This window comes from Flavobacterium sp. LB2P53 (assembly GCF_003970305.1).
GTDB lineage: Bacteria > Bacteroidota > Bacteroidia > Flavobacteriales > Flavobacteriaceae > Flavobacterium.
Genome location: NZ_RYDG01000002.1, coordinates 1 through 57,671, shown reverse-complemented (window position 1 = coordinate 57,671; position 57,671 = coordinate 1). Strand labels below are relative to the sequence as shown.

At 36.4% G+C, this 57,671-nt stretch carries 46 protein-coding genes and 1 pseudogene (1 of these 47 running past the window's edge); 29 read left to right on the top strand and 18 right to left on the bottom strand.

Going from position 1 to position 57,671, the window contains the following annotated elements:
- From EKL95_RS02725 to EKL95_RS02720, 3 genes are all read left to right on the top strand, one after another.
- A protein-coding gene (locus EKL95_RS02725; RefSeq protein WP_126563500.1) for an FRG domain-containing protein crosses the window boundary here: on the top strand, positions 1–403 show its 3' portion. It extends 395 nt beyond the left edge of the window; only the last 403 of its 798 coding nucleotides appear in the window; the start codon falls outside the window, past its left edge; it ends in the stop codon at positions 401–403.
- 197 nt (positions 404–600) lie between these two features.
- Positions 601–771: a hypothetical protein gene (locus EKL95_RS15015; protein ID WP_197037238.1), complete on the top strand. Its 171-nt coding sequence runs from the start codon at positions 601–603 to the stop codon at positions 769–771.
- A 104-nt stretch (positions 772–875) separates the two neighbouring features.
- Positions 876–1,415, top strand: a complete 540-nt coding sequence (locus EKL95_RS02720; RefSeq protein WP_126563499.1) for a DUF4375 domain-containing protein — start codon at positions 876–878, stop codon at positions 1,413–1,415.
- Between the two features lie 122 nt (positions 1,416–1,537).
- On the opposite strand, the gene EKL95_RS02715 is transcribed toward EKL95_RS02720, so the two are convergent.
- Both EKL95_RS02715 and EKL95_RS02710 read right to left on the bottom strand, forming a co-directional pair.
- Positions 1,538–3,145: a DUF1501 domain-containing protein gene (locus tag EKL95_RS02715; RefSeq protein ID WP_126563498.1), complete on the bottom strand. Its 1,608-nt coding sequence runs from the start codon at positions 3,143–3,145 to the stop codon at positions 1,538–1,540.
- A 12-nt stretch (positions 3,146–3,157) separates the two neighbouring features.
- Positions 3,158–4,978 (bottom strand): DUF1800 family protein, encoded by a 1,821-nt coding sequence (locus tag EKL95_RS02710; protein ID WP_126563497.1) that lies wholly within the window; start codon positions 4,976–4,978, stop codon positions 3,158–3,160.
- Positions 4,979–5,331: 353 nt separating this feature from the next.
- Between EKL95_RS02710 and serS the strand changes: the two genes are divergently transcribed.
- From serS to EKL95_RS02655, 11 genes are all read left to right on the top strand, one after another.
- Entirely contained in the window at positions 5,332–6,603 is a 1,272-nt protein-coding gene (gene serS / locus EKL95_RS02705; RefSeq protein ID WP_126451915.1) for a serine--tRNA ligase, read from the top strand.
- 29 nt (positions 6,604–6,632) lie between these two features.
- Positions 6,633–7,214, top strand: coding sequence for a TIGR00730 family Rossman fold protein (locus EKL95_RS02700; RefSeq protein WP_126451916.1), 582 nt, complete (start codon positions 6,633–6,635; stop codon positions 7,212–7,214).
- A gap of 53 nt (positions 7,215–7,267) precedes the next feature.
- The gene (locus EKL95_RS02695) at positions 7,268–9,046 is read left to right on the top strand and encodes a tetratricopeptide repeat protein (protein ID WP_126563496.1); all 1,779 of its coding nucleotides are present in this window, start codon (positions 7,268–7,270) and stop codon (positions 9,044–9,046) included.
- Positions 9,047–9,096: 50 nt separating this feature from the next.
- Positions 9,097–9,408 (top strand): DUF4286 family protein, encoded by a 312-nt coding sequence (locus tag EKL95_RS02690; RefSeq protein WP_126451918.1) that lies wholly within the window; start codon positions 9,097–9,099, stop codon positions 9,406–9,408.
- A gap of 138 nt (positions 9,409–9,546) precedes the next feature.
- Positions 9,547–9,837: a hypothetical protein gene (locus tag EKL95_RS02685; protein WP_126563495.1), complete on the top strand. Its 291-nt coding sequence runs from the start codon at positions 9,547–9,549 to the stop codon at positions 9,835–9,837.
- Positions 9,838–9,953: 116 nt separating this feature from the next.
- A complete protein-coding gene (gene rsmA / locus EKL95_RS02680; RefSeq protein ID WP_126457893.1) occupies positions 9,954–10,733 on the top strand; it encodes a 16S rRNA (adenine(1518)-N(6)/adenine(1519)-N(6))-dimethyltransferase RsmA in 780 nt (259 codons plus the stop codon).
- Entirely contained in the window at positions 10,723–12,075 is a 1,353-nt protein-coding gene (gene mgtE / locus EKL95_RS02675; protein WP_126552959.1) for a magnesium transporter, read from the top strand. Before rsmA ends, mgtE begins: the two co-directional genes overlap by 11 nt.
- Before the next feature lie 170 nt (positions 12,076–12,245).
- Complete coding sequence (proC, locus tag EKL95_RS02670) at positions 12,246–13,022, top strand: pyrroline-5-carboxylate reductase (RefSeq protein ID WP_126561317.1); 777 nt, start codon at positions 12,246–12,248, stop codon at positions 13,020–13,022.
- Between the two features lie 143 nt (positions 13,023–13,165).
- Complete coding sequence (locus EKL95_RS02665; protein WP_126561316.1) at positions 13,166–13,546, top strand: Dabb family protein; 381 nt, start codon at positions 13,166–13,168, stop codon at positions 13,544–13,546.
- Positions 13,547–13,601: 55 nt separating this feature from the next.
- Positions 13,602–14,198: a hypothetical protein gene (locus EKL95_RS02660; protein ID WP_126561315.1), complete on the top strand. Its 597-nt coding sequence runs from the start codon at positions 13,602–13,604 to the stop codon at positions 14,196–14,198.
- 75 nt (positions 14,199–14,273) lie between these two features.
- Positions 14,274–14,690 (top strand): hypothetical protein, encoded by a 417-nt coding sequence (locus EKL95_RS02655; RefSeq protein ID WP_126451926.1) that lies wholly within the window; start codon positions 14,274–14,276, stop codon positions 14,688–14,690.
- A 68-nt stretch (positions 14,691–14,758) separates the two neighbouring features.
- On the opposite strand, the gene nhaA is transcribed toward EKL95_RS02655, so the two are convergent.
- Complete coding sequence (gene nhaA / locus EKL95_RS02650; RefSeq protein WP_126451927.1) at positions 14,759–15,928, bottom strand: Na+/H+ antiporter NhaA; 1,170 nt, start codon at positions 15,926–15,928, stop codon at positions 14,759–14,761.
- Between the two features lie 144 nt (positions 15,929–16,072).
- Here nhaA and EKL95_RS02645 point away from each other — a divergent pair, with 144 nt between their 5' ends.
- Positions 16,073–17,020, top strand: a complete 948-nt coding sequence (locus EKL95_RS02645; protein WP_126561314.1) for a 2-hydroxyacid dehydrogenase — start codon at positions 16,073–16,075, stop codon at positions 17,018–17,020.
- 443 nt (positions 17,021–17,463) lie between these two features.
- Positions 17,464–17,745 (top strand): TM2 domain-containing protein, encoded by a 282-nt coding sequence (locus EKL95_RS02640; RefSeq protein WP_126451929.1) that lies wholly within the window; start codon positions 17,464–17,466, stop codon positions 17,743–17,745.
- Positions 17,746–18,020: 275 nt separating this feature from the next.
- Here EKL95_RS02640 and EKL95_RS02635 read toward each other — a convergent pair whose 3' ends face one another.
- Complete coding sequence (locus EKL95_RS02635) at positions 18,021–19,823, bottom strand: GNAT family N-acyltransferase (protein ID WP_126457917.1); 1,803 nt, start codon at positions 19,821–19,823, stop codon at positions 18,021–18,023.
- Positions 19,824–20,022: 199 nt separating this feature from the next.
- Between EKL95_RS02635 and EKL95_RS02630 the strand changes: the two genes are divergently transcribed.
- The 3 genes from EKL95_RS02630 (at position 20,023) to EKL95_RS02620 (ending at position 23,291) form a co-directional block, all read left to right on the top strand.
- A complete protein-coding gene (locus EKL95_RS02630; RefSeq protein ID WP_126457920.1) occupies positions 20,023–20,784 on the top strand; it encodes an exodeoxyribonuclease III in 762 nt (253 codons plus the stop codon).
- Positions 20,785–20,956: 172 nt separating this feature from the next.
- The gene (locus EKL95_RS02625) at positions 20,957–21,898 is read left to right on the top strand and encodes an OmpA family protein (RefSeq protein WP_126563494.1); all 942 of its coding nucleotides are present in this window, start codon (positions 20,957–20,959) and stop codon (positions 21,896–21,898) included.
- A gap of 355 nt (positions 21,899–22,253) precedes the next feature.
- A complete protein-coding gene (locus EKL95_RS02620; RefSeq protein WP_126457926.1) occupies positions 22,254–23,291 on the top strand; it encodes an aldo/keto reductase in 1,038 nt (345 codons plus the stop codon).
- A gap of 50 nt (positions 23,292–23,341) precedes the next feature.
- Here the strand turns inward: EKL95_RS02620 and EKL95_RS02615 are convergent, their stop codons facing one another.
- The 4 genes from EKL95_RS02615 to panC form a co-directional block, all read right to left on the bottom strand.
- Positions 23,342–25,309: a transglycosylase domain-containing protein gene (locus tag EKL95_RS02615; RefSeq protein WP_126563493.1), complete on the bottom strand. Its 1,968-nt coding sequence runs from the start codon at positions 25,307–25,309 to the stop codon at positions 23,342–23,344.
- Positions 25,310–25,687: 378 nt separating this feature from the next.
- The gene (gene radA, locus EKL95_RS02610) at positions 25,688–27,049 is read right to left on the bottom strand and encodes a DNA repair protein RadA (RefSeq protein WP_126457932.1); all 1,362 of its coding nucleotides are present in this window, start codon (positions 27,047–27,049) and stop codon (positions 25,688–25,690) included.
- Positions 27,050–27,284: 235 nt separating this feature from the next.
- Positions 27,285–27,635: an aspartate 1-decarboxylase gene (gene panD, locus EKL95_RS02605; protein WP_126451936.1), complete on the bottom strand. Its 351-nt coding sequence runs from the start codon at positions 27,633–27,635 to the stop codon at positions 27,285–27,287.
- Positions 27,636–27,649: 14 nt separating this feature from the next.
- A complete protein-coding gene (gene panC, locus EKL95_RS02600; RefSeq protein ID WP_126561311.1) occupies positions 27,650–28,498 on the bottom strand; it encodes a pantoate--beta-alanine ligase in 849 nt (282 codons plus the stop codon).
- Positions 28,499–28,606: 108 nt separating this feature from the next.
- Here panC and EKL95_RS02595 point away from each other — a divergent pair, with 108 nt between their 5' ends.
- The 7 genes from EKL95_RS02595 to EKL95_RS02565 all read left to right on the top strand — a co-directional run bounded on the left by EKL95_RS02595 (position 28,607) and on the right by EKL95_RS02565 (position 39,715).
- Positions 28,607–29,413 carry a glycogen/starch synthase gene (locus EKL95_RS02595; protein ID WP_126457938.1) on the top strand — a complete coding sequence of 269 codons (807 nt, stop codon included), beginning with the start codon at positions 28,607–28,609 and terminating at the stop codon, positions 29,411–29,413.
- 20 nt (positions 29,414–29,433) lie between these two features.
- On the top strand, positions 29,434–31,023 hold the full coding sequence (locus tag EKL95_RS02590; RefSeq protein WP_126457941.1) for a DUF4270 domain-containing protein: 1,590 nt from the start codon (positions 29,434–29,436) through the stop codon (positions 31,021–31,023).
- A gap of 9 nt (positions 31,024–31,032) precedes the next feature.
- Positions 31,033–32,880, top strand: coding sequence for a glutamine--fructose-6-phosphate transaminase (isomerizing) (gene glmS, locus EKL95_RS02585; RefSeq protein WP_126457944.1), 1,848 nt, complete (start codon positions 31,033–31,035; stop codon positions 32,878–32,880).
- Positions 32,881–33,266: 386 nt separating this feature from the next.
- On the top strand, positions 33,267–36,092 hold the full coding sequence (locus EKL95_RS02580) for a TonB-dependent receptor (RefSeq protein WP_126457947.1): 2,826 nt from the start codon (positions 33,267–33,269) through the stop codon (positions 36,090–36,092).
- Between the two features lie 33 nt (positions 36,093–36,125).
- Positions 36,126–37,595, top strand: coding sequence for an SGNH/GDSL hydrolase family protein (locus EKL95_RS02575; protein ID WP_126457950.1), 1,470 nt, complete (start codon positions 36,126–36,128; stop codon positions 37,593–37,595).
- 257 nt (positions 37,596–37,852) lie between these two features.
- Positions 37,853–39,364 (top strand): F0F1 ATP synthase subunit beta, encoded by a 1,512-nt coding sequence (gene atpD, locus EKL95_RS02570; RefSeq protein ID WP_073204939.1) that lies wholly within the window; start codon positions 37,853–37,855, stop codon positions 39,362–39,364.
- A gap of 69 nt (positions 39,365–39,433) precedes the next feature.
- Complete coding sequence (locus tag EKL95_RS02565) at positions 39,434–39,715, top strand: FoF1 ATP synthase subunit delta/epsilon (RefSeq protein WP_126457953.1); 282 nt, start codon at positions 39,434–39,436, stop codon at positions 39,713–39,715.
- Positions 39,716–39,882: 167 nt separating this feature from the next.
- On the opposite strand, the gene EKL95_RS02560 is transcribed toward EKL95_RS02565, so the two are convergent.
- The 4 genes from EKL95_RS02560 to EKL95_RS02545 all read right to left on the bottom strand — a co-directional run bounded on the left by EKL95_RS02560 (position 39,883) and on the right by EKL95_RS02545 (position 43,921).
- Complete coding sequence (locus EKL95_RS02560; RefSeq protein WP_126552982.1) at positions 39,883–40,092, bottom strand: helix-turn-helix domain-containing protein; 210 nt, start codon at positions 40,090–40,092, stop codon at positions 39,883–39,885.
- Positions 40,093–40,426: 334 nt separating this feature from the next.
- On the bottom strand, positions 40,427–41,983 hold the full coding sequence (locus EKL95_RS02555; RefSeq protein ID WP_126563492.1) for a vanadium-dependent haloperoxidase: 1,557 nt from the start codon (positions 41,981–41,983) through the stop codon (positions 40,427–40,429).
- Positions 41,973–42,896 (bottom strand): transporter, encoded by a 924-nt coding sequence (locus tag EKL95_RS02550; RefSeq protein WP_126561309.1) that lies wholly within the window; start codon positions 42,894–42,896, stop codon positions 41,973–41,975. Before EKL95_RS02550 ends, EKL95_RS02555 begins: the two co-directional genes overlap by 11 nt.
- 485 nt (positions 42,897–43,381) lie before the next feature.
- Positions 43,382–43,921: a hypothetical protein gene (locus EKL95_RS02545; RefSeq protein WP_126561308.1), complete on the bottom strand. Its 540-nt coding sequence runs from the start codon at positions 43,919–43,921 to the stop codon at positions 43,382–43,384.
- 294 nt (positions 43,922–44,215) lie between these two features.
- On the opposite strand from EKL95_RS02545, the gene EKL95_RS02540 reads away from it, so the two are divergent.
- Complete coding sequence (locus tag EKL95_RS02540) at positions 44,216–45,355, top strand: aminotransferase class I/II-fold pyridoxal phosphate-dependent enzyme (protein ID WP_126561307.1); 1,140 nt, start codon at positions 44,216–44,218, stop codon at positions 45,353–45,355.
- 267 nt (positions 45,356–45,622) lie between these two features.
- Here the strand turns inward: EKL95_RS02540 and rpoN are convergent, their stop codons facing one another.
- From rpoN to EKL95_RS02520, 4 genes are all read right to left on the bottom strand, one after another.
- Positions 45,623–47,089 carry an RNA polymerase factor sigma-54 gene (gene rpoN / locus EKL95_RS02535; protein ID WP_126561306.1) on the bottom strand — a complete coding sequence of 489 codons (1,467 nt, stop codon included), beginning with the start codon at positions 47,087–47,089 and terminating at the stop codon, positions 45,623–45,625.
- 75 nt (positions 47,090–47,164) lie between these two features.
- Complete coding sequence (gene asnS / locus EKL95_RS02530) at positions 47,165–48,601, bottom strand: asparagine--tRNA ligase (RefSeq protein ID WP_126457974.1); 1,437 nt, start codon at positions 48,599–48,601, stop codon at positions 47,165–47,167.
- Positions 48,602–49,121: 520 nt separating this feature from the next.
- Positions 49,122–49,418 (bottom strand): hypothetical protein, encoded by a 297-nt coding sequence (locus EKL95_RS02525; protein ID WP_126457980.1) that lies wholly within the window; start codon positions 49,416–49,418, stop codon positions 49,122–49,124.
- 133 nt (positions 49,419–49,551) lie between these two features.
- Positions 49,552–51,972: an efflux RND transporter permease subunit gene (locus EKL95_RS02520; protein WP_126561305.1), complete on the bottom strand. Its 2,421-nt coding sequence runs from the start codon at positions 51,970–51,972 to the stop codon at positions 49,552–49,554.
- Between the two features lie 198 nt (positions 51,973–52,170).
- Here EKL95_RS02520 and EKL95_RS02515 point away from each other — a divergent pair, with 198 nt between their 5' ends.
- Positions 52,171–54,441 (top strand): cation:proton antiporter, encoded by a 2,271-nt coding sequence (locus EKL95_RS02515; protein WP_126457986.1) that lies wholly within the window; start codon positions 52,171–52,173, stop codon positions 54,439–54,441.
- A 1-nt stretch (position 54,442) separates the two neighbouring features.
- On the top strand, positions 54,443–54,772 hold the full coding sequence (locus EKL95_RS02510; protein WP_126457989.1) for a DMT family transporter: 330 nt from the start codon (positions 54,443–54,445) through the stop codon (positions 54,770–54,772).
- Here EKL95_RS02510 and EKL95_RS02505 read toward each other — a convergent pair.
- Complete coding sequence (locus EKL95_RS02505; RefSeq protein ID WP_126563491.1) at positions 54,769–57,267, bottom strand: DUF5686 family protein; 2,499 nt, start codon at positions 57,265–57,267, stop codon at positions 54,769–54,771. The genes EKL95_RS02510 and EKL95_RS02505 overlap by 4 nt on opposite strands.
- Before the next feature lie 111 nt (positions 57,268–57,378).
- Positions 57,379–57,576: pseudogene (locus EKL95_RS02500) on the bottom strand (ribosome recycling factor); the annotation flags it as partial.
- Positions 57,577–57,671 lie beyond the last annotated feature (95 nt).

Here is a 57,671-nt window from a genome sequence, read left to right as displayed (position 1 = left end):
AACAGAAATTGGTCAATTTTGGATTTATAAAACACCATTAAATTGGAATTGTGATGATCATTTCCCAGTAAACCCTTATGAAGAAAATTTAAATATCATTTCTAATAGCAGTTCTTTTTTAGTAAAAAAATATGAAGACAAAATAGCAATGAAAAGAATTGCAGTTCAAAAAGGCAAATTCTCAATTCAAGATTTCAACAAATGTCTTATCCCATTGGAAGAGCAAACAGATTTACAGGATTTATTACTAAAATACACTATTAATCCTAAATCTAAAAAAGACTTACTTGAAAAACTTGCCGAACAAAATATTACAAAAGAAACAGTCTATGTGGAATTTGATAACGAAATAGAAAAATTAATAGAAGGATTAAAATCAAAATACAATTTCAAAAAAAGCTAAAAGATTGTAATTGAAAAAAGAGAAAATCTGAACCGATTCAAGCTGTGCGAAGTCTCTCGCTACATCTTGTGCTCTTTTACAACGAGTACCTCCTTACTTCTAAGAGCAAAGTAAAGCGACTGTACCAGGAAATGAAACAAATACAACGAATCTGTTTTTCATATCTTTGTAAACAGAATTAAAGAATACTGTAAACCATGGCAAAAGGACCCGAAAAAAACACCAAAAATAAGGCGTTGCATACCAAATTGCTCAATCGGAAAAAGACCAAACTTCAAGAAGAAAAAAAAGAAAAAGCCATGCGTTTGAAAGCGTTGGTTACCAAAATGAATCAGAAAAAGCGTAGTGACGAATCTGATGTCATTTAAATGGTTGCGCTAATCAATCGGTGCTAATCTGTGGCTAAAAAAAAACATTTCGATTCTTCACTATTTTGCCCGAAATTTGCAGCACATATTCAAATACAAAACCTATGGAATTCGGTAGAATAATTATTTCAGAAACAGCAATGAACAGTGGAAATCTCCAAGATGTAATTCACTCTAATATATCGGTAATCAACTTAATGCGTGAGGAAGGCGTGAACGATGATTTGATTCACGAAGATGCCATAATGAGTTATTATTTAGATTATTATACCTCACAATATACCGAAGGAAATTTTGCTCAATTTGTTCACAATTCGGGTTGGGATAAAGAACTAAACGAATTGATCGAAGAAGGTTTGGCTTTGATTGGTACTGAAAAGCACTTGGAATTGTTTCAACAACAATCCAAAAAAGTGAAATTAATGAGCAGTGTCAAGCTGAATAAATTTCTGAAAGGAAAACTCGAAGGCGTAAATTCTACTCGAGATTTGCTTAACAACGACACTTTTTTCGAAATTGAAGAAAACTTGATTACGTTGAATGCTACTTTCTTAAAAACACACCCAGATTTTGAAGTTCTTTCTGTAGATGATATGTTTGCAACCTTAGAAGAATTTGTGGGACATGAGATTAAAAGGGAGTAGTTATTTTACATAGAAAAAGTACAAATAAACGTGGAGAGAGTTAAAGTATAACGTAGCGAATCTCTGTGTTTTACATTTGTGTTTTTCTATGAAGTAACTTAAAGCATTCCATTCTTAATCTATCAAGACACAATCGCTTTGGTGTGAAATTTATAGTTGTTGTATTCTATTTCTAAGATGTAGATTCCAGATGCCAAGGTATTATCTGGCGAAAATGTTAAGGTATTTCCGTTTACTCTGAAAGATTTTTGGAAGATTTTTGTTCCTTGAATCGTAAACAACTGCACATTTATGTAATCACTTAAACTATCTTTAAAATTAATATTGATAGTATTGTTTATAATTGGATTTGGATAAACAACAAAAAAGTGCTCATTTTCATAAGAAACGGTGTCTAAAGTTGCAGTTTTGAACAGGGCTAATTTTGTAAAAGTGCCACCCAAAACTTCCGCAGTTTGTGCTTCACTCATACACAACCAATCTTGCATAATCGAAGAATAAATTTGTCTAAAGTCAAATTGCATCGCAATCTGGTCTGAAACGGTTGGGTTTAAAGGTATGTTTGGTGAGGTTCCCATCATTCCTGAAACTGGATTTTGAGCTGTTATAGAACTAGATCCTGTATTCAAGGCGGCTCCAAAGAAAATCACAGGTGCTCCAGCTCCATGATCGGTACCAAGGCTTCCGTTGCTTTTAATTCTTCGACCAAATTCGCTAAAAGTCATTCCTGTTACTAAATTTGATTTCCCCATAAGCTCTAAATCTTGTTGAAATGCATGTATTGCCTGCGATAAAATACTGAGATTTGTAGCATGAGCACCTTTGGTCTTATCAGCAGCATCCACTTGACCACTGTGTAAATCAGATGTATTAGGGTGATTGACAATGTAAATAGGAGTTTGTAATCCGCCGTTGATTAATTTAGCAACAATTTTTAATTGATCACCTAGTTTATTAGCACTGGGATATGTTGCGGTTTGTGACTGAGCAGTGTTAAAAGCAGTTTGTATTGCAGTGCGATACACATTGCTTTGGTCTTTCATTAAACGTAAAAAAGTCAACTCCGTTCCGTAATCAGAATTAGGTGCGGGATCCGTAATTTGATTAATAACGTTCAAAAGTGCATTTGGATCCGGAGCATTATAACCCATATTAATAGTAGGTCCCTGTAAAGAAAAAGGCAAAGTAGAACCTATTTGAATAGCTAATGGATCAGGCATGGCGCTATTAGGATAACCAATAGGGAAATTAGGATATATGGTATTTAGCGATCGTCCTAGCCAGCCATCATCAAGGGTTTGATTGCTATTAGAAGCTGTAAACCAAATATCAGTTGCTCTAAAATGACTGAAACTTGGATTGGGATAGGAAACCCCTTGAACAATCATTAATTTGCCATTATCGTGCAAAGTTTTCATTTCAGACATTGCAGGGTGTATGCCAGTAGTGGTATTATTGGCCAGTGGCAGAACAGAATTTTGGTTCATCAATATATTCGAACGTGCGTTATTTAAATTTGTCCATTTATCTAAAGGGAAAACGGTATTTAACCCATCGTTACCGCCATTCATTTGAATGATAACCAAAATTTTCCCGCAATTTACCGCTGCGTTTGCCAAAACATCTAATGCATTACTTTCAATTGAAGCTGACGCCATTACAGGAATTCCATTCAAAGCTAAAGGGATGGAGGCTAATGCACTTGTTTTTATAAAACTTCTTCTTTTCATAACTTCAAAAGATTACATTAATTGGTATTCAGCAAGTTGAGTAAGAGTCACAAGCAAGGATTTAAGTCGAGATTTCACAATGTTTCTATTGGTTGTATTTGACGTGTCATTTAGGTAAAGTGTCCAAGCTGAGGTCCAGTAATCATTGCTTGTTTGATTGGAAAGTAGCGATTGAATTTTTATTTGCTCTTTTTGTGTACTACTAATATCAATGGGCAGTAAGTACTGTATAGATTCAGCAACTAATAAATCTGGATTAGCACAAATAGCAGGACTAAATTGTTGAATAAAACCTATTATATCTACTTCTATCCGAGTTGTGAGCAAGTTGTAAGTAAGATTGTAACCGTTGAAAATTTTATTTAAGAAATCGAATCTTTTTTGAGTGGTACTGGAATTGATCCAATATTCATGAAAAGACGGATTTTGATAAAAAGCAACCCAACCGGAAACATTTGGAATTTTCCCCATAGTTTGTTCTAAACCGCTCAAAACAGTATTGTTGAAGTAACTCCAAACTCTGTATTGTGCTTCAAAATTAGTTGCGTCTGTAACCGTATAATTCAAGTTAAAAGTCCGCAAACTACCAATGACCAGATCAAAAGGCGATTTAATGTAAACGCCTCTATTGGCCATATCATAAAAATGTTGGCTTTTGAAAAGTTGGTTTAATACCGGTGCGATTTCCCAATTGTTAGCTACAAATGTTTGTGCTAATGGTTTAATGATGTTTGACTCTATTGTGGCATCGATATCGTAATAGATAAAATAGCGATATAATCGGCGGCAAATATATTCTGAAACTACTTGTGATTTAGTGAAAATCATATCAATCAAAGCATCTAACTCTGAAGCACCAGCATTGCTAATAACGATATTGTTAAAAAACGAGGAGAACTGCTTATTGCTCGTATCATGAAAATTGGTGTCAAAATTAGTGCTGGGTGTTGCTGTATTTAAATTTACAACTCTCCATCCTGTTAAAACTTTTGCTGCTTGTAACACATCAGCTTCAGTATACTGGCTTAATGGGTCTTTTCCTAGAGTAAAAAGCTCCATAAGCTCTCGTGCAAAATTCTCGTCTGGAGATGTTTTTGTGTTGGCTTGATTATTTAAATAGTACATCATAGCGGGCTGTGTAGCCATTTTTCTGATCAGTGTTTTGTAATTTCCAAGCGGATTATCTCGAAACATTTTCATGTAGGAGTACAATATGCGACATGAATTACTGCCCGCATACGAAAATGGTGTACTGCGTACGGTGTCAAAATCTACTGGAATAAAATGATACCAAAACCAAGTCATTTTTTCCTTAATAGTCAAATTTTGATTACAAGCTAAACCAAAATTCCACTGTGATAATGAATCTATTCTTCTCGAGTTAGTGGTATTGGTTCCCGCAGGCAATGGGTCATTTGTCCAGTCAGCTCCGTAGGGCAAGTTGCTCTCATCTGGAGAATAATTATTGTATGAATTTACGGGAGGCGCAGGCGCAGTAGTGCTGATGTTCAACACGGCATTGACTGCATTTGTCATATTTAAAGCGAGTAACACATCAACATCGGCTTTTCTAAAACCATAACCAGTACGTTTTAGCAAATGCAGTACTTCTTGCTTGCCCCAACTACCGCTGTAGGGATTTAATCCACTGTTAACAGGAACTACTCTATCGGTAAAAGCCGATTTTGTAGCGCTTTTAACGCTTTGATATCTTCTGCCTGTAAATATTTTTCGGGAATATTTTTCAAATAATGGATCTTTGGTATCCTGATTAATTTTTAATTTATTTAGTATTAAATTAAATAAATTTCTACGGTTAATAGTATTACTCATAACGATTTCAAATTTGATTTGTACAATCGACTCCCTACTACTTTATTATTTTCTAATAAGTAAAAATAGCTACTCAAAATTATGTTTTTTTACAATACGTTCAACGTGCTATAAATGTTGTACTTAAATAATGTATTGTTCAAATTGCTGCAAAAATTTATAATCGGGTCATTAAAACTACACAAAAAACTTTCTCGATTATTTATTTTATTTAAATCTATAGGCGCGCAAAAAATGGCGGTGCAATTCCCCTTTTTAATTCGATTTTTGATAAAATTTTTATCTCATACTACCAAACATTTCCCTAAATTTGCTTCCATTAATATATAAGTTAGCGTTAAAAAAATCAAGCTATGTTACAAATCGCATTTATTAGAGAGAATCAGGAAAAAGTAATCACCGCTTTGGCAAAGAGAAATATCGATGCTACAAGTGTTGTTGAAGAAGTGGTACAACTGGATGAAAAACGTCGCGCTACGCAAGTGGAGCTAGACAGCATTTTATCCGAATCTAATAAATTATCCAAGGATATTGGCGAATTGATGAAAGCGGGAGAGAAATCTAAAGCCGCAATCTTAAAAGAAAAAACTGTTTTAAATAAAGAGAAAAGCAAGAAATTAGCCGAAACTGCTGATGCACTTGCCGCTGAACTTTTAGAAAAATTATATACCTTACCCAATCTTCCTGCTGATATTGTTCCTATTGGAAAAACACCGGAGGAAAACCTGAACGTTTTTGAAGAAGGGGAAATCCCAGTTTTGCATGAAGGCGCGCAACCACACTGGGAATTGGTAAAAAAATACGACATTATCGATTTTGAATTGGGAGTAAAAATCACAGGCGCAGGATTTCCGGTTTATAAAGGAAAAGGAGCAAAATTACAACGTGCTTTGATCAATTATTTTCTGGACAAAAATACCGCTGCAGGATATAACGAAGTTCAGGTGCCACACATGGTAAACGAAGCATCTGCTTATGGAACGGGACAATTGCCCGACAAAGAAGGGCAAATGTACCATGATAAAACCGATGATTTATACTTAATTCCAACTGCTGAGGTTCCAGTAACGAATTTGTTTCGGGATGTAATTTTAAACGAAAGTGAATTACCGGTTTTGACCACGGCTTACACGCCTTGTTTTCGTCGTGAAGCAGGTTCTTATGGTGCGCACGTACGTGGATTGAACCGTTTACATCAATTTGACAAAGTCGAGATTGTTCGTGTAGAGCATCCCGATAAATCGTATGAAGCCTTGGACGGAATGGTGGAGCATGTAAAAAGTATTTTGCAGGAATTGAAATTACCCTACAGAATATTGCGTCTTTGTGGCGGCGATATGGGATTCACAGCAGCGTTAACCTATGATTTCGAAGTGTTTTCTACTGCACAGGACCGTTGGTTAGAAATCAGTTCGGTTTCTAATTTTGAGACTTTTCAAGCAAATCGGTTGAAATTACGTTTTAGAGATAAAGATGGAAAAAATCAATTAGCACACACCTTAAACGGAAGTTCATTGGCTTTGCCAAGAGTTTTGGCAGCACTTTTAGAAAATTACCAAACTCCGGAAGGAATCGTAATTCCTGAGGTTTTGCGTGCTTATTGCGGATTTGATAGTATCAATTAGTTAAAACACTACTGAAAAATATTTTGTTGATGAAAAAGATTACGGTGTTCTGTGGCTCCAGTTTTGGGAATGAAAAAAATTATGAGGTTCAAGCGATAGTACTGGGACAGGTAATGGCTAAGAAGAACATTGATTTGGTTTACGGTGGCGCAAAAGTTGGTTTAATGGGTGCGGTTGCTGACGGTGTTTTGAGTGAAAACGGAAAAGTATTTGGTGTTTTACCCCGTTTTTTGATGTCTAAGGAAGTGGCTCACGATAATTTGACCGAGTTAATCATTGTGGAAAGTATGCACGAAAGAAAAACCAGAATGAATGAATTAAGCGATGGCGTAATTGCATTGCCTGGTGGATTTGGAACTTTAGAGGAGTTTTTCGAAATGCTCACGTGGGGGCAACTCGGACTTCATAAGAAACCCATTGGGATTTTAAACGTTGATGGATTTTATGATTTATTATTGCAATTCATCCAAAAAATGGTTGATAACGGTTTTTTAAAAGAAATCAATCAAAAGATGATTTTGGTTAGTGATAATGCGGAAGAATTGCTGAACAAAATGGAAAATTACACCGCACCGGAAGTTGGAAAATGGATTAAAAAAGGAAATGAATAAAGACACGAATATGTATTCCAACACCTAATCTGAATTAGAAAAACAGATAAAAAATGAAAAAAATCGTTCTCTTAATACACCTGTTTTTATCGCTATTCGCTTTCGCCCAAAACGAACAATTGGCACAGTATTATTATGACAAGGGCGATTTTGAAAAAGCCAAAATCAGTTATGAAGAATTACTGCAAGAGATTCCATTAAACTCTCAGTATTTTTTAAGAATAATCGATTGTTCACAGCAATTGCAAGAGTTTGAAAGTGCCGAAAAAGCCATTCAAGAAAGACTTGACAAGTACAATCAAGGAAATCTTCTGGTAGAATTAGGATATAATTTTCAGTTGCAAAAAAATGATGATAAAGCCAAGATGTACTACGATCAGGCATTAGACCGCATCAGAAAAAACCCAAATCAAGTGTACGGAATTTCAAACACTTTTGAGCGAAAAGTGCTACTTGAATACGCGCTGAAATCCTACCAAATCGCAGTAGAATTAGAGCCTAATTTTAATTTCAATTATCAAATAGGATTGCTTTACGGTCAATTGTCTAATATAGAAATGATGATTTCCACTTTTCTGGATGAAGCGTTTGCTAATCCTCAAAACTCCATTCGAATCCAAAATCAACTGGTTCGTTTTATGGCTGATGAAGGCGATGCAAATTTCAATGAATTGTTGCGTAAAGCTTTAATTGTAAGGACGCAGAAAAATCAAGACATTTTTTGGAACCATTATCTGAGTTGGTTTTATGTGCAGGAAAAGGAATTTGGGAAAGCATTTATTCAGCAAAAAGCCATTTATAAACGCAATCCGGAATCGCTTGCTACGATTGTAAATTTAGGGCAACTGGCAATTGAAGAAGAGAATGAGGAAGCGGCAAAGGAAATTTTAGGGTTTGTATTGCAAAACACACTAGATTTAGAATTGCTGATCCAAGCGAATTCGTATTTGATTGCGATGAAAATTGAAAAAGCAACCGAAAAAGACTTTGCCGCGATCAGCAAAGAATTAGACGGTTTGATGAAACAATTTGAAATAAGTCCTTTTACCTTATCTTTGCAGCTGATTCAGGCACATTTCACGGCATTTAAGTTAAAAAAACCGGAGGAAGGAAAGGCAATAATCAAGAGAGCGCTGGAATTGCAATTGAATGATTATCAGGTGGCTGATGCCAAAATGGAACTGGCAGATATTTTGTTGTACGAAGAAAAATTCAATCAGGCGTTGATCTATTATTCGCAGATTGAATTGGACTTGAAGAATGATGTAATGGCGCATGAAGCCAGTTTGAAAGCCGCAAAAACGAGTTATTTTAAAGCTGATTTTGCTTGGGCGTTGAAACAATTTAAGGAATTGAAATCAGCCAATACACAGTTGATTGCGAATGATGCTTTGGAATATTTTCTGTTAATCAATGACAATACGGTCGTTGATTCGACACAAACGGCTTTGAAACAATTTGCCAAAGGAGATTATCTGTTGTATCAAAATAGGAATCAGGAAGCGATAACGCAGTTTCTATCGATTTTAAAAAATCATAAAGGTCAGCAAATAGAAGCCGTGACGTTGTTGCGTTTGGGAAATATTTACGAAGAAACGGGCGATTTTACTTTGGCTTTAAGCCAATACCAAACGATTATGGATCAGTATAGCGATGGGATTTACATAGACGAAGCGCTGTATTTTTCGGCAGAGATATATAAAAAACAACTGCTATTGCCTGATAAAGCGAAACCTTTGTATGAGAAGATTATTTTTAATCATCAGGACAGTATTTATTTTGTGGAAGCCAGAAAGAAATTCAGGCAATTGAGGGGAGATACTAATTTATAAAAAAGTTTAACTGTTTAATCGATTAACCAGTTAACCAATTAAACAAAAAAATGATACTATACAACGTTACTACAAACATACACGAAAGCGTGCACGATCAATGGATGATTTGGATGCAACACAAGCACATTCCAGAAATTCTGGCTACAGGAAAATTCTCTTCGGCAAGAATGGTACGGGTTTTAATTGAAGAAGAAATGGGCGGAGTTACCTATTCCGTTCAATATGTGACGGACAGCAAAGACACTTTGGAGAAATATTATCTGGAGGACGCACCGGCTTTTCGTGAAGAAGGAGCGAAGCTGTTTGGAGACAAAATGCTGGCGTTTAGAACGGAATTAGAATTGATTGCGGATTATTAAAAAAGTGTTCAGTGTTCGTCTTTTTAGTGTTCAGTTTGGGAATAATAAATCTTGAAGTGGGAAATTACGATATTAAGTTCAAATTGTAAAAGTAAATATAATTGGAGGTCGCAATTTGCGACCTCCAATTCTGAAAAGATGGGTTTGCGATATGCTCCGATGGCTTTTACAGAACACGGCGTATTAATGTTATCGAGTGTTTTGAATAGTGAAAAAGCAATTCAAACCAATATTCAGATAATGCGGATATTTACAAAAACGAGGCAAATGCTCTCCGATAATTCGGATTTACGTATTGATTTTGAAACAATGAAAAAGAAAATTGAAAATCAGGGAAAAAACATAGAACTCGTTTTTCAATATGTAGATGAACTTATGGAAAAGAAAGAAATCATTCCAGAACGAGGAAAAACAGGATATAAGAAGTAGTTGCAATATTGATTTTTCGATAGTTTTCTGGATATTTAATACAATACAGTAGTGCCTTAGGGGCAAAATAAACCTAACAATAAAGTGAGATTGCTTCGTGCCTCGCAAAGACAAACATGGAAAAAGTAAAAGCAAAAAAACACCTCGGACAACACTTCTTGAAAGACGAAAGTATTGCCAAAGACATTGCAGATACATTGAACTTAGAAGGGTATGATGATGTACTGGAGATAGGACCAGGAATGGGCGTTTTGACAAAATATTTGTTGGATAAACCGGTGAACACCTACGTTATTGAAATCGATGCGGAATCAGTGACGTATTTAGACGAAAATTATCCAAAATTAAAAGATAAAATTATTTCTAAAGATTTCCTAAAATACAACATTAACGAAGTTTTTGAAGGAAAGCAGTTCGCAATCATTGGGAATTTCCCGTATAACATTTCGACACAAATTGTTTTTAAAACATTGGAATATCGGCACCAAATTCCGGAATTTGCCGGAATGTTCCAGAAAGAAGTGGCACAACGCATTTGTGAAAAAAAGGGAACAAAAGCGTATGGAATACTGTCGGTTTTGGTACAGGCTTTTTATGATGCCGAGTATTTATTTACGGTAGACGAACATGTTTTTATTCCACCGCCAAAGGTAAAATCAGGTGTTTTACGTTTGCGCAGAAAAAAAGATTACAGCTTGCCATGTGGTGAAAAATTGTTTTTTACTGTAGTGAAAACTGCTTTTCAGCAGAGACGTAAAACGTTACGAAATAGTTTAAAAACCTTAAATTTGTCGGATAGTTTGAGAGAGGATGAAATTTTCAACCTTCGACCAGAACAATTAAATGTAGCACAGTTTATAGCACTCACCCAAAAAATAGAAGCCGATGGAGTTTAAAATCAGCAAAGGATTAATTCAGGAATTAGAGCAACTCATTCAAAACAAAAACGACCAGCAACTGGAAGTATTATTGAATGATATGCACCATGCTGATATTGCTGAAATTCTCGATGAGCTTGATTTTAATGAAGCGACCTATATTTTTAAAGTATTAGACAGTGAAAAAACTGCTGAAATTCTTCTGGAACTAGAAGATGATTTGCGGGAAAATATATTAAGCAGGCTTTCGCCAAAAGAAATTGCAGAAGAGTTAGATGAGCTGGAAACCAATGATGCAGCTGATATTATAGCGGAGCTTTCACAAGATTTGAAAGCCGAAGTAATATCAGAACTTCAGGATGTAGAACATGCCAAAGATATTGTTGACTTATTGCGCTATGACGAAGATACCGCCGGTGGAATCATGCACAAGGAATTGGTAAAAGTCAATGAAAATTGGAATGTGCTTACTTGTGTCAAAGAAATGCGCATTCAGGCCGAAAATATCTCCAGAGTCCATTCGATTTATGTGGTGGATGATGAAGACCGATTGAAAGGGCGTTTATCCCTCAAGGATTTATTGACCACTTCTTCCAGAACCCCAATTAATGATGTGTACATCCGGAAATTAAACTCCGTAAAAGTAGATACAGAAGATGTTGAGGTAGCCCGAATTATGCAGAAATATGATTTAGAAGCTATTCCTGTTGTAGATGAATTAGGAAGGTTAGTGGGTCGAATCACTATTGATGACATTGTGGATGTAATCAAGGATGAAGCCGATCAGGATTACCAGTTGGCTGCAGGTATCTCGCAAGATGTTGAGGCAGATGACAGCATATTCGAACATACAAAAGCACGGTTGCCTTGGTTAGTTTTGGCTCTTTTAGGCGGTTTTATCTCCGTAAAAGTGTTGGGATTGTTTGAAGGCGCAATGCTGCAACATGGTAATTTATTCTTTTTCACGCCCCTTATTGCTGCGATGGCAGGAAATGTCGGTGTACAATCCTCGGCAATTATTGTACAGGGTTTGGCTAATAATACGTTGAGCGGATCGCTATTTAATAGATTAGTTAAGGAAGTTTCCCTAAGTTTATTAAATGGATTGATTCTGGCTACAATATTATTTTTAGGAAGTCATTTTCTATTGGATGTTGAAATGATAATTGGCGTTATTATCTGCGTAGCATTAATTTCAGTAATTATTATTGCTTCATTAATAGGGACTTTTATCCCGTTATTGCTGGATAAATTTGGTATTGATCCCGCATTGGCAACTGGTCCGTTTATTACAACCAGTAATGATATTTGTGGCATTTTGATTTATTTTTCGATAGCAAAAATGATTTTAGGGTTTTAAGATAGAAGTAAGAGAAGAGAAAAAGAATAGAGAACAAAGAGAATAGAGAGGAAATACAACAACAAACGAATACATCTATAACTATACAACCAACACTTTTTCCAGACGGCTTGGCTTTCTTTTGGAAAGTCCCAAAGCTTCTGGAGGGGAGAGGAAAAACCACAACCAGCATGAAAGTACATATCATTGGCGGAGGAAACTTAGGAGTTTCTATCGCATTAGGACTATCAAAATTTTCGCCAGAAGACCAAGTTACCATAACCCGAAGAAACACCTCCAGCATTCTGTATCTTGAAAAATTAGGAGCAACAGTTTCTACCAATAATATGCATCAGATTCAGGAAGCCGATGTCATTATTTTGACCATCAAACCATACCAAGTAGACACTGTTTTGGCCGAAATTCTTCCCGTAATTTCTAATAAAATCATCGCCTCGGCAGTGAGTGGATTGTCGATAGAAAATCTGCAAAACAAAATCGGTACGGCTAATAGTGCCATCCGAATCATGCCCAATATCGCGGCACAGTTTGGCGCCTCAGCCACCTGTATTGCGTTTAATGAAAAAGACAAAGAGAAGGCACAAGAGGTAGTTTCCCTTTTTCAGAATTTGGGAACCGCTCCTATTATTGACGAAAAATTAATGGATGCTGCAACTGTTTTGGCGGCCAGCGGAACCGCTTTTGCCTTGCGCTACATTCGGGCCTCAATGCAAGCCGGAATCGAAATTGGATTTGACTGGCAAACCGCCTTAGCCATCTCGGCACAAACGGTAAAAGGTGCTGCAGAAATGCTACTAGAAGAAAAAGTACACCCGGAACAATTAATTGACCGTGTGACCACGCCACAAGGCTGTACCATAGCCGGATTGAACGAAATGGAAATGCACGGATTCAGTTCGTCCCTGATACGAGGTATTAAGACGTCATTGAAACAAATCAAGGGGTAGGCGTATAGTTTTGTAATTTTTTCGTTAATTATGCTGCGCAAACGTCTCCGACTTTGCGCAATTTTTTTCTTAAAAGGGATGAATATTGACATTTCATATTTGTATTAACACTCAAATAAATCTTATATTTGAAAAAAACAACCATGAAAAAACTACTCCTATTAATCCTTATTTTAATTTCAAGTTATACTGTGAATGCGCAAAAAGACGAACAAAAACAAATCCTTAAACATGTAGTGATGTTTGGTTGGAAACCCGGTACAGATGCAGCAGCAATTGACAAAGTAGTCACTGCTTTTGGAAACTTAGAACATAAAATCAAATTGATCAAAGCGTATGAATGGGGAATTAATAACAGTCCTGAAAACCTGAATAATGGTTTGACCCATTGTTTTGTGTTGACTTTCACCAGTAAATCCGACAGAGATGCATATTTAATTCATCCGGATCACAAAGCTTTTGTAGCTGTTTTGAGTCCGGCACCAGATAAAGTTACCGTAGTAGATTATTGCACGAATAAGTAAACAGAAATCTGGTTTAAAAATTTAAATAACAGAGAATAACACTAATAATCAATAAATGAGAAAAGTCCTAGTAGTCCTGATTTTAGCATTCAATCTAAATGCAAATGCCCAAGAAGTAACCGTTGAAAAATCAATTTTTGGTATACAAACCGGATTCGGAGTACACGCAGGAATTTGGTTTAACAATGAAAGTAAGGTGTCTAATAGTATCGCTGTGCGCAGTGAAATCGGTCTTGAAAAAGATTTTACGGTTGGAGATCACTATGATGGAACCGGTTTTATTTTGCAGCCAGTAGTCACTTTAGAACCAAGGTATTACTATAATCTGGAAAAAAGGAATTCAAATGGGAAGCAAATCGCCAATAATAGCGGGAATTATTTTTCCATTAAAACAAGTTACCATCCGGATTGGTTTGTGATTAATCTTGCAGATAACGTTACAAAAACGGCTGATTTAGCAATTGTACCCACTTGGGGTTTGAAGCGTACTATTGGGAATCATTTTACCTATGAAACTGCGGTAGGATTTGGGTATCGAGTGGTTTATTTGAAAGAGAATTCGGTTAACGGTAATGTCCAGAATGCAGATGGAGCATACAATAGAAACCAATACATTCCTTTTTTACACCTAGGAATTGGATATACTTTTTAGGGTAAATATGTGTAGACTTGTTACAGGAACCATGAAAAAGGTTTTGTTAGCATGATAAACCGTAAAAAATCAAATATGAATCAGAGCACAATTGTTTTCAGAATGTCTAAAAGCAGTGGTATTTACAATAAATCCAATCGCTATGTAGTACGTATTGATAGCAAAACGGAGTGTGAAATGAACTACAGCAACAACCGGAAAGAATACCGTGTTTTGCCCGGAAAACATACCATAGAAATTGGTGATGGAACTTCTTTTCAAACAGAAGAGATAGTGCTAAAGGCGGGAGAAACGAAAGTACTGAGCATAAATCCCAGTCTTACGTACAATCTTGGATTCGGAATACTGACCGGAATGGTGGTAACCGGTTTGGTTATTCAATTTGCAGTACTTCAAAAATTTTCTCCTGTGATGATTATTCCATTCATGCTTTATTTATTTATTAAAAAAAGAGATTTTAAAAATAGTTTTGCGATAAGTTATTCAAAATAGAAGCTTATTGAACATAAAAAAGCCTCGTTTAATTGCTTAAACGAGGCTTTTTAGGATCACAATATGTTTTATACTAGTGCTGTTTTCTTCTTTTTAGATTGTTTTCTTAAGGTATATTTCAACCAGAAGAAACCCGTCAGACCAGCAACAAAAGAAGCAATCAGAATGGCAATTTTAGAGTATGTAATAACCTCTTTACCACTTTCTTTGAAAGCAAGAAGGGTAATGAAAATGGACATGGTGAACCCAATTCCACCAAGCATTCCTGCCCCAATTATTTTTTTCCAATTTAAATCTTTGGGCAACGTGCAAATGCCTAAACTCACTCCTAAAAAGGAGAAAAGCCAAATTCCAAGAGGTTTTCCCACCACAAGTCCCAGCATGATCCCAATTGTATTGGTATGATTCAATCCTTCTGACCAATCAGAACCAATGGCAATACTGGTATTGGCGATGGCAAAGAGCGGCAGAATCAAAAATGCAACCGGTTTGTGCAAAAAATGCTGTAATTTATAAGATGATGTTTTCTTGCCTCCGTCTCCAAACGGAATGACAAAAGCCAATAACACTCCGGTAATTGTGGCGTGAACACCTGAATTCAGCATAAAATACCACATAGCAGCACCCCCAATTAAATAGGGGATAAGGTTGTGAACCTTTCTTTTGTTCAGGATAAATAAACCACCCATAATGGCAAAAGCAATAAACAGATTGGTAAAAGCAATTGTTTTTGTATAAAAAACAGCAATTACCAAAATAGCCCCTAAGTCGTCAATTACAGCAAGGGCAGTAAGGAATACTTTCAGCGAGGTAGGAACCCGATTTCCTAAAAGCGATAAAACTCCAATTGCAAAGGCAATGTCAGTAGCCATAGGAATACCGGCACCATTTTGTGTGGGTGTTCCAAAATTGAGCAGTAAAAAAATTCCTGCCGGAACAATCATCCCGCCTAAAGCACCAAAAACAGGTAAAGTGGCATTTCTAATACTCGACAATTCTCCTTTGTAGATCTCCCGTTCTAGCTCTAAACCAATCAAAAGAAAGAAGATAGTCATCAGTCCGTCATTGATCCAGTGGGTGATCGAATGGTTGCCGACATTGGTTTCCCAAAAGGCAATATAGTCAGTTTGAAAAGGGGAATTAGCAAATAGAAGAGAGAGTATCGTAACTAGGAGTAATAAAAGACCTCCCGCTTTTTCGTTTTCAAAAAAGGCTTTGAATGTTTTTGTTAATCTCATTTGTTGTTTTTCTTTTCCTATAATTAATAGTATAAATGATGAATAGGAATTCTGCAAATTTAAGCTTTTGAAAGCTAATTTCCGTTCTTAAAAGTATAAACCGTAATTTTTTTGTTTCTTTGATGTAGCAAAAACAAAGCAATTATGACCATCAAAATACTTCATATCGACAGCAATCATTCCTTACTGTGGAATGAATTGCAAAAATCCGGGTTTATCAATCACAGTGATTTTACTTCTTCAAAAGAAGAAATCGAAGCTAAAATTCAGGATTATCAAGGAGTTGTGATTCGAAGCCGTTTCAAGATTGACAAAACATTCTTGGACAAAGCTACTAATTTGCAATTCATCGCTCGCGTTGGAGCCGGATTGGAAAGCATTGATTGCGAGCATGCAGCATCTAAAAACATTACACTTATTGCCGCTCCAGAAGGAAATAGAAACGCTGTTGCTGAACACACCTTGGGTATGATCTTATCCATTTTTAATAAATTGAATCAAGCTGACAGCGAGATACGAGCAGGCCATTGGAACCGGGAAAGCAATCGCGGTCAGGAACTTGACGGTAAAACCGTTGGAATTATCGGGTACGGAAACATGGGAAAATCATTTGCCAAAAAACTCCGTGGTTTTGATGTCGAAGTCTTGTGTTATGACATTCAGGAAAATGTGGGTGATGCTAATGCGAAGCAGGTTTCCTTAGCAGAATTTCAGCAAAAAGTAGATGTAGTGAGTTTGCATGTTCCATGGACTTCCGAAACAAATAAAATGGTGAATGCTGATTTTATCAATGGATTTCTTAAGCCTTTTTGGGTTATTAATACCTCTCGAGGCAAGAATATTGTCACTGCCGATTTGGTTACTGCCATGCAATCCGGAAAAATTCTCGGAGCAGGTTTAGATGTTCTGGAATATGAGAAGTTGTCTTTTGAAACCCTTTTTAACGATAAAAACACACCAGAGGCTTTTCAGTATTTGTTGAAAGCCAAAAACGCAATTCTGACGCCACATATTGCCGGTTGGACTTTCGAAAGCCATGAACGATTGGCACAAGTGATCGTTGATAAAATAAAAGCAAAGTATCTTAGATAGGTAAAATTTGTCGTGCCGTAGCAGCGCAATACGGGAATTGGAGTTTCTTCTTTAAAGTAAAAATCCCTAAAACTCGTCGCTTGTTGCGAAGATAACATATTGGTTTAAAGCCAATTCGTATCGTTTTACTTTTTGGTGGAAAGACAAAATGGGAAGGATTGTTCTATCCAATGGCAGCCGTTTATGGATGGTACCAATCATTTTAAGCCAAGCGAAAAACGGTTCGTGCAAAATTTTACAGTTGATGATTTAGAACGTTTATTGCAAAATTATCAGATGAAGGCGTAATAATTGTGGGCGTTATGGAGGTTTGTAACTCTAGAAAATTCGGATAGATTTTGAATAGTGGAGGAAATAAAACCGAATTTTTGAACCAATTGGTAGAGTGTTTCAATAATTTTTATATTTTTAACCATTGAAAAACAATCTAATACAAATTATTTATGCAAAATTCGAAGATTGAAAATTGGAATAATCCGCTGCCAGTTCGTCAAAACAATAAAAAGCTGCCTGCCGGAATTTTAGCGATACTTTTAGGTCCTCTTGCGATTCATAAATTCCTATTGGGGTATACTACTGAAGGGATAATATGGCTGGTAATTAGTCTTTTTACCTGCGGAACGGTGACATACATTTTAGGTATTATCGAAGGAATAATTTATTTGACAAAATCTGACGAGGAGTTTTACCAAATGTATCAAGTAGGTAAAAAGGCTTGGTTTTAAAACATAAAAAAATCCCGGTTTTAGACTGTCCCCAAAAAGTCAGACACTATTTGGGGGTATTTTTCTACCACAAATTTTACTAATTGCCACGAATTAATTTTGTGCTGATTTGTAAAATTTCTAGCAACTAAGTAATAACCATGGTATAATGTCGTATTTTAAAATCAGGATAAAATTATGTAACAATCTGATTTAAAGCTGTTTTACTTAAAGTTAATTCTTTTGACTTTACGACTTTTAAACTTTCGACTTACTTATTTAATGGGATTCTGAAATTAATCTTCTTTCTCGCTCAGTTTTCGCTCCAATTCTTTCTGGAATTCTTCCATTACGGGCTTCATGGTACTTTCCGGAATGTCTGCAATCCTGATGTACATCAATCCATCTACGGCATTATTAAACAACGGATCCACATTAAATGCGACCACTTTTGCATTTTGTTTGATGTATTTTTTGATTAAAACCGGCAAACGCAAACTTCCCGGTTCCAGCTCGTCGATAATTTTATCAAACTTATTCAAATCCGATTCGGTTTCGTTAAAAATAAAATCCTTATCGGCATCTTTTAATTTTACTTTATACGCTTTTTTGGGATGAATGTATTGCGCAATGTACGGATCATAATAATTGGATTTCATAAATTCAATCATTAGGGATTTAGAAAAATCTGAAAATTGATTACTGATACTCACGCCTCCCAATAAAAATTTATGTTCGGGATAGCGTAAGGTGGTATGCATAATTCCTTTCCAAAGCAGGAAAAGCGGCATTGGTTTTTGTTGGTACTCTTTGATAATAAAAGCGCGTCCCATTTCGATAGATTTGTGCATCATATCATGTAATTCGGGCTCAAACCTAAACAGATCGTTGAGGTAGAATCCATTGATTCCATACTTCGGATAAATTTCTGAACCCAATCCCATTCGGTACGCACCAGCAATCTTATGGGCTTCATTATCCCATAAAAACAAGTGATGATAATATTTATCGTGCTTGTCTAAATCAATAGACTCATTGGTTCCTTCGCCTACTTCTCTGAAAGTGATTTCTCTAAGACGTCCTATTTCATGCAGGATATTTGGAATTTTAGTGGCTTCAGAAAAGAAAACCTCATAATTTTTACTTTGTAAAAGTCGGCAATCGCTATTTCTGGCGGCATCAACTTCGGCAATCATCTTTTCGCTGTTGGCAGCAGTGACAATTGTCTTTGGGCTTTTAGGAATTTTTAAAGTAGGCGTTGGCAAAAAAGGAATTTCTTTCTCAAAAGGATTGGCCAACATGTACGTTTTTTTTCTTAAAAACTCAGAGTATTCCTCTAAAGTCTTGTGCTCATTTTGTTCGCTTACGGAAATTGGTTTACCAATACGCACTTTGATCACACGGCGTTTCTGGCTAAAGACTTCCGAAGGCAGTTTTGCCGTTCTAAAAGTCCCGCTTATTTTAGAAAGCAAATAAAATAATCGACTGTTTTTAGCATGAAAATAAATAGGAACCACAGGCACCTGCGCTTTTCTAATTACTTTGATAGCTCCTTCTTCCCAAGGCTTATCTACCATTAACTTACCATCTTTATAGGTAGAGACTTCGCCTGCGGGAAACATGCCTAAGGGTTTTCCATCGCTTAAATGACGCAGTGTTTCCTTGATTCCCACCACGCTTGATTTAGCATCCTTATGATTTTCAAAAGGATTCACAGGCATGATGTATTTTTTGAGCGGCTTAATTCGGTGTAAAAGAAAATTAGCAATAATCTTGAAATTGGGTTCTCTCTCCAGCATTAATTTCAATAATAAAACCCCGTCAATTCCTCCCAGTGGATGGTTTGAAATCGTGATGTAAGCTCCTTCTTTTGGCAGGCGCTTTAAATCCTCTTCCGGAATTTCAAATTTTATTTGTAAATCATCTAATATTCCATTCAGGAAATTAACATCTTTCAAATGCTTATTTCTGTCGTACATTTTGTTTAAGGTAGAAATCTTTAGCACCTTCATAAGCATCCATCCTGAGAAGGTACCTAGAACTCCATACTTATCAGCATTTATTGCTTTTGCAACTTCTTTGGCGGTTACTAAACCCATGAATTTTTTTCTTTTAAAGCAAGAAACAAAGATAGCAAAAAACTCCATTTTCTCTATTTTTCTGAGTCAAACTTGTACTTTTTTATTACATTTGAAATCGTTATATACACACCATGATTTTTTCTGACAGATTCTAAAAATGCATTTCTAATACCATTTGGGAATTATTTATTTCTACAGAAATTCAAATACACACTTTATGAGAATTATTTCATACAACGTCAACGGAATTAGAGCCGCAATTTCAAAAGGATTTATCGATTGGCTGCAACAGGCAAATCCGGACATCATTTGCCTACAGGAAATCAAAGCCACTGAGGATCAAATTCCTGTGGAGGCTATTGCAAAGGCAGGGTATCCGTATCAATATTATTATTCAGCCACTAAAAAAGGGTACAGCGGAGTAGCGATTCTTTCAAAGATCAAACCTAATAATGTGGTCCACGGAACCGGAATTCACCACATGGATTTTGAAGGGCGGAACCTTCGGGCTGATTTTGATGATTTTTCCGTGATGAGTTTGTACCTGCCATCTGGGACAAATATGGAGCGACTCGACCATAAATTCATGTTTATGGATGATTTTAAGAATTATATTGATGAACTCAAAAAAGAAACGCCAAACTTGATTATCTGTGGCGATTACAACATTTGCCATGAGGCAATTGACATTCATGACCCAATTAGAAACAAGACCGTTTCCGGATTTTTACCCCATGAAAGAACCTGGCTTGACGGATTTATAAAGTCCGGATTTGTCGATAGTTTTCGCCATTTCAACAGTGAACCGCACCAGTATTCCTGGTGGAGTTACCGCGCTGGAGCCAGAGGGAATAACAAAGGGTGGCGCATCGATTATAATTTAGTTGCCAATTCTTTGAAACATAAACTCAAAAGAGCCGTTATTTTATCAGATGCCGTACATTCAGATCATTGCCCGGTCTTGGTAGAATTAGAGTAATCATCTTTAGCGCAGCCAAAGGAGGAGCTATTTCCCGCTATCCGCTACAATCTTTTCTCTCGTTAAAAAACGAGAGAAAAGGATTTTCACTTCTATCGGGGCTAGGGCATCCGAATGCAATTCAAATTTTTGATTTCAAAACAACAATAAAAACGATATAAACACCATTAAAATGATTAAAAAATTTTCCTTAGGATTACTCGTATTGGCACTTTCAACATCCTGCGTGTCAAAAAAAATATACAATGACTTAGAAAGCAAGTATGCGGATTCCAAAAAGGAAAACCGAAGCCTAACGGACGAAAATGAAGATTTGCTGAAAACTAAAAACCAATTGGATTTAGATAGAACTGCTTTAACTTCTGACTTGAGTGCTTCTAAAGCAGCACTTGATAAATTGAAAGCAGATTATGCTGCTGCTCAAAACAAACTCGAAGTCCTGCAGGATTCCTATGCCGCTTTAGAGAAAAACAGCGGAGAGGCTTTACAAAGTAACATGAAGAAAAATCGTGATTTACTAGGCCAATTAGATGAGAAAGCAAAAGCGTTGGCAGTAGAACAAGAGAGTTTGAGCAAAAGTGCCCAGCGTTTGCAAGAATTAGAAGACTTGATCGCCGCCAAAGAAGCCAACATGAAAAAACTAAAAGAAACACTCTCTAATGCTTTGAATAGTTTTGAAGGAAAAGGATTGACTGTCGAACAAAAAAATGGAAAAGTATACGTATCCATGGAGAACAAACTGCTCTTCAATTCCGGAAGTTGGTCAGTAGGTTCCGAAGGGAAAAAGGCAGTAGTAGAATTAGGTAAAGTTTTAGGAGACAATCCTGAAATCTCCGTTCTTATTGAAGGACATACGGATGATGATGCTTTTTCAGCTTCTGGACCAATTGCGGATAACTGGGATTTATCAACCAAAAGAGCCACCGCAATCGTAGCTATTTTGAGCGAAAACTCAAAAATCAACAAACAAAGTCTTACCGCCGCAGGACGAGGAGAGTTCTCTCCGCTAGCCAGCAATGCAACTGCTGACGGAAAAGCGAAGAACCGCAGAATCGAAATAATTCTTACCCCAAGATTAGATGAAATTGCCGAAATGCTGAATGAAATAAATTAAGGTTTAAAGGTTAAAGTATAGAAAGGTTCAGAGTGTATGCTTTGAACCTTTTTTTGTTCTCTACGAGATATTTTATAAAATAATCTCCAGTTTTATAAGTTTAACCATTAAGGAATTAAGAAAATTAATCATTAATTCTTAATGAAGCTTAATCTCTTAATGGTTTAAAAAAGGAACCTTTTCTTAACCGCTAATTCGCTAATTTTATCTTTCGTTTCAAGGGCTTTTAATTTGCGAATTCGCGGTTATTTTTTTAACATCCTGTAAACTTTTGTCAATTTTCTGTTAACACTAAATCGTAACCGCAAACTAATTTTATCTTTGTTTTCGAAAATAAAATACAATTTCCTTAAATATGAAATACACAACATTACCAAATACTGATATAAAAGTCAGCAAAATTTGCCTTGGAACCATGACTTTTGGGCAACAAAACACAGAAGCTGATGGTCACGCACAAATGGATTATGCTTTTGAAAATGGAGTCAATTTCTTTGATACTGCCGAAATGTATTCTATTCCGGGGCGTCAGGAAACCTATGGAAGTACAGAGAAAATCCTTGGAACCTGGTTCAAGAAAACAGGGAAAAGAGAAGAAATTGTTTTGGCCTCCAAAATTGCCGGACCCAATCCTAATTTTGGCTACATGAGAGAAAAATTAGATTTTTCGCCCGCCAGTATCAAGTTTGCATTGGACAGTAGTTTGCAACGCCTGCAAACTGATTATCTGGATGTGTACCAATTGCATTGGCCGGAACGTAAAACCAATTATTTTGGACAACGCGGTTTCAAAGTGCAAGACGATGCTTGGGAAGATAATATTCATAATGTGCTGGAAGCATTAGACGGTTTTGTCAAGGAAGGAAAAATAAATCACATAGGTCTTTCAAATGAAAATCCTTGGGGAATTATGCGTTTTCTGGAGGAAAGCAAATACAATAATCTGCCAAGAATAAAGACGATTCAAAATCCGTATTCGTTATTGAACCGACTTTTTGAAAACGGGTCCGCTGAAATTTGCCTGAGAGAAAATGTTGGTTTATTGGCGTATTCTCCAATGGCTTTTGGCGTTTTGTCCGGTAAATTCCTTACTGGCGAAGCGCATCCAAATGCCAGAATCAAGTTGTTTCCGCAGTATTCCAGATATAGCAGTCCACAATGCACCGAAGCCACGCGGCTATATCAGGAAATCGCTAAGAAAAACGGATTGACCTTGACGGAATTGTCGTTGGCATTTATAGCCCAACAGCTGTTTGTAACCAGCACGATTATTGGCGCAACCACATTGGAACAATTAAAAGAAAATATTGATACCATTCAAGTGTCACTTTCGGATGAAATCTTAAAAGCGATTGATGAAGTGCAAGCCGTGATTCCGGATCCGGCACCTTAAATGAAACAACCCTGTCTGATTTTTGAAATTGGACAGGGTTGTTTTCAATATTACAGATCAAATTCATCGTCAACCGATAAAGAATCCACTTTTATTTGTGTTGAATCTTGTATTTTGAATTTGATAAAAGATTTTGCAGGTCCTGAAATCAATATTGGTAAGGACTTGTAAATCGTGTCTTCAGGAGTCAAAAGCCCTCTTCGAAACATAATATTGGTTAAGAACAACTCTTGTTTTACAGCAAAATCTTTCAACATTCCCTGATCGTTGAACTGATACATGAATTTTTTTGGACTTGGAATAATTCGGGCGAGATACAAGCATTCGTTCAGTGATAATTCCAAAGGTGTTTTTTGGAAATAAAATTGACTTGCTTCGCCAATTCCATATACATTTGGACCCCATTCGATAATATTAAAATACACTTCGAGCATGCGTTCCTTGCTTACAATCCGGTTGTTTTCCAGAATATAAACCAATAAAATTTCTTCCAGTTTACGGGAAACAGTTTTTTCCCGACTCAGAAAAACATTTTTCACTAATTGCATGCTGATGGTACTAGCGCCGCGGGAAAACTTTTTAGTTTTTATGTTTTTGATGATGGATTGTTTGAAAGCTTCGCTGATAAAACCACGATGCGAAAAGAAAGAAGGATCTTCCGTTGTCAAAACCGACTTTCGTAAATAGGGTGAAATTTGGTCCAGTGGCGTGAAATTTGGATTAGCAGAGCCCACTAAAACCGGACGTTGCAACACGTTCTTTATAAGTGCGCGATACACAAATTCGCCATTGAGTTTGTTCAGGTTGGCTTCACCGTATTTTGTAATTTTTAGATTTTCTTTTTTTAGTTTGCTGTCAAAAACCAGTTGATTGGGTTTGTTTTGGTTGAATGCAAAGTCCAATTTGTAATCAAAAGTACCACTGGCTTTCATGCCTTGAAAATTGGCAAATAAACCGTCTGGAAGCGAAGTGATAAAATCCTGCGCGTTCATTTTTGGAATATTCACTTTGAGTTTATAAATCGTGTCTTTTTCAGTTTCATAAGCCACATAAGGATGAAATTTTATCTTGTTTAACTGAACTGTTGAGGTGCTGTCAATCGAAATAAAATCAGAACCCAAAAGAAAACGGTAGTCAAATTTGGCGTTTTTTAGCAATACATCTTTGCTGGCGATTTTAGGATGGTTGAGTTTTAAATTAGCAATAGCCATAAACCCATCGATATGCAATTCATCACCGTCTTTATCTATGTTTTGAATATTCAAACGAATGGAGTCAAAGCTTGATTTTAGGTTGAACCGCTCGTCTAAATACGGCATTTTGATGGCACAGGTGTCGATATTAACGAATCTAATATCGGCTTTTTTATTTCTGGGATCGGCAAATCCTTTAATTTTCCAGTGCTGAGTAAAGGTGTTGGTTTGCACTTGAATAGCAGTTTCAAGTTGCTTGTTGACCAATCGCAATTTTTGAAAATTGATGTTTGTTTTTTTTTCGTTATCGTTAATTCGGATCGAAAGATTGTTCAGAATCATATCAGTTGGAACTAAATTTAGTACTTTTGAGATGATTCTGTAGGCAAATTGAGCGTAATCTCTTTTCTCATTTTGTACTGGTGTTTGATTGTCCCTCTTTAAAAAAGCATCGTAATTTCCCTTTTTTCCTTTTTTTACTAATTGAATAAAACCATTCTGAACCTCTAAAGTACCAAGTTGTAGGTCGCCGGTTATCAAATGCCACAAATTAACGCTGGTTTTTAATTTTTTAATTTTAAAAAGCGTATCGGCATTTTTTGGAACCAAAATGATTTCGGTAAGATTTAGACCGGACAATCCTTCAAAAGAAGCTTTTTTTATGGTAAAAGTACTGTTGTAATCCATTTTCATTTCATGGGAAACTTTTGCAATGGTTTGCTGTAAAACGGCATCACGAAAGAGGTAAAAAGCAATAATTATAGTGGTAAACAATACAAAAAGTATTTTTGTTGCTAGAATTATGTTTTGTTTTTGGGTTTTCATAAACAGTTTTAAAAATAAAAGAATCTAAAATACAATGCGTTTGGAGTATTAGTCATAAAGAAAAGGAAAATAATACTAAAGCAGAGTTTTTTATAATTTTCTTTATAGTTTTGATTGGATAAAATGAATACTATTCCATTTTAGGACATAAAAAAACTACAACATTTCTGCGTTGTAGTTTTTGATATTAGCGGCAGCAGTGCCATTAGTAATTGGATTTCGGTTTTTTATATCCCGATAACGGATTTGCAATCCGTGCCCTTAGAGTATTTGAAAACAAATCAAGACTACAACTTCTGCGTCGTAAACCAAATAATCACAATTAGTTGCAACACTAAATGTATAAGAGAAACGTTATTTTAGATTTGTCAACAAATATCATCCAAACAACTCACTCGCCACATCTTCAATTTTGGCTACTAATCGAATGTTAATTCCGGTATTTTTCAATGCAATTTTATTGTATTTAGAAACAAAAATGGTCGAAAAACCTAATTTTTCCGCTTCCTGAATGCGTTGGTCCACGCGGTTTACCGGACGTATTTCACCGGAAAGTCCCACTTCGCCGGCAAAGCAAAAATCTTTATTGACTGCTATATCTTCATTCGAGGACAAAATGGCGGCAACTACAGCCAAATCTATCGCTGGATCATCTACTGAAATTCCTCCGGTTATGTTCAGGAAAACGTCTTTGGCGCCAAGCCTAAAACCGGCTCTTTTCTCTAAAACGGCTAGAATCATATTAAGTCTTTTGGCGTTATACCCCGTCGTGCTGCGTTGTGGCGTTCCATAAACGGCGGTGCTTACCAAGGCTTGAATTTCAATCATCAACGGGCGCATGCCTTCTAAAGTTGAAGCAATTGCTGTTCCCGATAATTCCTCGTCTTTATGCGAAATCAGTATTTCGGATGGATTCGAAACTTCGCGTAAACCATTGCCCAGCATTTCATAAATACCAATTTCAGCAGTGGATCCGAAACGGTTTTTTAACGAACGTAAAATGCGATATACGTGATTTCGGTCACCTTCAAACTGCAAAACTGTGTCCACCATGTGTTCTAGGATTTTTGGTCCGGCAATGTTACCGTCTTTGGTGATATGACCAATCAGAATCACTGGAATATTAGTTTCTTTGGCAAATTTGATTAGTTCGGCAGTGGTTTCCCGTATTTGAGAAATACTGCCGGGAGTGGATTCGATATAATCCGTATGCAAGGTTTGAATGGAATCGATAATCACGATTTCCGGTTGTATGGCTTCAATTTGCTTGAAGATGTTTTGGGTTTTGGTTTCGGTAAGAATATAGCAATTGTCACCGCTGGGCGTGATTCTTTCGGCACGCATTTTTATTTGTTTCTGACTTTCCTCGCCTGAAACATATAAAGTTTTATACGGTAATTTTAAAGAGATTTGGAGCAACAGTGTGCTTTTTCCTATGCCGGGTTCACCACCTAAAAGGATCAAGGAGCCGGGAACGATTCCGCCACCCAGAACGCGATTTAGTTCGCCATCTGTCGTGTCCATTCGGATTTCCTGAGCAGAATCAATTTCGTTTATCCGTAACGGTTTTGGTGCTTTACTGCTAGAAGTAGTTTCGCTTTTCCAAGCTGTTTTTTCTTGTTTCTGTATAATTTCTTCTGCTATTGTATTCCATTCTTTACAGGAATTGCATTGTCCTTGCCATTTGGCATATTGTGCGCCACAGTTTTGGCAAAAAAAAGTTGTTTTTACTTTTGACATTATTTTTTTGGTATTTGGCTTTTCATAGCATCCTGTTTTTCTAGTAGCAACCGTTTGGTTAAAGTACGGGTATTTCACGCTCACTAGGAGAAGCAATATACTACATTATAAAAAATTAGCCACTGTTGCTTTTCTTTTTCTTATTTAAAAAATAGAGCATCAGTGGCTGGAAGTGACAAGGGCCTTTTGCGTATCATAAACGATACCATAAAGAGCCGTTTTAGAATGGAATGTTTTAGGTCAAAGAATTGTCTTTTTCATTGGGAAAAACAACCCAAGGCTTGAAGGTTTTGGCTTCTTCAAATTCCATTGTTGCGTATGAGATGATGATGATGATGTCGTCTTTTTGCACTTTTCTGGCCGCAGGTCCGTTGAGGGTTATGGTTCCTGAATTTCTTTCGCCTTTGATGGCGTAGGTTTCAAAACGTTCACCATTATTGATGTTTACAATAGACACTTTCTCCCCCTCAATGATGTTAGAAGCATCCAGTAACGTTTCGTCAATGGTAATACTTCCGATATAATTCAGATCGGCTCCCGTTACTTTAACGCGGTGAATTTTTGATTTTAAAACTTGAATTTGCATGCTACAAAAGTAAATTAATTTAATGAAATGGTGTCAATCAAACGAATATTGTTGACTATTACAACAATAAAGGCACGGTATTTTTTATTTTTATATTTTCGGGTACACGGAAGCAGGGTTGCTTCATCAGCAATAACGAAATATTCCAATACAAAAGTAGGATTGTTCCGGAATGATTTTTGAACCCATTCTGAAATTTCTGCGGTACTTTTTGTAAAAAATTGGGCTTTTACAGAAGTTAATATTTTGTAGATGATAGCAGCTTCGGCTCTTTCCAGAGCTGATAAACGCTCATTTCTGGAACTCATGGCCAGATTGTTAGGCTCTCTAAAAATGGGACAGCCAATTATGGTTATGTTTAAATGGTTTTTAGCTACCATTTTTTTTACGATTTGCAATTGCTGAAAATCTTTTTCCCCAAAATAGGCTTTTGTAGGTTGAACAATCTCAAAAAGACGTTTTACAATTGTACCGACACCATTAAAATGCCCGGGTCTGAACTTGCCTTCCATTTGATTTTCAAGTCCATCAAAATCAAAATGTTCAGCAAGGGGTGTTCCATCATAAATATCGACCACCTCAGGGGCGTATAAAATGATATTTGGATTCAAAGCCGTAAGTTTTTTTACGTCTTCATCAAATGTTCTTGGGTATTTTGCCAGATCTTCGGAATTGTTGAATTGAGTAGGATTGACAAAAATACTCACTACCGTATTCTCATTTTCCAACAATGATTTTTGCATTAATGCCAGATGACCTTGGTGTAAAGCACCCATAGTTGGAACAAATCCAATGGTGGAGTGAAGTGCTTTTATAGGTTTCAAATAGTTCATTAAAGATGCTTTTCCGTAGAAAATAGGCATGACTGTATTATTAAAATTAAATGCAAACTTACTATTTTAGTTAATAACTGCATAAATTATTGTAATTTTGCACTGTTTTTATTGCCAATAAATTAAGTAAATTATAATATGAAAGATAAGAGGATATTATACGTATCATCTGAAGTGGTGCCTTATCTCGCTGAAAACGAGGTTTCTTTAATGTCTTATGACGTTCCAAAAATGATTAATGATCAAGGCGGACAGATAAGAATTTTTATGCCAAGGTATGGAAATATTAACGAGAGAAGACATCAGTTGCACGAAGTTATCAGACTTTCGGGCATGAATTTGGTAGTGAATGACTTGGATATGCCTTTGATTATTAAAGTGGCATCTATACCAAAGGAACGAATACAAGTGTATTTTATTGATAATGATGAATATTTCAAGCGCAAAGCGACTTTTGCAGATGAAGAAGGCGTGATGTATCCGGATAACGATGAGCGTGCTATTTTCTTTGCAAAAGGAGTGGTAGAAACCGTGAAAAAACTCAATTGGGTGCCAGATATTATTCATGTTCATGGCTGGATGGCGGCAATGTTGCCCATTTACATGAAACATTATTATAAAAATGAAGCATTGTTTTCAGAGACAAAAATCGTTACATCGGTTTACAGTCAGTCTTTTGAAGGAACTTTAGATGCTGGAATGATTAATAAAGTAAAATTTGATGGCATACCTAAAGAAGATATTGCTGATCTTGAAATCCCGGATTATGAAAATATTATTAAGGCCACGATAAAACATTCTGACGCTGTGATTATTGCCTCGGAAAACCTGTCTTCAAGTTTAACAAAATTTATAGAATCTTCAGGAAAACCTTTTTTATCTTTCGTCCCGAAAGATGCATTCGCGGAAGCTTATACTAATTTCTACAGAAACGAGGTTCTTTAAATTAAACTTTTTTATTAAATATGTACAATAATTCTTTCTTTAAGAAAATTCTGGTAGTGGCAAGTATTGCTTTTTTATATTCTTGTGATAAAGATTATAATGAAATTGGAGCGGGTTTAATAGGTGAAAATAATTTTAACCTGGAAAAAGAAACGTATGATGTAATAGCCTACAATCAAAAAACGGGGCCAATACAATCTAATAATCTTGCGGTAAGTCCTTTAGGGATTTTTAATAATCCTAATTTTGGCGAAGTAACAGCAAATTATGGTACACAATTGACATTGGTCACTCCTATATCTACTATAGGTGCAAATGCTTATATAGAAAGTGTAATCTTAACAATTCCATATTTTAGCACATTGACCTCCTCATCTACCACAACGGGAAATGTGTATCGCTTAGATTCAATTTATGGTGTTGAAAAAGCTAAAATGAAAATTAGCATCTATGAGTCGGGTTACTACATGAGAGATGCGGATCCGGTAGGTGGTTTTCAACAGGCTCAAAATTATTTTACAAACCAAAATACAGAATTTGATAATGTTAAAGTATCCAGTCGTTTAAATGACGCTGTGGATACAGCACAAAACGATGCTTTTTTCTTTGATCCTGCGGAGCATGTAGTTGCGGTTACGGATTCCTTAACTAATGCTGTTACCACAACAAGAACGGCTCCAGGAATGCAAATTAGTCTAAATAGAGGCTATTTTAAAACAAGGATAATAGATGCTGTTGCTTCGGGGAAATTAGCAACAAATGATGTTTTTAAAGACTATTTTAGAGGCCTGTACTTTAAAATGGAGAAAGCGGCAGGAAGTGCCGGTAATTTAGCAATGTTGGACTTTAAAGCAGGAAAAATTACGATAAAATACAATGAAGATTTGGCCTCAACTACTGGAGGGAGCCCAACACGAGTTAAAAAAACCATAGTGATGAACCTGACAGGAAACTGTGTTAGTTTGTTAGAAAACAATTTTGGAAGTAGCGGACTTGCCTATAATGCTTTGCCTAATACGGGAAATACTTCGGAAGGAGACGAGAAATTATACCTTAAAGGGGGCCAAGGATCCGTTGCAGTATTGAGTCTTTTTAACACTCCGGGTCAGTTAGAAGCCATTAGGAACAGTGGCTGGTTGATCAATGAAGCAAGTCTTGTTTTTCATATTGATGCGGAGGCTATGTCAGGTAGTTATGAACCAAAAAGGATCTATCTATATGATTTTAATAATAATCGGCCTATTGTGGATTATTATATGGACTTAACGTCTAATACTGCCAATCTCAAAAAAGCAAAAACAGTTTTTGATGGGAATATTAACGTAAATGCTACTTCCAAAAAAGGGTTGACATACAAGATTAGAATAACCAATCAAATACGAAATCTTATCAATGTTAAGGATTCAACTAATGTCAAATTAGGTGTTGTTGTTACCGAAGACATCAGTGTATTTCCTTCCCATAAATTGAGAACTCCTAATTCTTTTATCACCGGAGCGCCAAAAGCTTCTGTTATGAGTCCTTTGGGAACTATTTTATATGGCTCAAAATCTACCGTCCCAGTTGATAAACGATTGAAACTTGAAATTTTTTATACAAAACCAAATTAAGTCAAATTTATGTGTGGAATCGTTGGATATATCGGTTATAGAGAAGCTTATCCTATTGTAATAAAGGGATTAAAAAGGCTTGAGTACAGAGGGTATGATAGTGCCGGTGTCATGCTATATGATGGCGAAAACTTGAAACTGTGTAAGACAAAAGGAAAGGTTTCTGATCTGGAGGAGAGCGCTTCTTCTAGCATTACTACCAACGGAACAATTGGAATAGGACACACACGTTGGGCTACTCATGGAGTTCCTAATGATGTAAATTCGCATCCGCATCTTTCTAATTCTGGAGATCTAGCTATAATCCATAACGGAATTATTGAAAACTATTCGCCCTTAAAGGCAGAGTTGATAAAAAGAGGGTATGTATTTCATTCAGATACGGATACCGAGGTGTTAGTGAATCTAATTGAAGAAGTACAAAAAAAAGACAATCTAAAATTAGGCAAAGCAGTTCAGGTCGCTTTAAACCAAGTGGTGGGCGCTTATGCAATTGCTGTTTTTGATAAAAAAAATCCAAATGAAATTGTGGCTGCCCGTCTGGGAAGTCCATTGGCTATAGGTGTTGGAGAAGGAGAGTTTTTCATTGCCTCTGATGCTTCCCCATTCATAGAATATACATCGAATGCTATTTATTTAGAAGACGGTGAAATGGCGAATATCAGGTTGCACAAACCGATGAAAATCCGAAAAATTAAAGATGATTCTTTAGTAAATCCGAATATTCAGGAACTTCAAATGAATTTGGAGCAAATTGAAAAAGGAGGATATGATCATTTCATGCTGAAAGAAATTTATGAGCAGCCAAGTGTTATCAAAGATACTTATCGTGGAAGGCTTCATGCTAATCAGGGATTGATTCAAATGTCTGGTGTGGAAGATAATTTAGAAAAATTTTTAAACGCCGATAGAATTATAATCGTTGCTTGCGGTACTTCTTGGCATGCCGGTTTAGTTGCGGAATATATATTTGAAGAATTTGCCCGTATCCCAGTTGAAGTTGAATATGCATCAGAATTCCGTTATAGAAATCCTATAATTAACAGTAAAGATGTTGTGATCGCCATCTCTCAATCTGGAGAAACAGCAGATACAATGGCAGCAATTAAGTTAGCCAAAGAAAACGGGGCATTTGTTTTTGGAGTATGCAATGTGGTAGGTTCTTCTATTTCTAGAGAAACACATGCTGGAGCCTATACACATGCCGGACCTGAGATAGGTGTTGCTTCGACCAAGGCTTTTACCACTCAAATTACGGTTTTGACTATGATTGCGTTGCGTTTGGCTAAAGCCAAAGGGACATTGTCAAATTCTGTTTTTCATGCTTATTTACAGGAATTAGAAATTATACCTGAAAAAGTAAAAGAAGCTTTAGAGACAAACGAGAGAGCAAAAGAAATTGCGGCGATGTTTAAAGATGCTCCAAATTGTCTTTATCTGGGGAGAGGCTATAACTTTCCTGTAGCGCTTGAAGGAGCCTTAAAGCTAAAAGAGATTTCCTATATTCATGCTGAAGGTTATCCTGCTGCTGAAATGAAACATGGACCAATTGCACTGATAGATGAACACATGCCAGTAGTCGTTATTGCGCCTAAACAAGGCCATTACGATAAAATTGTAAGTAATATACAAGAAATAAAATCCAGAAGTGGTAAAATTATAGCAGTGGTGACTAAAGGCGATACTCAAGTTAGGGAGTTAGCAGATTATGTTATCGAAATACCAGAAACTTCAGATGCTTTATCGCCGCTGATAACTACAATTCCGTTACAGCTCTTGTCGTACCATATTGCTGTTATGCGGGAATGCAATGTAGATCAACCTCGTAATTTAGCAAAGTCGGTTACTGTAGAATAAAATAAAATATAATAGGGATATTACTGATATCCTTTTTAGTAGTGCCAGCCTCGAAAGAAAAACTTTCGAGGCTTTTTTTATTAGTACTTCTTTTGTCTTTAATTTTTTTCCAAAATACAAACGAATCATAAATGTTTGCTCTTTTGACACTTTTATCATATATCCAAAAATCAATAATAATTTTGTGATAAATGTATTTTTTATATGCATGCATAGTGAAATTTTGATTTTTTAATCTAAATTTTAACATTTTGAAATAAAATATAAATGTAGAATAACTGCAAATGAGGCAAAATTACTGATAAATATGAAATTTTACAGGTGATTTTTTATTAATATCAAAAATATTTGTACTTTGGCTTCCTAAACCAACAAAATAGAACCCAATGAGAGTGTATTTACTTTTTTTGTCATTGTTTTTTTGCAGTCTAACCTTTGCTCAAAACTCAATTTCAGGTACTGTTACTGATAGTAACAACCAACCAATTCCTGGAGCCAACATCAAGATAGTTGGAGATGCTTCTGGTACAATTACGGATCTAGACGGTTCTTTTGTATTGCAATCCTCTAAAAAACCACCTTATTCAATTGAGGTGACCAGTGTGGGGTTTGTTTCTCAACAAATTAGTGTTGTTTCTAGTAGTCAAAAACTACTCATAAAGCTTTTAGATGAAGAGAACAAGCTAGATGAGATCGTTGTTTCTGCTTCAAGAACACCAGAACGAGTGATCGAGTCTCCGGTTACTATTGAAAGAATGGGAATTCAGCAGATAAAAAACACCACGGCGCCAACCTTTTATGATGGTTTAGAAAACCTGAAAGAGGTGCATTTTAATACCAGTAGTATTTCCTTTAAATCGATTAATACAAGGGGGTTTTCAACTGTCGCCAATACGCGTTTCATGCAACTGGTAGACGGAATGGATAATTCATCTCCGGCCTTAAACTTTGTTTTGGGGAATTTAATAGGACTTTCTGATATTGATGTTGCTAATGTAGAATTACTGCCGGGAGCTTCCTCTGCATTGTATGGTGCAAATGCTTTCAATGGTATTTTATTTATGAACAGTAAAAATCCGTTCACAAATCAAGGGATCAGTACCTACGTAAAATATGGACAAACAACCCAGAAAGTAGCAGGAACTAATGATTATTTTGATTTTGGACTTAGAGCTGCCAAAGCGTTCAGCAAGCATTTTGCCGCCAAAGGGAATTTTAATTTTATGAGAGCTACAGAATGGATTGCTGCTGATCAAAGAAGCGTTACTGGCGGATCAATAGGTCATGCTAATAATCAAAATTATGACGGATTAAATTTATACGGTGATGAGGTAACTACTTTCATCACTAATGTTGGTCAGGTAAGCAGAACGGGATACCGGGAACAAGACCTGAATGACAATAAAGTAAGAAGTGTAAAGGCAGATTTTTCTTTACATTTTAAACCATGGGAAGGGGAAACCGAAATTATATTACAGCACAAAATAGGTTTGGGGAGCACTATTTATCAAGGAGCGAATAGATATGCACTCAATGATTTCTTTATGCAACAAACTAAAATAGAAGTAAAAGGAAAAAATTTCTTTGTAAGAGGGTACATAACGGATGAAGATGCAGGGAATTCCTATGACATGCGTTTTGCTGCTTGGAATGTTAATAGAGCGGCAAAATCAGATACAGAATGGTTTACGAACTATGCTACAGCATATCAACTTTCAGGTGCAGTTTTGGGAACTAATGCACAGTTATCTGCTGCGAATGCAAGGAACTATGCCGATTACAATATTAAACCGGCTGGACTTCCTTTTTTGCCAACTCCAACAGGGAGTGCGCGATTTGAACCGGGTTCGGTACAATTCAATCGTGCTTTGGCGGCTGCAATAGCGGAACCGGATCTAACCAAAGGAGCTAAATTTATTGATCAATCAAAAATTTACCATTCAGATGTAAATTATAATTTTAAAGATCTAATAAAATTTGCAGAGATCCAATTAGGAGGGTCATTCAGACAATATGAAATGAATTCTCAGGGAACAATTTTCACTGATTTTGATGGTCCTTTACGTTATAATGAGTATGGTGCTTATACGCAATTAACTAAAAAATTCTTAGATGACCGATTGAAATTTACTGGGTCTGCACGGTACGATAAAAGTCAAAATTTTAATGGAAATATATCCCCTCGTGTCTCTTTAGTGTATTCTGCGGGAGAGTCAAAAAGACATAATTTCAGGGTTTCTTATCAAACTGGTTTTAGAAATCCAACAACTCAAGACCAGTATATTGGTCTTGACTTAGGGCCATTTGCTTTAATTGGTTCAGCTCCTGAAAACTTAGATCGTTTTACAGAGGTTAGAGGAGTTAGTGCGGCGGGACAAGCAATGGGCGTTCCTGCTACGTTAACATTAACAGGACAAAATGCGTATAACAATTCGTTTACGCTAGCTTCAGTTCGGGCTTTTAGTGCGGCAATAGCGGCTAATCCAGCTAATGTTCCGGCTGCAGCAGCTTTGTTGCAAGTGGCTAATATAGGGTTGGTAAAGCCAGAAGAAGTTCAGGCACTTGAGCTAGGATATCGTACGGTTGTAAATAATGACTTATCAATTGATATTAATGGATATTACAATGTGTATAATGATTTCATGAATGTTTCAAGAGTAATTAGTCCTTATTATGGGGACGTTAACACGACATTTGATTTTGGAAATCCAGCAACTTTAGCGACGCTTTCTGCATTAAGTAATGGAGATAGAAGAGTGTATCAAGTGTATACGAATACTACTGCAAAAATCACGTCTCAAGGTTTTGGTGTAGGCTTGTCTAAGAAAGTGTATAAAGATTTTGAGGTTGGTGTAAATTATAATTTTGCTGAATTTAGTTTTGATCAAGCAGAAGATCCAGGTTTTGTAGCTGGTTTCAATACGCCAAAACATAGGGTTAAAGCGTCTGTAGGAAATGATAAATTATTCAAAAATTTTGGTTTTAATATCAATGCGAGATACAATACGGAATATTTATGGCAGTCCTCTTTTGCTGATGGAATTGTTCCTGAAAACACGGTCTTAGATGCTCAGATTAATTATGGTTTTCCGGCCTTAAAATCAGTGCTTAAAGTGGGAGCTACTAATATTGGAGGAAGGGATTATATTCAGGTAATTGGAGCGGGTGCCATCGGACAGCAATGGTTTGCTTCTTGGACAATTAATCCGTAGTTCAGAAAAGTCAATAATTTTAAAAAATATATTATGATAAAAAATTTCAAATGGCTGTTGTTGATTTCGCTAACCTTCGCAGCATGTAATAACGAGGATGACAATGCTGGGCCAGTTGAGGTTCCTATAACTTCCGGAACAGCAAGTTTTTCAAAATACGTTGCTTTAGGAGATTCATTTGCCGCAGGATATAGTGATGGCGCTCTTTTCAAAAAAGGACAAGAAAATTCGTATGTAAATATCCTGTCGCAACAGTTCGCTTTAGCAGGTGGTGGTGAATTTAAAACGCCATACACCAATGATAATATTGGTGGCTTATTGTTGGGAGGGAATGTAATTGCAACAAATAGGTTGTATTTTAATGGTTCAGGACCTGTTCAGGTAAGCGGTACTCCTACCACAGTAGTTACAAATAAAGTAGCTGGGCCTATTAACAACCTAGGAATTCCAGGGGCTAAAAGTTTTCATTTAGTAGCCCCGGGCTATGGAAACGTAGCCGGAGTGGCTTCTGGTGCGGCTAACCCGTATTTTGCTCGTTTTGCTTCAGCTTCAGGAACGACTGTTTTAGCAGATGCCCTGACTCAAGCACCAACGTTCTTCTCCTTGTGGATTGGCGGGAATGATGTCTTGACGTACGCTACCTCTGGAGGTATAGGAGTGGACAGAACCGGAAATTTTAACCCTGCTACTTATGGTTCTAATGATATTACAGATCCAACTGTTTTTGCAAATGTGTATACCGGGCTGGTGAATGCCTTGACGGCTAATGGTGCAAAAGGGGTGGTTGCGAATCTTCCTTATGTAACTACACTTCCTTATTTTACAACAGTTCCTTATAATCCAGTTCCATTGACTGCCGCTGTGGCTGCACAATTAAATGGAGGTTATGCTGCTTATAATGGAGGTTTGCAGGCAATGGTCACTAATGGGTTACTTACAGCAGCTGAAGCAACAAGAAGAACTGTTAAGTTTGCTGCAGGAGCGAATGCCGTGGTGATTGTAGATAGCTATTTGACAAATTTGAGTGCTTTTGGAGTTCCTTCGTTCAGACAAGCAACTAAAGAAGATCTTTTAGTGCTTACGTCGAGAACTTTTATTGGAACACTAGTAGGAGGGAATGCTGCAGCTGTAAACGGCGTTTCGGTGCCTCTTGCTGACAACTGGGTTTTATCTAAAGCGGAGGTGGCGGAAGTCAAAGTTGCTACAGATGCTTATAATGTTACCATCAAAGCAGTTGCTGATGCTAAAGGATTAGCTTTTGTAGATGCTAAAGCCACTATGGCACAACTGTCTTCAAGCGGAATTCGTTTTGGGAATTTTCATATTACGGCGGCTTATGTTACTGGTGGTGCTTTTTCACTCGATGGAGTGCATCCCAGCGCAAGGGGATATGCATTAATAGCAAACCTTTTTGCAAATTCTATAAATGCTAAATATACAGCTACGCTAAGACCTGTTGATTTAGGGCTCTACCCTATTCAATATCCGGCTTCTATTCAATAATTAGAATTTGATTTTCTATAATAACAACCACCCGTTTGATGACGTGGTGGTTGTTTATTTTAGTGACAACTCGGTCTTTTGTTAGTTTCTAAGTCGTTTCTAAATAATCTATTAAAAAAATATCTTTTTTTATAAAAAAACATCTTGATTTTATATTTTAAAAATTATCTTTGCACACTGAAAAAAGGGTATAATCGATATGTTTCGATTGGTTCTGTTTCATAAACCTAAATAGCTATTTAATAAATACATAAGTGATGTCAAAAGTAATAGGAAAAGTTGCCCAAATCATTGGCCCAGTAGTTGACGTTGTTTTCAACGGTAAGGATGTTGAACTTCCAAAAATTTATGATTCATTAGAAATCACAAAAAAAGATGGTACACTATTAGTACTTGAAGTACAATCTCACATTGGTGAAAACACAGTACGTACCATTTCGATGGACTCAACAGATGGTTTGAGTAGAGGTTATGAAGTAGTTGGAACAGGAAATCCTATCCAAATGCCAATTGGTGCTGATGTTTACGGTCGTTTATTCAACGTGATTGGAGATGCCATTGATGGTTTAGGAAACTTGCCAAAAACAGGAGAAAACGGGATGTCTATTCACAGACAAGCACCGAAATTCGAAGATTTGTCAACTTCATCTGAAGTTTTATTCACAGGTATTAAAGTAATTGATTTAATTGAGCCTTACTCAAAAGGAGGGAAAATTGGATTGTTTGGTGGTGCTGGAGTAGGTAAAACAGTATTGATTCAGGAGTTGATTAACAATATCGCAAAAGGTCACGGTGGACTTTCCGTATTCGCAGGAGTAGGAGAAAGAACGCGTGAAGGGAATGACTTACTTCGTGAGATGCTAGAGTCAGGAATTATAAAATACGGAGATGAATTCATGCACTCTATGGAAAATGGAGGATGGGATTTGTCTAAAGTGGATATGCCAGGAATGAGAGAGTCTAAAGCTACTTTCGTTTTCGGACAAATGAATGAGCCTCCAGGAGCTCGTGCTCGTGTAGCACTTTCTGGATTGTCTATTGCGGAATATTTCCGTGATGGTGCAGGAACTGATCAAGGGAAAGATGTATTGTTCTTCGTGGATAATATCTTCCGTTTTACACAAGCAGGTTCTGAGGTTTCGGCACTTTTAGGCCGTATGCCATCTGCAGTGGGTTACCAACCAACATTGGCTACTGAAATGGGTGCGATGCAAGAGCGTATTACATCTACAAATAAAGGTTCTATTACATCAGTGCAAGCGGTTTACGTTCCTGCAGATGATTTAACGGATCCGGCTCCGGCTACAACTTTTGCTCACCTTGATGCAACAACAGTATTATCTCGTAAAATTGCTGAGCTAGGTATTTATCCAGCGGTTGATCCATTGGATTCAACTTCAAGAATCCTTACGCCTCAAATTTTAGGTGATGAGCATTATGACTGTGCACAAAGAGTAAAAGAAATTTTACAAAAATACAAACAATTACAAGATATCATTGCGATCCTTGGTATGGAAGAATTATCGGAAGAAGATAAATTAGCCGTTTCAAGAGCACGTCGTGTACAACGTTTCTTATCTCAACCTTTCCATGTTGCTGAGCAATTTACAGGATTAAAAGGAGTGTTAGTGGATATCAAAGATACTATCAAAGGATTTAACATGATTATCGACGGTGAATTAGATCACTTGCCAGAATCCGCTTTTAACCTTAAAGGTACTATTGAAGAAGCTATCGAAGCTGGAGAAAAAATGTTAGCGGAAGCATAAATTAGTGTTCAGTGTTCAGGCTCAGTATTCAGTACTGTGACTGTAAACTGAGACTGTAAACTAAAAAGTATGTTATTAGAAATAGTATCACCAGAAGCAAAATTGTTTTCAGCAGAAGTAACTTCGGTTACATTGCCCGGAGTTGATGGAAGCTTTCAAATTTTGAATAACCACGCACCGATCGTTTCTATTTTAGGAAAAGGTGTCGTGAAAATTACAGCTTCTACTTTTGCTTTTGCAAAAGAGGTAGTAGGTAAATTCACGAAGTTAGATGATCAAAATTATACGCTAACGATCACTTCAGGAACAATTGAAATGAAAGATAATAAAGTTATTATTTTAGTTGACTAAAATAATTTTGAGTTATAAATCAAAGCTTCACAATTTGTGGGGCTTTTTTTTTGGAGCTATTTCCAGCTGTCCACTATATCTTTTACAAAGCTTCCAGCCTTCAAAAGGCTGGAAGCTTTGTAAAAGGATGCCGTTTCCATCTGGGCTAAAAAGTCGAGAACAAGAGATTATTTATCCTTTGCAAACTCCATAATATCTCCGGGTTGACATTCCAGAATCTCACAAATCAGTTCTAGAGTCGAAAACCGAATCGCTTTTGCTTTTCCGGTTTTCAAAATAGAAAGATTAGCTGTTGTGATTCCCATTCGTTCCGCTAATTCATTCGAACGCATCTTTCGTTTAGCGAGCATTACGTCTAAGTTGATGATTATAGACATGATTATATTGTTAAATTATTTTCAGTTTCTATGATATTTCCTTTTTTAATAACATCAGAAAAAGCTAATAACCCAATGCCAATTGCAAGTAGTAACAAATACATAATAATATCAGAAAGTATTTGGTCCTTTGGCTTCTGACTCATGTCCAACAGTCTAATTATAATCCCAGAAACGCTTAACAGCAATAAAAGACAGCCACTTCTGTTAAATCTTTCGGAGCTTTTAAAATTAAAAAAGCCTAACTGGTTTCCAACATCTGTTAGGCGGTAGTTGATAAAATGAGATATTAAAACAAACCATTAAAACAAATCACCAACTTGATTATTTTTAGTTATTCGGCACCATCAATAAGAGCTCTTGCAACTGCAAAGCCACCCACTTTTTCGCCTAATTCAAGTCCTTTTTCACAATCGCTTCTATAATGAATGCATCCAAACATTCTGGAATCCGAAGCTTCTTTTGCCATAGCTACAAAACCTTGTGCTTTTGCAGGGATGAGATGTGATAAAACAACATAGGCCGCACCGCTGAAGGTAGAATGACCTGATACATAAGCAGGGAAATTTGGAATCCCGGTTAATGTTTTTATAGACGGATCTACTTGGGACGGTCGGGGGTTAAAGTACGTGTATTTTGCGTCCCAGCAGCAGATCGCCGCATCCATCATAGCAATATTTAGCAACGCTAGATTTCGTGCCCAGCGCACCTCACTATAATTGAGTGCTACAAATGACTCTGATGCAATTGCATTCCAATGTCCCGGTGGCGTATAAGTTCCTACTCCATCAGCCCAAAAAGTAACAATTTCCATGTTTTTTCTAGTGGCATTTTTTCCATAGCTTTTTACTTCAGCTAATTCTTTTGCAAATTGTTCTGATTTTGTAGATGGTGGTGGAATCGGGCGGCTGGCCACAACCATTTCTGGAGTCATAAGGAATGATTTTACTTTTCCAAATAATGGTAGCATTGGAGGTCTTGCTGGTATATCTAATGATTTCCATGGAGTTTCTCCGGTTGCTGCCGTTTGAGTTTCCAGTTGTGTCCAAAGCGCTTGATTGCCAATAGCAGCTGCTGTTCCGTCAGCAGTAGCTCTGGCGATAAATTTGGCTGCTATTTTTCTGCCTAGAATAATTCCGGCATCCACATCACTGCGAACATTGGCGCCACTAATAATGCGATATAATTTTTGTTCCGCTGCCTTTTCTTGTATGTAAGCGATTTCTGTTGGGAATAATAATTTTAATAACTCAACCGTTACTCCTGCTAAAACAGCATCTTCAGAGGGATAGGAAGGCAAGTTGCTTTTTGGGATTAAAACCGGTAATGTAGCATCAACCGTAAAAGGTGCAGCTCTATTGTACAGTTTTTTATAATGCCAAGTTGCTATCATCGCATCGTATTGCGCCGCACTCACATAGGCATACGCTCTGGCTGCATAAGGCGGATTTGAGAATGGAAACTGCGGATTCGCAAACGGATTTGCTCCAGATGGTGCAGGGTAGGTTCCGTCTTCATTTTGATACGGCGGTCGATTGTGTCTTGCCACTAATGTTCGCATGATTTCATTCCAACGCAAAACTCCTCCGGCACTCCAGTATTTTATGATGTTTCTTTGGTCTTGCGTGATGTTTGCCTGATAGCTTTTTATCTCATTTATTTCTCTTGTAAAAGCCGCTGCAGTAGTTGCTATTGGTGCATCCAAAGAGAACTCATCCGGAGTAGTCAGTAAGAATGTTTTCCAGGTCCCTGCTAATTCGTCTGTATTGATAGGATTTAATTGAGGGAATTGCTCGTTGCGTTCTGTTAGCTCATCACTGCAAGATTGGTTCACTGCAAGAAACAGAACCAAAAGACTGTAATAGGCTATTTTTTGTGTTTTATTTTTCATTTTCTTGTGCTGTTTTTTTTAAATTAAGGATGTAAAATAAACCACCGTAGAAGGTGTTTGATTGGCCAATATTTCTACCTTCCGTAACAAAATTGCACCCCCCAATAAGAGATAATCCCGGAATTTTCTGGAGTGTGTATTTAGTATTCACGCCAATTTTTAAGGCATTCATAGTATTGCTCGGGAAAGGCATGTTGTTGGTAGTGATGTCAAATCCTCCGGATTGCGATACCCAATTGTCCAGAATCGCTTCGGCTATTAATCTAGTGGAACGATAGCCAATTCTCAAGTTTACAGAAATTGCATCTGGCATGTCTACTTCATTGGTGTAATGCATTTCGTTTGTATAGTAGGAGTTTCGGTCAACGGTTATATTATCTCTTTTTACATAAGCGGCTGATATAGTGGTAAAAAAATGACCTCTTTGATAATCACCCATGATTCGTAAAGAAGCTGTCTTGCTTTTTAGGCCAAGACTCAAGGGTAAATAATCAGCTGAATAATCAGTAACCGGAGCCGAAAGTCCTCCCAAAGCATATAACGAGTAGGTAGCTTTACCAATTGTTTTTTCAAATGGCATGTATTTTACTGTTAGTGAAATATCTTGTAATCCTTTTTTGCCTTCCATTGTTCCAGCACTTGCATGTGTATCCACGTAAGGAAGACTGAAAATAATATTCAATTTATCAGAAACACCATAGTTTCCCATTAGAGCAATTGATTTTGTTGAAACAGTACCCAGATTAAGATTTTCTCTTTTAAAGGTTCCTTCCCAATACTTATCCCAGCTGCTATACTGGTAAACGGCTCCAAAACAAAAATTATTTTTACTCATCATAATTCCGTCAATCTCGGTTTGGGCATTTATAAATAGAGGAACCAATAGCAGGCAGTTCAGATAAATTTTTTTCATTAAAAAATGGTTTTTGGTTAATGGTTTTAGCCTTTTTTAGAATGGATAATGGTATAAAATAGTACAACAACAACTTTTTACCTAAGAAGGTCTGAGTTAAAAAAATAGTGATTGTTTGTCAAGTAATATCGCTGTAAAACAAGATTTGTTTTTGGCTTCAGCCAAAAAATCTCTTTGAATTTACAAGGCTAAATGCATTGATTAAGGGCGTTTTTCAAACAGAGAACTGTTCTATAAATCCATTTAAGTTATGGTCCTAAAGGCTAGTTGTACAAAGTATACCAGAATAGCAATGCAAAATGGCCTATCAAATTATTCACAAAAGTGAATTCAGAAAACACAAAAACCTGTTTTGTATTTATAAAGGGCATAATTTCTATCGAAAGGGTGTAATAAATGTACAGATGTAGCTAAAGTAATCATGAATTATCTTGACTTACAAAAACCGGATAAAAGCGAATGATTCCACTAAAATGAATGAAGATTTAAACGAAATCAGGTGGTGAATACGAAATGGAAGTGTACCCGGAATCTAACGCCTGGTTTGGCGTAATGATAGGTTCAGCAGAAAGTATCGCTGTTTTTGGATAAAAAGCTACGCAAACAGTATTATTTGGAATATAATCTTGAAGAAAAGACTTCATGAGTTTTTTAACCGGAGACTCTTTAGAGGAAGATCCATTAAATAATTGATTGTCAACAATATCTTTTAAATCCTGGTTTATTGCATCTTGATGTGCATTGCGCAGGTAATACAAACTTAGTATGTTATTTTGAATTCTTTTCTTGAAAATATGATACCTTTTATTGTTGATAACCACATCTTCATTGACGTACTCAAAATCAGTGTCTTCAATAAAAGAATATAAAGTTGCATTCAATTGGATTACTTCAAACTCTGTATCATGTCTTTTTTCCATAGTAGATACCCACGCTTGCTCTTCTTGATAAGCAAACATCAGATAGTATCCCATCACGTTGTAAAACAACGTTACTATTAAAAAAAGTGATGCAATTCGTTTCATATTTGCCGAAAGTAGAAAACTATTTCATAGGTTATTATCTTCAATATTAATTTTAAGTTTTTTTTAACACAATTTTATAAAATTACAAAACGAAACCGTTTTCGGAAAAATTTGTAGATTTTTTTTTAATAGTTGTTTTTTAATTGTTAATTTTTATAGAATTATATTTTTTTGAATAATGAAACAAGATTCTGTATTAGAATTTCTATTTCAAAATTCATTAACTGGAAGAAATTAGTAAACAAAAATGGCGCAAAATCCATAAACCAAAAAAGATGCTTATTTTTGTGGACTATGAAACATTTCCCAGAAAATCTATCCGCTAAACTTGAAATTCGAAAGCAAAATAATGCGTTGCGAAAATTGCCTTTATCAAGTAAAAGAATTGATTTTTCTTCCAATGATTACTTGGGATTTTCACAATCAGAAATTATATTTAATCAGACGCACGAGTATTTAATTACGAATACTATCATTCAAAACGGGGCGACCGGTTCCCGATTGTTATCCGGGAACCATAAGCTGTATCAAGAAACAGAAAACTGTATTGCCAGTTTCCACCAATCAGAAACAGCCTTGATTTTTAATTCGGGTTACAATGCCAATATTGGTTTTTTTAGTGCCGTTCCACAAAAAGGCGATTTGATTTTATACGATGAATTGTGTCATGCTTCTATTCGGGACGGAATCCAACTGTCGAATGCCAAAGCCTATAAATTCAATCATAATGATTTTGAGGATTTAGAAAAATTGATTTTACGGAATCCAAACACTATTATTTATATCGTTACTGAATCTGTTTTTTCTATGGATGGTGATTGTCCCAATTTGGAAGAATTGGTTTTGATTTCAACTAAATATAATTGTTATCTTGTTGTGGATGAGGCGCATGCTTTGGGCGTTTTTGGTGAAACAGGCGAGGGATTGGTTCAAATGCAGGGTCTACAAGAACATGTCTTTGCTCAAATTATGACTTTCGGGAAAGGACTGGGATGCCATGGAGCCGCGATTTTAGGCTCGGTTGAATTGAGGGATTATTTAGTAAATTTCTCCCGCAGTTTTATTTATACCACAGGGCTTTCGCCACATTCTGTTGCTGCGATTTTGGTTGCGTACCAGCATTTAGAAAAAGATTCGGCTTCAATTTTAAAATTAAGAGAAAACATTGTATTTTTCAATCAGCAGAAAAATTTATTGAGTTTAAAACCACTTTTCGTCCGAAGCAAATCGGCAATACAATCGGCCATTATTCCCGGAAATGAAAAAGTAAAAACCATCGCCAGTCAACTGCAGGAAAAAGGATTTGATGTGAAAGCTATACTTTCGCCAACGGTTCCCGAAGGGCAGGAACGCCTGCGTTTTTGCATTCATAGTTACAATTCGACGCAAGAAATTACGGAAGTGTTACATTTGTTGTGCACTTTTCTTTTTTAGCCAGCGGATGCTTCGGATTTCAAGGATTAAAACAGATTAGTGCATTAACGTACTTCTTGCTGTAATTATGGGTTTACTTTTGATTGCAGATTAATCCTGAATTCAAATAATCAAAAAAGCATAAAGAATACGGGTGAATTGTATTGTAAACTATCGATACTTTATTAGGAAAGAAGCGATTAGTATTTAAACCTAATATGGTTTGTAAATTAATTTTTTATTGTACGTATTTTAAGTGCTTAAATTGGTCCTTATTTAACGCATCGCCTATATTTTCTTTCTCATTCTCGCCACAGGAATATCAAGTTGTTCTCTGTATTTTGCAATCGTTCTTCTCGCGATGGGATAGCCTTTATCTTTAAGAATTTCAGCCAATTGATCGTCTGGAAGTGGTTTTTTCTTGTCCTCTTCCTCAATTGTATTTTGAAGGATTTTCTTAATTTCCAATGTCGAAACATCCTCGCCTTGATCGTTTTTCATGGATTCCGAGAAGAATTCCTTGATCAGTTTCGTGCCATAAGGCGTTTCTACATATTTGCTGTTTGCTACACGTGAAATCGTCGAAATGTCAAGACCTACCATGTCGGCAATATCTTTTAAGATCATTGGTTTTAACTTGGTTTCATCGCCATCCAGAAAAAACTCTTCCTGATAATGCGTAATCGCATTCATGGTTACAAAAAGGGTTTCCTGACGTTGGCGTATCGCATCGATAAACCATTTAGCTGAATCCAACTTTTGCTTTATAAACTGCACTGCATCTTTTTGCTGTGCCGATTTGTCTCGGGAATCCTTATACGTTTGCATCATTTCCTGATACTCTTTAGAAACGTGCAGAGAAGGAGCATTTCGACCGTTTAAAGTCAGTTCCAGTTCACCGTCTACAATTCTAATGGCAAAATCAGGAACTACGTTTTCTGTTATTTTATTGTTTCCGGTAAAGGATCCTCCTGGTTTTGGGTTCAGTTTTTCTATTTCGTGAATTGCTTTTTTAAGCTGCTCATTTGAAACATTGTATTTTTGTAACAGCTTGTCATAATGTTTTTTAGTGAAAGCATCAAACTGATTTTCGATAATGTCAGTGGCCAGTTCTACGGATTCTGTCGGTGTTTTATGTTTCAATTGTAACAACAAACATTCCTGTAGATCTTGTGCGCCTACGCCGGATGGTTCCAGTTCATGAATTACCTGCAGCATTTTTTCGACCATTTTCTCATCGGTATAAATGCCTTGCGTGAATGCCATATCGTCTACCATATCAGCAACACTGCGACGAATATATCCCATGTCATCAATACTTCCTACAAGGAATTCGGCAATATCACGCTCTTCATCATTCAGGATGAAGGTATTCAACTGATTGATTAAATCCTGATGAAAACTCACAGGCGCGGCAAAAGGCGTTTCGCGATCATCGTCATCATCACTATAATTGTTAGCCTGCGTTTTATAATCCGGAGTTTCGTCATTGCTTAAATATTCGTCAATGTTGATGTCTTCGGCGTCAATTCGCTCTGATTCCGCATCATCATAATCGTCATAATCTTCGTTTTCGAATTCATCCTTTTCATACTCATCTTCTTCTTTTCCAGTTTCCAAAGCTGGATTCTCGTTCATTTCTTCCAGTAAACGCTGTTCGAAAGCTTGCGTAGGCAATTGAATTAACTTCATCAACTGAATTTGTTGAGGAGATAATTTCTGTGATAATTTTAAATTTAAGAATTGCTTCAGCATTTTTATTGTTTAATCGGTTAACCGTTTATTTGTTGAATCGATTAACCGAATAACCGACTAACCGAATAAACTTTTTTAAAACTCCGCATTCATTGGCGTTCTTGGAAAAGGAATTACGTCACGAATGTTTGTCATTCCTGTTACAAACAATACCAATCTTTCGAATCCAAGTCCAAAACCAGAGTGAACCGCTGAACCAAATCTTCGGGTATCAAGATACCACCATAATTCTTCTTCATCAATTCCTAAGGCTTTCATTTTTTCAACCAAAACATCAAAACGCTCTTCTCTTTGAGAACCGCCCACGATTTCTCCAATCCCTGGGAAAAGGATATCCATCGCACGAACCGTTTTTCCGTCTTCGTTCAAACGCATGTAAAATGCTTTGATATTTGCCGGGTAATCAAACAAGATTACCGGACATTTAAAGTGTTTTTCCACCAAATAACGCTCGTGTTCTGATTGTAAATCAGCTCCCCATTCGTTGATGATATAGTTAAATTTTTTCTTTTTATTAGGCGTACAATCCCTTAAAATATCAATGGCTTCGGTGTACGAAACACGTTTGAAATTGTTTTCCAAAACAAAGTTTAGTTTGTCCAGCAAAGCCATTTCGCTTCTTTCCGCAACTGGTTTCGATTTCTCTTCATCCAATAATCTTCCTTCCAGGAATTTCAAATCCTCAGGACATTTTTCCAAAGTGTATTTGATTACATGCTGAATAAAATCTTCGGCCAAATCCATATTGTCGTTCAAATCATTGAACGCTACCTCTGGCTCAATCATCCAAAATTCAGCAAGGTGACGCGAAGTATTCGAGTTTTCGGCTCTAAATGTTGGTCCAAAAGTATAAATCTGTCCCAAAGCCATGGCAAAAGTTTCTCCTTCCAGTTGTCCCGAAACCGTTAGGTTCGTTTCTTTCCCGAAGAAATCTTCTTTGTAATTCACTTTTCCATCTTCGGTTCTTGGCGTTCCGTCAAATGGCAAGGCGGTAACTTTAAACATTTCACCGGCACCTTCGGCATCTGATCCGGTGATGATTGGTGTATTCACATACACAAAACCTTTCTCTTGAAAATAACTGTGAACTGCATACGACAATACCGAACGTACACGCATTATAGCTCCAAACATATTAGTACGCACTCTTAAATGCGCATTTTCCCGCAAGAAATCCAAGCTCGGTTTGTTCTTAGGTTGTATTGGGAATTTCTCCGCATCTGAATCTCCAAGGATTTCCAGTTTAGCTACCTGAATTTCAAATTTTTGTCCTGCACCTTTGCTTTCTACCAAAGTTCCGGTTACAGATATTGCTGCTCCAGTGGTAATTCTTTTCAAGGTTTCATCTGGAGTGTTTTCAAAATCGACAACACATTGTATATTATTGATAGTCGAACCATCGTTCAACGCGATAAATTGATTGTTTCTAAAAGTTCTCACCCATCCTTTTGCATTCACTTCATGAAGCGTCGTGGTACTGTTTAGTAAGTCTTTAACTTTTGTATGTCTCATTTTAGGGGTATAATTGATATTAAAAATTGTCTGTAACTGAACTGCAAATATAAATGATTTGTTTTAAAAGTCATTGCGAGGAGTGAAGCAATCTGGAGCTATTTCCCGCTTTCCGTTGCAATCTTTTTATTTTTAAAGAAAAAATAAAAAGGATTTACACTGCAATCAGGGCTAGGGAGTAGTGAAAGTACGGTTTTTGAAGATCTTCTTTGAGAATAAATAGGATTGTGATTGGTAACTGAAATGCTTTAGTTTTTTGATTACATAAATGAGAATATTTTCTGGTAATTAATTCTTGGTATTTTGATAGGCACAATCTCGCCTCAAATACCAGCAGTACAAAACTTAAAATCATGCTCCTCAAAGTTGGAAACTTTGAGGAGCATGATTTATTGGTTTGAATCTAATTCCATCAGTAAAAAACTAAAAGTTACATCCTAAAAGTTAGAAACTTTGCGAAGCAGAAGAGCAGGAAAATTCAAAAATGGGAATGTAAGTTGAAAAATAAATTTTATGATTCTTAATTATTGTTAATTTTCTTTAGTAGATTCAGTTTACTATTGGCAATAGAATCAATTTTTGAAGTTGATTTAGTAATTAATGAGTCGAGTTTTTTTACTTTAGCTCCTTCTTTGTTGATTATAGAATCAAGGGAATTTACTTTCTTCAACTCTTTATTAACCAGTGAATCTAACTTTTCCGCCTTGGCATTCAACTGATTGATTTTTTCTTCAGCTTGTTTTGAAATATCACCGCAGGAAACAAGTACGCCGGTTAACGTAATTAAGAGAAAATTGCTGTATTTATGTTTTTTCATGACCGCATTGTATTAATTTAAATTAGTATCGATTGCCAGATAAACGGTATTCTTACGATACCTTTCTGGGAGTTAAAGTACGATATTACTTTGAATAATATAAAATAATATTCAAGTACAGTGTATATAAACTTTACTTATTTTTTTGCTCTAAATCATCAATCTCGGCATCACTTGGTTCGATGATGTCAATTTTGGGTTCGATAAAATCTTGTTCGTTGGCCAAAGTTTTATTCAAGGTCAAGACTAAAGCTGGCAACAACATCAAATTGGATAGCATTCCGAATAATAATGTTAGCGAAATCAATCCGCCAAGTGCTATTGTTCCGCCAAAACTGGACAACATAAACACCGAAAATCCAAAGAACAACACGATAGAAGTATAAAACATGCTCAGGCCGGCATCCGTAAATGTGGCGTAAACGGATTTGCGAATTTTCCAGTTATTTTTCTTTAATTCCTCGCGGTATTGCGACAGAAATCTTACGGTGTCATCCACCGAAAGACCAAACGCAATTCCGAAAACCAATATCGTCGACGGTTTCAGCGGAATGTCCAGAAAGCCCATGATTCCTGCGGTTAGCATTAACGGCAATAAATTAGGAATGATAGAAACCAACACCATTTTGAACGAACGGAACATAAAACCAATCAAAAGTGCGGTCAGGAAAAAGGCGAAAGCCAGCGACGAAAGTAAGTTGTCCAGTAGGTAACCGGTTCCTTTTTGGAAAACTAAAGCTTTTCCGGTGATGGTGACTTTATATTGATCTGGCGGGAAAATTTTATCAGCTTTCTTACGAATTTCAGCTTCAATTTTGGCAATATTATCGCCATTTTCATCGCGCATAAAAGTCGTGATTCGGGCAAATTGTCCAGTGGAATCTACATAGCTTTTCATCAGATTATCTTTCGAGTTTTTTGTAGCATTTTTAGCATACGACAAAATAAACGACTGTTCCTGTGACGTTGGCAATTCATAATAGTCTGGGTTTCCGTTATAATACGCTTGTTTGGAATATTTAATTAAATTGACAATAGAAATGGGTTTTGACAATTCCGGAATTTCATCAATGGTTTCCTCCAGTTCTTCCATTCGCCTAAGCGTAGACAATTTCATAACTCCTTTTTTGCGTTTGGTGTCAATCATGATTTCGAGGGGCATCACTCCATCAAATTCTTTTTCGAAGAAAACAATGTCTTCAAAAAAGGCTTCTTTTTTAGGCATGTCTTCAATTAAACTACCGGAAATGCGCATTTCGTAGATGCCTACAATGCTAATTACTAAAAGAATAACAGAAACGACATAAATTGAAAAGCGATTGTATTTTACGTTTCTCAGAATCCAATCCATAAAAACCTTCACATAATTGCGGTCTAGGTGTTCGATGTGGCGCTCTTTCGGGGCCGGAATATAACTGTGAAAAATAGGGATGACAATGATGCATAAAAAGAAAAGTGCCATAATATTGATAGAAGTCACGACGCCAAATTCCAGTAACAATTGATTATTAGAAGCCACAAACGTAGCAAAACCTATGGCCGTGGTGAGATTCGTCATCAAGGTTGCCATTCCTACTTTGGTAGTGACACGCTGTAATGCTTTGGCTTTATTGTGGTGAATTTTATATTCCTGATGGTATTTATTGGTCAGGAAAATACAATTCGGAATTCCGATTACGATGATTAATGACGGAACTAAAGCGGTCAAAACAGTGATTTCGTAGTTCAGTAATCCTAAAAATCCAAAAGACCACATTACCCCAATAATGACAATTACCATTGATATTAACGTCGCCCTAAAACTTCTAAAAAAGAAAAAGAAAAGCAGTGAAGTAACTAATAGTGAAGCTCCAATGAAGATACTTATTTCATCGGTGATGGTTTTTGCGTTTAGCGTCCGGATGTAAGGCATGCCTGAAACGCGCAGGTCGATTCCGGTTTCTTTTTCGAATGTTTCGACTGCGGGAACTAATTTATCCAGAATAAAATCTTTTCGGGCTGCTGTGTTTACAATTTTTTTATCCATGTATACGGCAGAGCGAATGCTTCCCGATCTTTTGTTGAAAAGTAATCCTTCGTAAAAAGGCAAATCATTGAATAGTTCTTTTTTGATCTTTTGAAGATATGCCGGATCAAGAGTTTTGCTTTGGTCCACAAAAGGAACGAGTTCAAAGGTTTGCAGCGAATCATTTTTTTGTAATTTCTTTAAGTCATTTAACGAAATTACTAAATCTACCGCTTTGTCTTCTTTCAGCGTATTCATCATTTTGCTCCAGGAAGCATAGGCTTTTGGGGTAAATATGGAGTTATCTTTTACACCGATGATGACTAGATTTCCCTCTTCGCCAAATTTATTTAGAAAAGCGTTGTACTCAATATTTACAATATTGTCATCTGGTAATAAATTGGCTTCGGTAAAAGTGAAATGGATATTTTTCCATTGTAGTGCTAAAAGCGCTGTTATCACAACAATAATGGATAACATCAAAATTCTATTTCTGAGGACAATTCGCGCTATTAATTCCCAGAATCCTAAACTAAACCACTTAATCATAAGTCAATATTAAAGGCGGTAAAGGTAGTCAAAACCACTATAAATCATTTATTTTAAAAGAAACTTTTTGTTGTTTTACCGGGCTAATTATACCCTTTTTTTATTTTACAATAAAATAATTTTGTGGCATATAAATTATACATTTGAATTTCTCATCTTTGTTTCTTTAAAGTTGGGAAAGTCCATATAAAAACAAATATGAAGAATTATAAAAACACACTATTTTATTTAAGTGTTACTGGCGGTTTTATAGCACTAATGTATTGGATTATAACTAAAGGGAAGCATTTAGAAGTTGCAGAAACGATAGTGACACCAGAAAGTGGAAACGGTTCCTGGAGTGATTTTTTAGCGTCGATTCAGCATAACTTCCAAGATCCTTTGGCTATCCTTTTGGCGCAAATTATTACGATTATTCTAGTTGCTCGTGTTTTTGGCTGGATTTTCAAGAAAATTGGTCAGCCTTCAGTAATTGGGGAAATTATTGCGGGTATTGTTCTAGGACCATCCTTACTGGGATTGTATTTTCCGGAATTTTCAATTGCTTTATTTCCTGTTGAATCGTTAGGAAACTTAAAGTTTTTGAGTCAGATAGGACTGATTCTTTTTATGTTCGTGATAGGGATGGAACTCGATTTAAAAGTGCTGAAGAACAAAGCAAATGAAGCCGTGGTAATCAGTCATGCGAGCATCGTCATTCCCTTTACTCTCGGGATTGGTCTGGCTTATTTTGTGTACAATCGATTTGCTCCTGAAGGAGTTAAGTTCCTTTCTTTCAGTTTGTTTATGGGAATTGCGTTGAGTATCACTGCTTTTCCAGTTCTGGCCAGAATCGTTCAGGAACGAGGAATTCATAAAACAAAGTTAGGCGCTATTGTTATTACATGTGCTGCTGCTGATGATATTACGGCTTGGTGTATTCTGGCAGTGGTCATTGCGATCGTGAAAGCAGGAACGTTCGTGAGTTCCTTATACATTATTATGTTGGCGGTACTTTATGTTGTAGCTATGATTTTTATTGTAAAACCATTTCTAAAAAGAATTGGGGATTTATATGGTTCCAAAGACAGTATTATAAAACCAGTTGTGGCGATCTTTTTTCTGGTACTTATTATTTCCTCGTATGCTACTGAGGTTATCGGTATTCATGCTTTATTTGGAGCGTTTATGGCGGGAGCCATTATGCCAGATGTTCCAAAATTCAGGACCATATTTATAGAAAAAGTAGAGGATGTGGCGTTGATTCTTTTACTGCCTTTATTTTTTGTATTCACAGGTTTGAAAACTGAAATTGGGCTGATCAATGATCCGTATTTGTGGAAAGTGACCGGTTTTATTATTCTGGTAGCGGTAGTAGGAAAATTTTTGGGGAGTGCATTGGCCGCCAGATTTATAGGGCAAAGTTGGCGGGATAGTTTGACAATTGGCGCTTTGATGAATACCAGAGGTTTGATGGAATTGATTGTGTTAAACATCGGGTTGGAGCTTAAAGTGTTGACTCCTGAAGTCTTTACCATGATGGTCATTATGGCTTTGGTCACTACTTTTATGACAGGTCCGGCCTTAGATCTCATCAATTATATTTTTAAAACTAAAGATGGGGTTGAGATTTTGGAACCATCAAATGATAACAAATACCGAATTTTAATTTCATTTGGAAACAATGAAAAAGGAAAATCGTTGCTTCGATTGGCCAATAGTTTGATAAAAAAACAGAAAAACACTTCCAGTGTTACCGTCATGCATTTGTCTTTAAGTGATGAGGTACATACTTTTAACATGGAAGACAAAGAAAAAAATAGTTTTTATCCTATTGTTGAAGAATCCCATCTCCTGAAACAGGACATCACCACGATTTTTAAAGCAACGATGGATATTGAAACTGAAATTGCCGATGTAGCCAATCAAGGCGACTATGACTTGTTATTGATAGGTCTAGGGAAATCTATTTTTGAAGGGACTATTCTTGGAAAAGTAATTGGCTTTACCACACGGATCATCAATCCGGATCGTTTGATTGATAAGTTTACCGGCAAAGAAGGCTTGTTTGAAAACTCGCCCTTTGATGAAAGAACCAGACAGATTATTTCTAAAACCAAGATGCCAATAGGGATTTTGATCGATAAAGATTTACAGCACGTAAACCATATTTTTATTCCAATTTTTAGCCCTGAAGACTCTTTTTTGATTGATTATGTGCAAAAATTAATTTACAACAACAATTCTAAAATTATTCTTTTGGATGTAAATGGGCATCTTACGACTAATTTTGTCATGAAGAGCGCTATTGATTCTTTGGAGCAAAAATACCCAAATAACATTGGTTTGATAACCGATAAAATCATTAAAAAGGAATTTTTAGATCAGCAGGATTTAATGGTAGTCAGTCTTGAAAGTTGGAAAGACTTGGTGGACTCCAGAAGCACTTGGCTGAGCGGCGTTCCTTCGGTATTAATTTTAAAACAATAATATGAACTGGATTTTATTAATTTTAGGAGGTCTTTTTGAAGTGGGTTTTGCCACTTGCTTGGGCAAAGCCAAGGAAAGTTCCGGAATGGCAGCCACATTCTGGTTGTGCGGATTCTTGATTTGTCTGGCAATAAGCATGGGATTACTTTACAAAGCCACACTCACTTTGCCTATAGGCACCGCATACGCGGTTTGGACTGGAATAGGAGCAGTGGGAACCGTATTGGTTGGAATTTTTGTGTTTAAAGAACCAGCTGATTTTTGGAGAATATTTTTCATCACTACTTTGATCAGTTCTATTATAGGATTAAAATTTGTTTCGAGTCACTAAAGTCCTATATTGAGAACGAAGCTTATTTTGACAGCAATATTATCTTGAAATTTACTCAACTGATTGGGTCCATACCGGTAAAACCCACCTAATCCAAGTCCTTTGTAAATTTGATTTAGTTCGATTCCCGATTCGAAATACCCTTTGTTCAGTGTCTTATAATCCAGTCCGATGTGCTGCTCCGGGTTTTGTAAATTACCCCAAGCCACGCGGGATACAATGACTAAAGACGGTTTTATTTTTTTGAATAATGTGACACGGCTAAACCCGTGCTTGAATTGAAAATAGGCATATTGACTGGAGAAAAACTCATTGAAAAACATGGTTTCAAAACTGTTTTTGCCTGAAAAAGTGATCCTTTGAATGATAGTTTCTTTGGTAATATTATTAGGCGAGGTGTTGTACAAATGAGTTAAGGGTATTGCGCCAAAAGAATATCCTGCCTCGAAAAGTAAGCTTGTTTTTTGACCGTTTAAATATTTTTTTTCATACTCTGTTTTAAAATCTATTTTGCTAAACTCAAAATCATTTTGCCAGATCTTGGGGAGGGATTGGGTGTATTGAAACGTAAATTTAGGAAAACGTTTTTCAACCTCAATTCGTCCCGTAGGCGTTTGCATATAATCACTAAATGGATTCCAGCGCAAAGAAACCATCGCAGTAGTCATCACGTAATTAGGATATAATTTTCCGTTTAAATTGAAAATATAATTGAATTGTGGCTCCACAGCCGTTCTAGAGAGTTCCCATAAACTTTCGGTTTTTGGAATGATTTTAGTCTCTATAAATGTTTTCCAAGTTACATAATTATAAAAAGTACTGATGTTTATAGGTCTGGGATCATAAATTTTAAAAGGCTTTTTGTCAATTGCAAATACGGTGCTGGCAATTTCTCGAAGATCATCCGTATAGGAAACTCCTATCCAGGAATTAGTAAATTTCCCTACACGTGCTGCGATGCCTAAGTTATACTTAAAATCATCATCTTTTGTTCCGTAAGCGGTGTAGCCTTCGACTCTGAAATTTTTTGAAAATCGTTCGTTTGTAGTGCCCCCAATTCCCAATCTAAATCCTTCGTAGTTATTATAGCTAAACAATTTACGTAAGTCTAAATCGAATTTTCCTATAGGTAAATACCCGTTGATAATTTTCCTGCCAAAACGGAGGCGGCTTTCAATTCTTTTTTTGATCGAAATACTGTCGAGTGCTAGATAGGTCTTTTTGCTTCGGCTGTCTAAGCTGTCTTTTCTGTAGGTGTCCCAAAAAGCTTCTGGTTTATTAACTGCATCGTCTTTGATTTCGATAGTGACGGCTGATTTTTTTATTTGGATCGGTATGTTATACTGGATTTCAAAATTGTTGGTTTGCGACAATAAATAGGTGAAATCCGAGGCTGTTTTTTTTCGTTCTTTAAAATCGTTTTCTACATCACCATCAAATTGAATCGTTCCGCCAAGGATTTTTATATCGTCATCATTTTTGCCCTTTACAATTTTAAAGGTTTTGTCCGTTGGAAACCATAATTTTTCACTGGGAATGTACTTAAAGTTATGAATTCCACTAATGTCAAGAACGCCTTTTATGCGCATTACTGCTTTGGCGACAGCAAAATTATTTTGGTCAATATAAAGTACGCCTTCCAGTCCTGACTCTCTTCTTTTTTTCTTATTCTTGAAGTAAATCATGTAGGTGTTTCTGCCGTCAATGATCAGGGAATCCAACAGTTTATAGTTGTAATCTTTTAGGGCATCATTGGCAATGGGGCTGTTGTACTTGGTCTCAAAAAGTTCGTAACGGGAATCGTAAATAGAGAAGGACTGCAAATTAAATGCAATGATTTCATAAACAGGTTGCTTGAAACCCGCCATTTTGGTACCTAATATAGTTTCTTTTAATGTGCTATTAGCAAATTGATATTGTGATACTTTTTCAGTTTGAAACAGATGTTGCTGACGTACGATATCTTTAAACTTATACTCGGAAGAGTCAATTTTTGAGAACTGATCACCGCTTGATTTTTGGACAAAAACAGAATCGATTCTCCCGTCAATGGAGTCAGGATTTGCGCTTACAATGAGTTTATTATAGGATTTAAACTCGAAACTGTAGAGTTTTTTTTGGGGGTTATTATTGTCTTTATTTTCGATCGCCTTTCGGATAATTGCCAAAGCTGGGTTTTCGTCTGGAACCACCACCTCATTCAGACCATCTGTTTTTTGAGACAGCATGACCACATAATAATTTTTGTTTTTCTCGATGGCAATCCGGGCTTTGGTGAAACCAATATATGAAACATCAAAGGCTGTAAAGGGAATTGGAGTAACGATACTAAACTTCCCATCCACATCAGAGATGGAGTTTATACCGTCAGTTGTAGTAATCGTAGCAAATGGTAATGGTTTATTGGTTGTAGACTCTTTCACAATTCCATTGACTTGAAACTGCGCCTGTAGCGAAAGCGTTAAAAAAAAGAAGAACACACACAATTGCTTCATAAATAGGGTTTACTGCAAAACGGGTATAATCTCATTTTGGTATCGCAAAAGTAACAATAAAAAAATCCGTTCCCCTAAGCGAACGGATTTTTAATAGGATTTGAAAAGGAATTACACTTTCATGATTTCAGCTTCTTTAACCACTAAAAGTTCATCTATTTTGCGGAAATAACTATTGGTTAAGTTTTGAACTTCTTCTTCGGCACTTTTGCAAATGTCTTCTGATGTTCCGTCTTTTTCTAATTTTTTGATCTCAGTGTTAGCATCTTTTCTGGCATTTCTGATACCCACTTTAGCGTCTTCGGCTTTCTCCTGCTTGCGCGAGCGCAATGTCATTAAGTTAAGGAATTTTATATTGCATCTTTTTGATTTTTAAGCACTAAAGGTCGAATTCGATTTCTATA

Coding starts and splice junctions, on each gene's coding strand:
- EKL95_RS15015 (WP_197037238.1), top strand. CDS start 601: ATGGCAAAAGGACCCGAAAAAAACACCAAAAATAAGGCGTTGCATACC.
- EKL95_RS02720 (WP_126563499.1), top strand. CDS start 876: ATGGAATTCGGTAGAATAATTATTTCAGAAACAGCAATGAACAGTGGA.
- EKL95_RS02715 (WP_126563498.1), bottom strand. CDS start 3,145: ATGAAAAGAAGAAGTTTTATAAAAACAAGTGCATTAGCCTCCATCCCT.
- EKL95_RS02710 (WP_126563497.1), bottom strand. CDS start 4,978: ATGAGTAATACTATTAACCGTAGAAATTTATTTAATTTAATACTAAAT.
- serS (WP_126451915.1), top strand. CDS start 5,332: ATGTTACAAATCGCATTTATTAGAGAGAATCAGGAAAAAGTAATCACC.
- EKL95_RS02700 (WP_126451916.1), top strand. CDS start 6,633: ATGAAAAAGATTACGGTGTTCTGTGGCTCCAGTTTTGGGAATGAAAAA.
- EKL95_RS02695 (WP_126563496.1), top strand. CDS start 7,268: ATGAAAAAAATCGTTCTCTTAATACACCTGTTTTTATCGCTATTCGCT.
- EKL95_RS02690 (WP_126451918.1), top strand. CDS start 9,097: ATGATACTATACAACGTTACTACAAACATACACGAAAGCGTGCACGAT.
- EKL95_RS02685 (WP_126563495.1), top strand. CDS start 9,547: ATGGGTTTGCGATATGCTCCGATGGCTTTTACAGAACACGGCGTATTA.
- rsmA (WP_126457893.1), top strand. CDS start 9,954: ATGGAAAAAGTAAAAGCAAAAAAACACCTCGGACAACACTTCTTGAAA.
- mgtE (WP_126552959.1), top strand. CDS start 10,723: ATGGAGTTTAAAATCAGCAAAGGATTAATTCAGGAATTAGAGCAACTC.
- proC (WP_126561317.1), top strand. CDS start 12,246: ATGAAAGTACATATCATTGGCGGAGGAAACTTAGGAGTTTCTATCGCA.
- EKL95_RS02665 (WP_126561316.1), top strand. CDS start 13,166: ATGAAAAAACTACTCCTATTAATCCTTATTTTAATTTCAAGTTATACT.
- EKL95_RS02660 (WP_126561315.1), top strand. CDS start 13,602: ATGAGAAAAGTCCTAGTAGTCCTGATTTTAGCATTCAATCTAAATGCA.
- EKL95_RS02655 (WP_126451926.1), top strand. CDS start 14,274: ATGAATCAGAGCACAATTGTTTTCAGAATGTCTAAAAGCAGTGGTATT.
- nhaA (WP_126451927.1), bottom strand. CDS start 15,928: ATGAGATTAACAAAAACATTCAAAGCCTTTTTTGAAAACGAAAAAGCG.
- EKL95_RS02645 (WP_126561314.1), top strand. CDS start 16,073: ATGACCATCAAAATACTTCATATCGACAGCAATCATTCCTTACTGTGG.
- EKL95_RS02640 (WP_126451929.1), top strand. CDS start 17,464: ATGCAAAATTCGAAGATTGAAAATTGGAATAATCCGCTGCCAGTTCGT.
- EKL95_RS02635 (WP_126457917.1), bottom strand. CDS start 19,823: ATGGGTTTAGTAACCGCCAAAGAAGTTGCAAAAGCAATAAATGCTGAT.
- EKL95_RS02630 (WP_126457920.1), top strand. CDS start 20,023: ATGAGAATTATTTCATACAACGTCAACGGAATTAGAGCCGCAATTTCA.
- EKL95_RS02625 (WP_126563494.1), top strand. CDS start 20,957: ATGATTAAAAAATTTTCCTTAGGATTACTCGTATTGGCACTTTCAACA.
- EKL95_RS02620 (WP_126457926.1), top strand. CDS start 22,254: ATGAAATACACAACATTACCAAATACTGATATAAAAGTCAGCAAAATT.
- EKL95_RS02615 (WP_126563493.1), bottom strand. CDS start 25,309: ATGAAAACCCAAAAACAAAACATAATTCTAGCAACAAAAATACTTTTT.
- radA (WP_126457932.1), bottom strand. CDS start 27,049: ATGTCAAAAGTAAAAACAACTTTTTTTTGCCAAAACTGTGGCGCACAA.
- panD (WP_126451936.1), bottom strand. CDS start 27,635: ATGCAAATTCAAGTTTTAAAATCAAAAATTCACCGCGTTAAAGTAACG.
- panC (WP_126561311.1), bottom strand. CDS start 28,498: ATGCCTATTTTCTACGGAAAAGCATCTTTAATGAACTATTTGAAACCT.
- EKL95_RS02595 (WP_126457938.1), top strand. CDS start 28,607: ATGAAAGATAAGAGGATATTATACGTATCATCTGAAGTGGTGCCTTAT.
- EKL95_RS02590 (WP_126457941.1), top strand. CDS start 29,434: ATGTACAATAATTCTTTCTTTAAGAAAATTCTGGTAGTGGCAAGTATT.
- glmS (WP_126457944.1), top strand. CDS start 31,033: ATGTGTGGAATCGTTGGATATATCGGTTATAGAGAAGCTTATCCTATT.
- EKL95_RS02580 (WP_126457947.1), top strand. CDS start 33,267: ATGAGAGTGTATTTACTTTTTTTGTCATTGTTTTTTTGCAGTCTAACC.
- EKL95_RS02575 (WP_126457950.1), top strand. CDS start 36,126: ATGATAAAAAATTTCAAATGGCTGTTGTTGATTTCGCTAACCTTCGCA.
- atpD (WP_073204939.1), top strand. CDS start 37,853: ATGTCAAAAGTAATAGGAAAAGTTGCCCAAATCATTGGCCCAGTAGTT.
- EKL95_RS02565 (WP_126457953.1), top strand. CDS start 39,434: ATGTTATTAGAAATAGTATCACCAGAAGCAAAATTGTTTTCAGCAGAA.
- EKL95_RS02560 (WP_126552982.1), bottom strand. CDS start 40,092: ATGTCTATAATCATCAACTTAGACGTAATGCTCGCTAAACGAAAGATG.
- EKL95_RS02555 (WP_126563492.1), bottom strand. CDS start 41,983: ATGAAAAATAAAACACAAAAAATAGCCTATTACAGTCTTTTGGTTCTG.
- EKL95_RS02550 (WP_126561309.1), bottom strand. CDS start 42,896: ATGAAAAAAATTTATCTGAACTGCCTGCTATTGGTTCCTCTATTTATA.
- EKL95_RS02545 (WP_126561308.1), bottom strand. CDS start 43,921: ATGAAACGAATTGCATCACTTTTTTTAATAGTAACGTTGTTTTACAAC.
- EKL95_RS02540 (WP_126561307.1), top strand. CDS start 44,216: ATGAAACATTTCCCAGAAAATCTATCCGCTAAACTTGAAATTCGAAAG.
- rpoN (WP_126561306.1), bottom strand. CDS start 47,089: ATGCTGAAGCAATTCTTAAATTTAAAATTATCACAGAAATTATCTCCT.
- asnS (WP_126457974.1), bottom strand. CDS start 48,601: ATGAGACATACAAAAGTTAAAGACTTACTAAACAGTACCACGACGCTT.
- EKL95_RS02525 (WP_126457980.1), bottom strand. CDS start 49,418: ATGAAAAAACATAAATACAGCAATTTTCTCTTAATTACGTTAACCGGC.
- EKL95_RS02520 (WP_126561305.1), bottom strand. CDS start 51,972: ATGATTAAGTGGTTTAGTTTAGGATTCTGGGAATTAATAGCGCGAATT.
- EKL95_RS02515 (WP_126457986.1), top strand. CDS start 52,171: ATGAAGAATTATAAAAACACACTATTTTATTTAAGTGTTACTGGCGGT.
- EKL95_RS02510 (WP_126457989.1), top strand. CDS start 54,443: ATGAACTGGATTTTATTAATTTTAGGAGGTCTTTTTGAAGTGGGTTTT.
- EKL95_RS02505 (WP_126563491.1), bottom strand. CDS start 57,267: ATGAAGCAATTGTGTGTGTTCTTCTTTTTTTTAACGCTTTCGCTACAG.